Source organism: Actinomadura oligospora ATCC 43269 (genome assembly GCF_000518265.1).
Classification (GTDB): Bacteria; Actinomycetota; Actinomycetes; order Streptosporangiales; family Streptosporangiaceae; genus Spirillospora; species Spirillospora oligospora.
The window spans coordinates 454,588-512,140 of sequence record NZ_JADG01000007.1 but is presented as its reverse complement, the minus strand read 5'-3'; the positions used below and the strand labels follow the sequence as shown (position 1 = coordinate 512,140).

Genomic DNA, 57,553 nt, shown 5'->3' with positions numbered 1-57,553 from the left:
GTCAAGATCGGCTGGGTCGTGGTCATGATCGTCCTGGTGTGGGCGCTCGCGCGCGTCCTGCCCAGGCCGGACGGCCCGGACGAACGCCAGGCGGAGGCGCGGGCCGTCGCGGCGGCGCTGGTGCTGGCCTGGCTGCTCGCCGCGCCCTACGAGCTGCCCTGGTACGACGCGTTCGGCTGGGCCGTCCTCGCCCTGCTGCCGTGGTCGCGGTTCGACCTGCTGCTGCTCGCGCACACCACGGCGCTGTCGCTCGCCTACCTGCCCGCGCGCGGTCCCGACCCCGCCCGGCTCCCGGACGACCTGCACTGGCTGATCAGCGTCGTCCGGTCCGGGGTCATCCCTGTGCTGCTGACGGCTTTGCTGGCGTGGGCGCTGTGGACGGGTCTGCGGGCTCGCCCGCGTCGGCGTCGTCCAGCTCCGTAGCCCGCGTGACCGCCGCGATGAACAGCGGCACGACCAGCGACATCGCCACCGTCAGGATGATCATTCCCGAGTCGTTCACCAGCGTGCCGATCACGCCGACGGTGAGCCCGCAGACCAGCGCCGGGCGCATCGTCTCCGCGCGCGCGTAGGTGCGGGTCAGCAGCGAGGCGCGCCGGTACCGGGACGGCCGGGCCAGGACGAAGTACAGGCACACGATCGCGGCGGCGAGCAGCAGCGTGACCGGCCAGAACGCCAGGCTCCCGACCATCGAGTCGAACTTGCGGGAGATGACCGTCCAGGCTCCGCCGCCGGTCAGGTCGTTCCAGAACCTGCCCATGTGCGTGGGGTGCGCGCTGCGCGAGTTCACATAGGACAGCAGGAGGACGGCCGCCGCGCCCGCCACGCCGAACAGGCCGAGTTTCACCGGCGACACGCGCCGTCCGGACACCATCAGGCCGAGCAGCGCGAACGTCGGGACCATCGCGAGGACGCCGCCGAAGTCGGCGCCCCACATCGGGCCGCCGTCCAGCGCGACCGCGGCGAGGCCGACGACCGCCACGACCAGCACGGCCGCCCAGCGCCGCCCCTGCCGCAGCGGGAAGGCCGCCAGCCACGCCGCCGACAGCACGGCCGCGGCGGCGAACAGGGCGAACGCCTGATTGCCGAAGCCGTAGAAGCGTCCGGCGACGACGGCGGTGTAGCCGAGGAGCGAGTTCATCTGCAGGCTGGAGCCCGCCATGACGTCCAGGCCGAGGGAGGCGGCCGTGACGCCCGCGACGATCAGGCCCGGCGTGGTCACCGACCGCCGCCACGGGCCGCCGAGCGCCAGGGCCGCCATCGCCACGCTGATCGCCAGGACCGTCGCGATCAGCACCGGGGTCGCGTGCGGGGCCTTCCACCAGGGGACGAGCCCGGCCAGGAAGGACGCGCCGGGCACCGCCGCGCCGGTGAGCGCGACCGCGCGCGTCCCGGCGAGGATCCGGCCCCGCGCGGAGGGGCCGCCCCAGCGCCGCCGCAGCGCCAGGCCCGCGATCACGTACAGGACGAGCTGGACGCCCATCACCGTGGACAGGAAGCCGCCCTGCGCGCTCCGGATCGCCTGCCCGGCTACCTCCGCGTCGTTCAGGACCTCGACCTTGCGGGCGGCGGAGTCGTCGGTCGCGCTGGTGCGGAAGGGGGAGCCGACCGCCTCGGCCGGCTCGTGCAGCGCCAGCGCCTTCATGGCCGTGGACGTGAGGTCGGTCAGCGTGACCAGGCCCTCGCGCCGCGTCGCGTCCGAGTACAGGTAGGACGACCCGGTGTAGCCCGGCCCGGTCGCGAGCGCGACCCGCAGGTGCGGCTTCGGCCCGTTGTCGGACATGCCCCCGAGCAGGACGGTCGTGCCCGCCGGGACGCTCGAGAGCACCTTGGCGACCCGCCGGTCGGCCGCCGCCGCGGCGCGCTCCCGGTCGGCCTGGCCGACCGGGACCTGCACGCCCTTCGCGTCCACCCCGGCGGTGAGGTAGACGCGGAACACGTCGTCGATCTGCACGGCGGTCAGGCCGCAGCGCGCCCAGTCGTCCGGGGTCGCGTTGTCGACGCCGCCGACGTAGTGGTCGACGCGTCCGGAGAAGTCGGCGAGGCCGTACACCGCGCCCGGCCCGACCGCCGTCGTGCACAGCCCGGCCCGGTGGGCGGTCTCGCCGAGCAGCCCGGACTTGGCGTGGTAGGACGAGTCGGCGTTGTCCTTGACGATCTTGGGCCAGCCGGGGGCCAGCGCGCCGCCCTGCGCGGGGGCGGGCGACCCGGACGGCACGGGGGAGCCCGGCAGCACCGGGTTGGACGGCAGGACGCAGTCGGCGTCCTTCAGGACCGACCGCTGCCCGGCCGACACCGTCAGCCAGCCGTCGGTGGGGCAGGTGTTGGGCTTGGTCGTGCGGACCGTCATGGCCGCCGCGCCGCCCTGCCCGGTGAGCCGCCAGAGGGCCGGGGTGTTCTTGGCGGTGATGTCCGTCCACATCAGGCCGTCCACGCCCACGAGCACCACGCGTCCGCCGGGAGCGGCCCGGCCGGCGTTCGAGGGCGTGTTCGAGGGCGCGCTCGAACCCGCGCCCGGCTCCGCTGCCTGCGCCGACCACGCGGGCATTCCGAGGAGGAGGCCCATCGCGGCGAGAACCAGCAGGACAGCGGCCACGGCCGGTCGCGGTGTGCGGAGTCTCGCCCCCGGTAGCCCCATGGCGTCCAGGGTAGTGGCACCTTTAGGACAGGATGTGAACATGCGAGGAGCCATGGGGACGGGTGACGTCGCGCCTGAGCGGCGTGAGTCCGCCCTGGACGGGGGTGCGGCGGTGGGGGCGACTGCCGTGAACGAGGCCGCCGCGGAGGACGACGGCCGCAGCGGGAAAGCGCGTGCCCGCACGGGCCGCGGCGCGGGCCGGGACGGTGCGTCTCGCACCACCGACGGCCGCCGTCCGCGAAGCGGTGTGGACTGGCTCATCCTGGCCGCCGGGATCCTGGTCGCCGTGGCGGCGATCACACCGATCGTCGTCCGCTGGCTCGGCAACCCGCCCGACCAGCGGCTCGTCGACCTCGAGGTGTACCGGGAGGGCGGACGGGCGGTCCTGCGGCAGGCCAAGCTGTACGACGTCCTCACCCAGCCGCCGCAGCTGCTCCCCTTCACCTACCCGCCGTTCCCGGCGCTGCTCGCCGTCCCGTTCACGCTGATGTCCTGGACGGCCGCCCAGTGGACCTGGACGATCCTGGAGTACGTCGCGCTCGCCGTGATCGTCCGGTACGCGTTCCGCGACCTGATCGCCCGGACGGGCCGCTGGGCCCCGCTGGCCTTCGGCGTCCTGTTCGGCGCGTGCGCGTGGCTGACCCCGGCGTACGACCAGATCCGGTTCGGGCAGGTCGGCTTCTTCCTCATGGCGCTCTGCCTCGCCGACACGATGGCCCGCACCGCCTACTGGCCGCGCGGCGTCCTGGTCGGCCTGGCCATCGCGATCAAGCTCGTCCCGGGCGTCTTCCTCATCTACTTCCTGATCACCGGACGCCGCCAGGCCGCGGTGAACTCGCTGCTCACGGCCGCCGCCGTGACCCTGTTCGCGTTCGCCTGGCTGCCCAGGGACTCGGCCGACTACTGGTTCGGCGCGCTGCTCCAGGGCGGCGACCGCACCGGCGCGGTGAACGGCACGACCAACCAGGCGCTGAACGGCTGGGTGGCCCGGATCACCCCGGACGGCCCCGTCCGGTCGCTGCTGTGGCTCGCGCTCCTCCTGCTCGTCGCCTACGCCGGGTTCCGGCTGGCCCGCCGGGCGACGGTCGCCGCCGACCGGCTCGCGCTGCCCGCCCTGCCGCCCGACCCGTCTCGGCGCTGGGGGACGGACCGGATGCTCGCCGCCGATCCGGTGTCCGGCGAGGCCGCCCGCAGCCTGCTGCTCGCCGGTGTCGCGATCACCGGCCTGCTCTCGGTGCTGCTGTCCCCGGTCGGCTGGATCCACCACCTCGTGTGGGTCATCGCCGTCATCGGCGCCCTGGCCGGAGACGGGCGGAACGTCCGGAGGTGCCTGCTCGCCGCGGCAGTCTGGCTGTTCTACCTCTTCCCCGTCCCCTGGTGGGGGACGCACCTGACCGGCAAGACCCACCCGCTGATCCTGCAGATCGCCGGGCAGATCATCCGCGACCTGTTCGGCTTCGGAGCGGTCGCCCTCATGGTCGTCCTGGGCGTCTGGCTGGTGAACCGGCTGGCCGTCCGCGGCGATCACGGGGATCCCTCTCGCCCCCGGGACGGTGTCGGTACGCTCACTCCGTGATGCTTGCCGCCGTTGCCATCGTCGGACTCGTCGCCGGTGTGGCCGGACTCTCGGTCGCCGTGGTGGCTCACAACCGGGCCAACCAGGTGGTCGAGGAGTGCGCCGAGGTGCTGCGCCGCCGCCTCCAGGCCGCCGGGCCCGCGAGCGGCGTCGACCGCCAGGCGCTGCGTGACCTGGCGATCGTGCACTACGACGCGCTCAAGGAGATGTCCGGCCACCGCTCCTTCTCGCTCGCCCTGATCAACGCGTCCGGGGACGGGGTCGTGATCAGCTCGATCATCGGCCGCACCGAGACCCGCACCTACGCCAAGCCCATCCGCGACGGCCACCCCTCCGAGCCCCTGTCGCCGGAGGAGAACCAGGCCCTGCGCGCCGCCCGGCTCGGCAAGGGACCCGTCGTGACCATGGACGACCCGCTCCCCGACTTCGGCGACTCCGGCCGAACCGCCCGCTCGCGTACCTGAGATCTCACCCGTCCACCACGTACACTCCTGACGTCCGGGACACTCGCAGTCGGGGGGACGCACCGTGCCTGAGCCGCGCAAATGGGCCTATCTGGGGCCGAAGGGCACCTTCACCGAGGCTGCGCTGCGCGCCCATCCCGGCGCGATCGGCGCCGAGCACGTCCCGTTCGCGACCGTCCCCGCCGCGCTCGACGCCCTGCGCACCGGCGAGGTCGACGGCGCGGTCGTCGCCCTGGAGAACTCCGTCGAGGGGTCGGTCCCGACCACGCTGGACGAGCTGGCCACCGGCGACCCCGTCCAGATCGTCGGCGAGATCCACCTGCCGGTCTCGTTCGCCCTGCTCGTCCGGCCCGGCACCGCCCTCGAGGACGTCAAGACCGTCGCGTCCCACCCGCACGCCCAGCCGCAGTGCCGCCGCTGGCTCGCCGCGAACGTCCCGGACGCCGAGTGGCGCGCCGCCACGTCCAACGCCGAGGCCGCCCAGCACGTCGCGGACGGCCACTACGACGCCGCCCTCGCGGGCTCCTTCGCCGCGGCCCGCTACGGCCTGGAGGTCCTCGCCGACGAGATCCACGACGTCGCCGACGCCGTCACCCGCTTCGTCGCCCTCCGCCGCCCGTGCTCCCCGCCGCCCCCCACCGGCATGGACCGCACCAGCGTCGTCGCCTTCATCGGCGAGGACCACCCCGGCGCCCTCGTGGAGATCATCACCGAGTTCTCCGTCCGCGGCATCAACCTGTCCCTCATCCAGTCCCGTCCGACCGGCCAGGGCCTCGGCTCCTACCTGTTCTGGATGGACTTCGAGGGCCACGTCTTCGAGTCCCGCGTCGGCGAGGCCCTCATGGCCCTGCGCCGCGTCTGCGCCGACGTCCGCTTCCTCGGCTCCTACGCCCGCGCCGACAAGGTCCGCCCCGACATCCGCCGCGGCACCCACGACCACGACTTCACCGAAGCCGCCGCCTGGCTCGCCACCATCCGCTGCGGCGCCACCGACCGCTGACCGCCGCCCAACAAAACCCGCCCCGAAGGTAAACCCGCACTAACCTCCACGCGTCCCCTCCATGCTCGCCCTGAACGATCATGGAGTACCCCCCTTGCGCCTCCACCTCGCCGCGATCACCGCCGCACTCGTCCTCGTCCCGGCCGCGGCCCCCGCCTGGGCGGACACCACCCCACCCGCAATCACCGCCACCCAGCCCGCCGCGGAAGCCGGGCCGGTCATCCTCTCGGTCACCATGGAACCGATCGGCACCCGGGCGCGCATCTTCGTGCACGCGGTGTCGGCCGTGGGCATCACAAAGGTCAGCGCCTCCCTGCGCCTGAAGGGCAGCGACGAAACGTACGCGCTCGACGGCGACGTCAAGCGCTTTTACGGCACCGAGCAGGACGGGAACTGGAACCCGACGCCCTTCGAACTGAAGGAGGGCCGCACCTACCTGGACCTGGAGCTCACCGACGCGACCGGAGCCCGCAAGACCGTCCGGGCGGCGACCTTCACCGACCTTCCCGCGAGCAGGTTCTCCGTTGAGGCGTCCGTGCTCGGTGGGAATCTCAACCCGTACCCGACCTCGAAGGCGTTCGGGCTGTCGGCCACCGTCCGGCATCTCCGGCCGGTCGGCCGCGTCACCGCGCAGCTTCACAAATGGCAGTCGGACGAGACGGTGGGGGACGAGATCCCGCTGTCGGTACGGTCCACCTCTCAGGGCGTGACGGTCTACGAGGCGAAAGACGTGTTCAAGCCCCCGGTCGGCGACTACGACATCGTGGTCACCGCCACGGACGACCAGGGAGACTCCGTCCAGGCCCGGACCGGGCGCGTCATCGAGGGCATCGCGTCGCGGATCGACGAGCTCAAGGCCACGCCGGACTGGTACGACGCCGACCACCGCGACGTGACGATCACCGGACGGCTGGTCTCCGCCGACGGCTCGCCTCTCGAGGGCACGACCGTCACGGTCTCCGGCACCGAGAACCAGACGACGACCGCCGCCGACGGTACCTTCACGCTGAAGCTGACCGCCCAGTCCGTGACCGTCCGGATCGTCAGCTCCAGGCGTGGCTTCCAGCTCGCGACGAAGGCGACCGTCGCCCTCGAACACCACAGCATCCCGTCGCGGCTCTCCCTCAAGTCCAGCGCCGGGGCCGCGAAGATCGGCGACAGCGTGACGCTGTCCGGAACCTTGGAGCGCCAGACGACGCCGGGCGCGTACGCCCCCCTCGCCGGCCGGACCGTCACCATCCTCTACTACGACCGCGACACCCGGGTGACCTCCTGGGACTACGCCACCGCGACCACCGACGCGAATGGCCGCTACTCGGTGAAGGTCACCGTTCCCGGCTCGGGCCAGTGGACGGCGCGCGCGAACCTCAGCGGGGGCGATTTCGCCACAGCGGAGGCCGATATCGACATCGATGCGTCCTACCGGACCTCGGTCGTCGACTTCCAGACCACCACCCCCCGCGTCGCCGCCCGCGGAAAGGCCACCCTGACCGGACGCGTCGTCCGGTCCCACGCGTCCCCCGCGCTCACCCCGGTCGGCGTCGGCGACGTCTCGGTGTTCTTCGCCGCGGACGGCAAGAACTGGACCTACCAGGGAAGCCTCCGTACCACTGCGGACGGCCGTTTCACCGCGACGAAGACCGCCGCCCGCGACGGCTACTGGCAGGTCCGCTACGACGGTGGGTACAGCTACCTCCCCGTCCCCCCGTGGGGCGTCCGGTACGCCTTCGACGAGCCGTCCACCAGCGGCCGGGTCTTCGTCGACACGGCGATCGCCACAAGGATCTCGTCGTTCAACGCGTCGCCGGAGCCGGTGAGGAAGGGGCGGACGCTCACGGTCAAGGGACGCGTCACCAAGCAGGTCGGCACGTGGAAGGCGGGGGCGGGGGCGACGCTGACGGTCTACTTCAAGCCGTCCGGGTCGTCCAAGTGGAAGGCGATGGGGACAGCGAAGGCCGACCGCAACGGCTGGTTCACCAAGAACTTCAAAGCGTCCGCCGACGGCACCTGGGCCGCCGCCTACGCAGGCAGCAGCACCTACCTCGGCGTCTGGAGCGCGGGCGACTACGTCGACGTCCGTTGAGTCGCCGCGTACGCGGGCAGCGGCACCTACCTGGGCGTTTGGAGCAAGTCCGACTTTGTCGATGTCTCGTCCTGGTGAGAAGGTGAGCGCGCGGAGGTAAACCCGCCTTGATCTTTGCGCGTCGTCTCCTTGCCTCCCTCACGTGACCACGGAGAACCTCCCTTGCGAAGAACCCTCGCGACCCTGATGTCGCTGCTCACCGTCCTGGCCCTGCTGCCGTTCGCCTCACCCGCGTCCGCCTCGTCCGCGCCGGTCGTCGCCGAAGCGTCGATCACGGTCAAGGACGGCAGGGCGACACCGCAGGTCCGGCTGCTGTCGACCACGGTGAACGCCACGGTCGAGTTCCGGCTCCGTCTCAAGGGCGCGACCGAACCGTACGCGACCGTCCCGGACGTCCCCTTCGGGTGGGGGGTCATCGGTCAGGGCGGTATCTGGGCCAAGCAGAGCCCGACGGACCTGCGGCCCGGGCGCACCTACCTGGACCTGACGGTCAGCGAGCCGTCGGGCGGTCGCCTCGACGTGTCCGAGGCCGCCTTCGTCGACTCCCCGACCGGCGTCTTCAGCGTCTCGAGCGGGGTCGGGCGCGGGACGGTAACCTCGTCGTTCGCCGTCACCCCGTTCGTGCTGCACTCCGGGACCGTCAGCAAGATCGTCGCGCGCCTCTACCGGGCCGGGACGACCGAGCAGGTCGGCGACGACGTCGTCCCGTCCCCGCACGGCACCGCCAAGTACCCGACCCACACCCGCACGGACTACACCGCCTCCTTCAACCCGCCCCCGGGCGACTACGAGGTCGCGGTCTCAGCCTGGGACGAGCAGGGCGACGTGCGGACCACGCGCAGCGGCATCGTCAGCCGGAAGCTGGCCCAGCGGTTCGAGGACCTGCGTTCCGACCCGTCCTGGACGGACGTGAACCACCCGGACGCGACGATCACCGGCCGGGTCGTGGACGCCGCCGGGCAGCCGCTGTCCGGCGTGACGGTCAGCAGCGGCACCCCGCGCACCACCACCGCCGCGGACGGCTCCTTCTCCCTGAAGGTCAAGGTCACCGAGAAGCAGGTGGGGATCTTCGCCTCGGGGCACGGCGAGTACGCCGAGACGACCGCGTGGCTCGACGTCGAGCGCCGTCCGGTCAACACGCGGGTGACCCTCACTCCGAGCACGGCGAAGGCCCACGCGGGCGACACGATCAAGCTGTCCGGCCAGCTGGACGTCGCCGGGGCCACCGCGTGGCAGCCCTTCGCGGGTCGCACCGTGTACCTCTCGTACCAGGACGCGGAGGCCCCCGGGAGAGAGCAGCCCGCCCCGGCGGTCACCACCGACGCGAACGGCCGCTTCAGCGCGGACGTCGAGTTCCACGGCAGCGGAAAGTGGACCGCGTGGTTCAACCGCGCCCTCGGCGACCCCGACTACTGGAGCACCCACGCCGACACGGACGTCAAGGCGGTCTTCGGGACGCAGATCACCTCCGTGGTCAGGCCCACGAGCCCGTCCGGTTACCGGGGCCCGATCACGATCACCGGGCAGGTCGTCCGCCCGCTCGCCCCGGCCAGCCGCAAGAACGTCAAGCAGGGGTACGTCAACCTCCAGTACTCGGCCGACGGCAAGCGCTGGGTCAACCAGACCGGAGCCAACACCGACGCGAACGGCCGTTTCAAGGTCTCCGCCCTCCTGTGGAACGACGGCTACTGGCGCGTCCGGTACGCGGGGGCTACCCCGTCGCAGGGATCTTGGGACGATCCGTCGGTCACCTCGTCCTTCTACGTGGACGTGAAGTACAAGACGGCGGTCTCGTCGTTCGACGCGTCCCCGGAGCCCGTGAAGAAGGGCCGCACCCTCACGGTCAAGGGCAAGATCACCAAGTTCACCGGGAGCTGGCAACCCGCCGCCGGGACGACGCTGACGGTCTACTTCAAGCCGTCCGGCTCGTCCAAGTGGAAGGCCATGGGAACCACCAAGGCCGACCGCAACGGCTGGTTCACCAAGAACCTCAAGGCCACCGCCGATGGCACCTGGGCCGCCGCCTACGTGGGCAGCAGCACCTACCTCGGTGTCTGGAGCGCGGGCGACTACGTCGACGTCCGTTGACCACCCCGAGAGTCGAAGGGGCCGTCTCCGTGGAGACGGCCCCTTCGTCGTTCTGGACGGTTGCTCGGTCCACAAATCTCGAACTTCAGGTAATCGTTCGACCGCGTTCGGTAACGTACCCCTCATGGTCAAGCCCCCACATGAGGCGCTGCATCAGATCTTTCGCCATGACCCCCGGCTGTTCGCCGAGTTCCTGGACAGGTCGGCGGGCCTCGCGTTCCCCAAGGTGCTCGCCGTCCACGAGCTCAACTCGAACCTGAACGAGATCAGGACGGTCGAGGCCGAGGCCGACACCGTCCTCATGGTCGAGACCGTGGACGGCCCGCACATCGTGGTCATCGAGGCCCAGGGGCGCGTCGACAAGGACAAGCTCAAGTCGTGGCCGTACTACGTGGCCTATCTGCGCAACAAGTACGACTGCGAGGTCACCCTCATCGTCGTCTGCCACGACCTCGCCACCGCGGACTGGGCGCGGCAGGAGATCGTCACAGGACTGGCGAACCGGCCGTCCCAGTGCACCTGGCCGATCGTCCTCGCGGCGGACAACGTCAGCCCGCTGACCTCGGCCGCCGAGTTCGTCCGCGACCCGATGTCCGCCGCGTTCCGCGTCCTGACCCACGCGTCCTCGAAGCCGACGGCGGGCATAATCGAAATCCTGGAGAAGGGGGTGGCCGCCCTCAAGCAGCAGGACGTGGAGACCGCCCGCTTCCTGGGCAACTTCCTTCACGCGGGGCTGGCCAAGAGCACCCTGCTCGAACCCTGGAGGCAGATTGTGAGCACGATCATCAAGGACAACAGACTCTTCGAGGAGATCCGCGCCGAAGGCCACGCCGAAGGCCACGCCGAGGGCCACGCCGAGGGCCAGGTCGAAGGGGAGCAGGAGATGCTGCTCACCGCGCTCGCGGCGAAGGGGTTCGAGCTGAGTGACGCCCATCGGGCGCGGATCACCTCCTGCACCGACACCGCGACGCTGAAGCGATGGCTGGTTCGGGCCCTCCAGGCCAGCTCGCTGGACGAAGTCTTCAGCGAAGGATGAACGCGCACGCAGCCGCCGGAGCCGGATCGTGAACAGGAGCGGCAACAACCTCCTCTTCGAGGAGATCCGCGCCGAGGGCCGTGCCGAAGGCCGGATCGTCGGTCGGATGGAGGTCCTGCTCGACCTTCTGGCGGCGAAGGGGTTCGAGCTGAGTGAGGCTGACCGGACGCGGGTCGTCTCCTGTAGCGACACCGCGACGCTTCAGCGGTGGTTGGTTCGGGCTGTTCGGGCGGGTTCGTTGGATGAGGTGTTCGGCGAGGGCTGACGGCCTTCACTGGGGTCTGGGGCCTCGGTCGGGGAAGGTGGCGGCGTTTTCGCGGGCGGCGGTTCCGGCGGCGGCTGAGGCCTGGCGGACGCCGCGGCGGGTCTTGCGGACGAGGCCTGCGGGGCGGGCCGGGAGGTGGCGGGCGGCGAGGTCGCGGCTGCGCCAGCGGCCGCGGGCGCGTTCGCGGTGTTCCGGGTGCAGGTAGTTGATCAGCCGGTCGATGTGCATGAGGATCTCGCCGTAGAGGGTGCGCTGGCGGATGCCGCTCTCGCGTTCGGCGAGCAGGTCGGCGAGGCGGTGGCGGTCCTCGCTGGCGGACGCGACGAGTTCGGCCAGGCGGCGTTCGAGGTCGCGGGGCGTGGCGTCGCGGGAGAAGTCGGCGACGGCGAGCTCGGTGTAGACGCGGACGCCCTCGGCCAGTTCGTCCAGGACGTCCGCCAGGCGGACCCGGACGGACGGGTCGGACAGGACGTGCTCGTCCTCCTCCTCGCTGCGGACGCTGTCCACGACGGCGCGGGTGAGGGTCTGCAGCGAGACGTCGAAGTGCTCGAGCATCTCGAGGCCGTCGCGGAGGGCGACGCCCGCGTCGATCAGGGTGAGGGCGCGCGGGTTCAGGCGGACGCTCTCCTCGGCCTGGCCGATGGCCTCGTCGGTCCGGGTCATCTCGCGGAGCATCTGCTTGGTGTCGGAGAGCCAGTGCTCGGCGTCCTCCACGCCGGGCTCTTCGCGCAGGTCGGTGGACATGCGGTCGACCGTTCCGGCGAGGCGGTGGCCGGCGTCGGCGAGCGCCTCGCGGCCCGCGCCGACGCGGACGGGCGGCCAGGCGAGTCCGGCGGCCAGGCCGACGGCGGCGCCGATCAGGGTCTCCAGGATGCGGTCCCAGGCGGCGCCCTCGTTGGCGGCGCCGAGGGAGAAGATCAGCATCGCGCTGATCGGGACCTCGAGGGCCTGGTCGCCGAGCCGCATCCCGTAGCCGATGGCGAGTCCGGCGAAGATCGCCAGGCCGAGGCTCCACCAGGAGAAGCCCAGCCCGTCGGCGAGGGCCACGGCCGTCAGGACGCCGAACGCCACGGCGAGGACGCGCTGCCAGACCGAGTGGAGCGTCCGGAGGGCCGAGACCTGGACGACGAGGAGCGCGGTCAGGGGCGCGAGCAGCGGCAGAGGCCCGCCGCGGGGTTGCAGCCAGCGCGCCAGCGCGTAGGCCATCACCGCGATGACCGTGAGCCGGACGCTGTCCAGCATCGCCACCCGCATGCGTGGGCTGACCAGGCTCCTCACGTTTTCCACTGAAGTAGATGGTTCGTCCCGGTTTGGCAGCCTGCGCGCAAAGACTTCGCCGTATTCGGCGGAACAGGCCGCCGGACGGTGACGGGGTCGCCGTCCTCGCCGCTCCGACCTACGGTGTGTCCGTGGACTTCGACACTTACGAACGGGACCTGTGGGACGGGCGCGCCGACGCCTACCAGAGCGGCTTCGCCAGGATGACCGCGTGGTCGGTCGGCCCTCTCCTGGACGCGGCGGCCGTTACGTCCGGCACGCGCGTCCTGGACGCCGGTACCGGGCCCGGCATCGTGTCCCGGGAGGCCGTGCGGCGCGGCGCGGACGTGATCGCGCTGGACGCCGACCCCGGCATGGCCGCCACCGCCCGCGCGAACGTGCCCGGCCTGGACGTCCGGGAGGCGATCCTGCCCGACCTCCCCCTGCCGGACGCGTCGTTCGACGCGGTCGTCGGCAACTTCGTGATCAACCACGTCAGCCGTCCGGAGGAGGCCGTCCGGCAGTTCGCGCGGGTGCTGCGTCCGGGCGGGAAACTGGCCCTGACCTGCTGGGAGATGCCGCCGTCCGGGGCGCTCGCGCTGGTCTCGGAGGCGCTGGAGGAGGCTGGCGTCCCCGTCCCGGACGACATCCCGACGCCGCCGTTCGCCGAGCTCGGGCAGACCGGGCCCTTCGGCGGCCTGCTCCGCGACGCGGGTTTCGCCGACGGGGAGGCGGCCCGGCTTCGCTGGCTGCACGAGGTCGACCCCGAGGACTGGTGGACGACCGGCGCGCTCGCCCGCATCGGCGTGAACGGCGTCATCGTGTCCCGCCAGGACCCGCCGACCGTCGACAAGATCAAGGTCGCCTACGACCGCCTGGCCGCGCGGTACGCGACGTCCGGCGGCCGGATCGCCCTCCCCGCCAACGCCCTCCTCGCGACCGGCACACGCTGAACCCGCCCGGCCCGGCGTCCGCGAGGGCACGCGTTGATCCCGCCGCGTCCGCGTGGGGCGGGCGCGTTGATCGCGCCGCGTCCGCGTGGGGCGGGCGCGTTGATCGTCGCAAGGGGCATATTGCCGCGCGGCGGACACGCCGGGCCCGGTAGCCTCGGGTCTGTGATTGACCTGCGAGCTCTTCGAGAGGATCCCGAGCGGCTGCGCGTGTCCCAGCGCGCCCGCGGCGAGGATGAGACCGTCGTCGACACCCTGCTCGACCTGGACGGGCGGCGCCGTTCGGCGCAGTCGTCGTTCGAGCGGCTGCGCGCGGAGCAGAAGAGTTTCGGCAAGTCGGTCTCCAAGGCGCAGGGCGAGGAGCGGCAGGCGCTGCTGACCCGCGCGAAGGAGCTGTCCCAGCAGGTCAAGGACGCCGAGGCCGAGGCCGAACGACTCGGCGGCGAGCTGAACGACGTGCTCCGCGTCGTCCCGAACCTGGTCGAGGAGGGCGCGCCCGCGGGTGGCGAGGACGACTTCGTCGTCCTCGAGCACGTCGGCGACGTGCCGGAGTTCGGCTTCGAGCCGAAGGACCACCTGACGCTCGGCGAGGCGCTCGGCGCGATCGACATGGAGCGCGGCGCGAAGGTGTCCGGCGCGCGCTTCTACTACCTCACCGGCGTCGGCGCGCGGCTCCAGTACGCGCTGCTGAACCTGGCGATGGAGCAGGCCGTCGAGAACGGCTTCGTCCCCATGTACCCGCCGGTGCTGGTGAAGCCGGAGGCCATGGAGGGCACCGGCTTCCTGGGCGCGCACGCCGCCGAGGTGTACCAGCTCCCCGAGGACGACCTGTACCTGGTCGGGACGTCCGAGGTGCCGCTGGCCGCCTACCACATGAACGAGATCATCGACGCGCTGCCGCGGCGGTACGCGGCCTGGTCGTCCTGCTTCCGCCGCGAGGCGGGCTCCTACGGCAAGGACACCCGCGGCATCATCCGGGTGCACCAGTTCGACAAGGTCGAGATGTTCTCCTACTGCGACCCGGCGGACGCGCACCAGGAGCACCTGCGCCTGCTGGACTGGGAGAAGCAGATGCTCGCCAAGGTCGAGATCCCCTACCGGGTGATCGACGTGGCGGCCGGCGACCTCGGCACCAGCGCGGCCCGCAAGTACGACTGCGAGGCGTGGGTTCCGACGCAGGGCCGCTACCGCGAGGTCACCTCGACCTCGAACTGCACCGAGTTCCAGGCCCGCCGCCTGTCGGTCCGGCACCGCGACCAGGACGGCAAGAGCGGCCCGGTCGCGACGCTGAACGGCACCCTCGCCACCACCCGCTGGATGGTCTCGATCCTCGAGAACCACCAGCAGGCCGACGGCTCCGTCCGCGTCCCGAAGGCCCTGCAGAAGTTCCTGGGCCTCGAGGTCCTGGAACCCGTCAAGCGCTAACAAACCACCAGAAGCCCGTCCCTCACCACAAGGGACGGGCTTCTGCGCGTTCCGGACGTGGCGGCGGGTGGCGGGGGTGGGGGGTGGGTCGCCTAAGCTCGGGGGACCGCGGGGTATTCGATCACGTCGCGGGACAGTTCCGTGGAAGGTGACATGGCCGTTCGTACGCCCCGGTTGATCGCGACCGATCTGGACGGCACGATCGTGCGGTCCGACGGGACGGTGTCGGCCCGGACGGTCAGGGCCCTCGGGCGGGTGGAACGCGCCGGGGCGACCCTGGTGATGGTGACGGGGCGTCCGCCGCGGTGGATGGCCGAGATCGCCGAGGCCGTGGGGCACCGGGGCGTCGCGATCTGCGCGAACGGGGCCGTCCGGTACGACCTGCACACCGAGACGGTGCTCAAGGCGACGGTGATCACGCCCGAGGTGATCGCGAAGGTCGTGGAGCGGCTGCGGGCCGCGGACTCCGAGCTGCGGTTCGCGGTCGAGTATCCGGACGGGTTCGTGTTCGAGGCGCGCTACAACCTGGGCCGCTGGGACTCCGACGCGATCGGGGGACGGCCCGTGGACGGCGAGGAGCTGATCGCGCGTCCCGGCATCAAGCTGCTGGCGTTCCATCCGTCCAGCGAGCCGGACGGCCTGGCTCGGCGGGCCGAGCTGGCGGTCGGCGACCTGGTCACCGTGACGCACTCGTCCGGGCGGGGGCTGCTGGAGATGAGCGCGCACGGCGTCACCAAGGCGACCGCGCTCGCGGAGCTGGCGGACGACCTCGGCCTGGACGCCCGGGAGATCGTCGCGTTCGGGGACATGCCGAACGACCTGCCCATGCTCACCTGGGCAGGCCGCTCGTACGGGGTCGCCAACGCGCACCCGGACGTCCTGCGCGCCGTCACCGACACCACCGGCAGCAACGACGAGGACGGCGTGGCGCGCGTCCTCGAACGCCTCTTCCCCGAAGCCTGATCGGAGAGGCCGGGGACTACAGGTAGGGGCCGGACTGGCGGTGGCTGTCGTGGTCGTCCTGCGGCTGGACGACGCCCGCGGGGAGGGCGCGGCGCATCTGCTCCAGCTGGGCGCGCGCGGCCATCTGCTGCGCGAACAGCGTGGTCTGGATGCCGTGGAACAGGCCCTCCAGCCAGCCGACCAGCTGCGCCTGCGCGATCCGCAGCTCGCCCTCGCTCGGCACCTTGTCCTCGACGAAGGGGAGCGACAGGCGCTCCAGCTCGGCGACGAGCTCGGGGGCCAGGCCGTCCTCGAGTTCCTTTATCGACGCCTGGTGGATCTCGCGCAGCCGGGCGCGGCTCGCCTCGTCCAGCGGGGCGGCCTTGACCTCGTCCAGGAGCTGGCGGATCATCCCGCCGATCCGCATGACCTTGGCGGGCTGCTCCACCATCTCGGCGACCGACTTCTCGTCCTTGTCGCCGTCGCCGGGGGCGCCCTCGATCGCGATCCCGTTCGGACCGACCACCAGGACCTGCGGCTCCTGCTCCGGCTGGTTCTGCGAAGGCTCCGTCATCTCACACACCTCATTTTTCCAGTGTCAGCAGGATCTTGCCGACGTGCGCGCCGTCCTCCAGCAGGCGGTGGGCGTGCGCGGCGTCGGCCATCGGGACGGTCCGGTCCACGATCGGACGGACCCTTCCCGATTCCAGCAGCGGCCACACGTGCTCGCGAACGCTCCGCACGATCTCGGCCTTCTCGTCCAACGGACGGGCGCGCAGCGAGGTTGCGTGGACGGCGGCCCGCTTGCGCAGGAGTTCGCCCAGATCGAGCTCGGCGCGGGCGCCGCCCTGGAGGCCGATGACCGCCAGCCGTCCGTTCACCGCGAGCGCGTTCACGTTGCGGGCCAGGTACTTCGCGCCCATGTTGTCGAGGATCACCTCGAACGGGCCGTGCTCGACGAAGTCGTCGTCGCGGTAGTTGATCGTCACATCCGCGCCGAGTTCGCGGCAGCGCGTGGCCTTCGCCTCGCTGCCGACGGTGCACGCGACCGGGGAGCCGAGGGCGTGCGCGAGCTGGATCGCCATCGTCCCGATCCCGCTACCGCCGCCGTGCACCAGGAACCGTTCGCCCGGACGCAGGTTCGCGAGCATGAACACGTTGGACCAGACGGTGCAGACCACTTCGGGCAGGCCCGCCGCCTCGATCAGGTCGACGCCCTCGGGGACGGGCAGGAGCTGGCCCGCGGGGACCGCGACCTTCTCGGCGTAGCCGCCGCCCGAGAGCAGCGCGCACACCTCGTCACCGACGTTCCAGCCGGTCACGCCCTCGCCGAGGGCCGCGATCCGGCCGGACACCTCGAGCCCCGGATACGGGGACGCGCCGGGCGGCGGGTCGTAGAAACCCTGCCGCTGGAGCACGTCCGCGCGGTTCACCGCGCTCGCCGCGACCTCGACGAGCACCTCGCCCGGGCCGGCCGTGGGCCCCGGCACCTCGTCCCACCGGAGGACGTCGGCGCCTCCTGGCTCACGAATCACGATGGCGTGCATGAAGTTCACGCTACCGGGCGGGGAACGGGCCGGAACGCGGCGCCCGCCCATCCGGAAAAGGCGTGCAACGGCCGTGATATGCGGTAAGAAGCGTCGGTATCCTGCTCATGGTCGTTGCCGTCGTCCATGTCGGTAAAAGATCGTTTAATGGCAGCGCCGAGGGGAGTGACGGTGGCACGGAACGATCATGACGGTCCCTCGCTGGAGGAGCGTCTCGCCTCCCTGGACGCGATGAGCGGCGAACCCGCCGACGGGGACCGTCCGCCCGCGTCCGCCCCCGAGACCGCCTCCTCGTCCGGCTCCGACGAGTCCGGTGAGGCGAAGGAGGCCGAGGGCGACGCCACGATCCTCGAGCCGCCCGCTCCCGGGCCCATCGGCGCTGCTCCCGGGCCCATCGGCGCTGCTCCCGGGCCGATCGGTCCCGCGCCGGGGCCGATCGGGGGTCCGCAGCCGTCCGGGCCGGACGACGCGAACCCCTGGCTGACGCCGCCCCCGGCCGGGGCCTATGGCGACCTGCCTTCGCCTCCGCCCTACGCGGCCACCCCGCCGCCGTTCGCAGGCGGCCCCCAGCCTTTCGAGTCCGGGCCCGTCCCGCCCGCGCCGTACCCCGGCGCGCCCGGCCCCAACGCCTCCGGTCCCGGCTTCCCTGGCGCGCCCGGCCCCGGCGTTCCCGGACCGGGCGGACAGGCCCCGCCGCCGTTCGGCGTCCCGGCCGTCCCGCCGCCGCCCTACCCTGCGGGCGACCCCGCCGGTGCGACCTGGGGCCCGCCCCCGATGGACGCGCCGTACCCGCCCGGCAACGCCGGACCCGTCCCGCCGCCTCCCGGCCCCGACCAGTTCGGCGAGCCCGGGGTCTATCCGGGCGCGCTCGGCGAGCAGCCGCCCTCCGGCGACCGCGCGACCAGCGCCGACGTCCAGCCCCCGTTCCCCGGCGGCCCCGGCTTCGTCCCGGACGGCCAGCCCGTCCCCCCGCCGGGCGCCCTCGCCCCCGGCACCGGCCCTGAAGGCTTCGCGCCCGGAGCTCCAGGTACACCCGGGCCGGAAGGTGGCTTCGGCCCCGGCCCAGAAGGCGGATTCGCGCCTGGCGTCCCCGGTCCTGACGGCGGCTACGTGCCCGGCGGCCCTGGCATTCCCGCCCCCGACGGCGGGTTCGCCCCTGGTGGTCCCGGCGCTGACGGCCCGTACGCGCCCGGCGTTCCCGGCCCGGAGGGCGGTTTCGCGCCCGTCCCGGACGGCGGGTACGCGCCTGGTGGTCTTGGTACGCCCGGCCCGGAGGGCGGCTTCGGCCCTGCCCCCGATGGCGGGTACGTGCCTGGTGGTCCTGGCATGCCCGGGCCGGAGGGCGGCTTCGGCCCCGGCCCCGGCCCCGACGGCGGCTTCGTGCCTGGTCCTGAGGGCGGATTCGTGCCTGGGCCGGACGGCGGGTTCGCGCCCGGCGCACCCGCACCCGACGGCGGGTTCGGTCCTGGTGGCGCGGGGTTCCCGCCTGGCATGGGCCCGCAGGGGATTCCGATTCCGCCCGCGGACGCGCAAGGTGCGCATCCCGGCATGGTCGTCCCGCCGCCCGGAGGGCAGGGGATGCCCGCCGGTCCCGGATACGCGCCGCAGCCCGGCCAGCCGGGGTATCCGCCGCAGCCCCAGCAGCCGCAGGCCCCCGAGAGCCTGAGCTCGGAGAACCTGCTGGGCGAGCGCAAGATCGCGCCGTCCGGCGGGTGGCGGCGCGCGGTGTACAAGGCGACCGCGGGCAGCGTCCACCCAGGTGAGTCGTCGGCCGAACTGCGCCGCAAGGACCTGGTCGCGCGCGCCCGGACGATGGTCGCGGGCGGGCACCACCGGGTCGCGGTGATGTCGCTGAAGGGCGGCGTCGGCAAGACGACCACCACGACCGGGCTCGGCTCCATGCTGTCGTCGCTGCGCGGCGACCGGGTCATCGCGGTGGACGCGAACCCGGACCGCGGAACGCTGAGCGACAAGGTCCGGCTGGAGACCGCCGCGACGGTCCGCGACCTGCTGAACAACCGTGACCGGGTGCACCGCTACGCCGACGTCCGCGCGTTCACCTCGCAGAACGAGGCGCGGCTGGAGATCCTCGCCTCCGACCGCGACCCGGCGGTCAGCGAGGCGTTCAGCGCCGAGGACTACTCGGCCGTCGCGGTCGTCCTGGAGCAGTACTACTCGGTCTGCATCACCGACTGCGGCACCGGCCTGCTGCACAGCGCGATGGCGGGCGTGCTCGCGCTCGCCGACCAGCTCGTCCTGGTGAGCTCGCCGTCGGTGGACGGCGCGCGTTCGGCGAGCGCCACCCTCGACTGGCTGGAGGCGCACGACCACGGCCACCTGGTCCGCAACGGCGTGGTGGTGCTGTCGATGGTCCGCAACCGCACCCGCAGCCAGGTCGACCTGGACAAGCTCCAGGCGCACTTCGAGTCGCGGTGCCGCGCGGTCGTCCGCATCCCGTACGACGACCACCTGGAGGAGGGCGCGGAGCTCGAGCTCGAGGCGCTCGCCCCCGCCACGCGCGAGGCGTACCTGCACCTCGCGGCCGTGGTCGGCGACGGCTTCGCCTGGCAGCGCCCCAACGCCACCTGACGTGCCGGGGCGGGCGCTAGGGTCGCTGGTCGTGGGGACTTCGGAGGACGGGATCTACGTGGGGCGGGCGCCCGTGGACGCGGCGGGCGACCGGGGCTGGCTGCTCGGGCACTTCAAGCCCGAGGGCGACATCCGGCACAGCGAGGCCGTCGAGATCAAGTGGGGCGTGCACCCGGCCGGTGAGCGGCGCGCGCAGTGGGCCACCGGGGACGAGCGGACGGCGTTGCTGGTGCTGGTCAGCGGCCGGTTCCGGCTGGAGTTCCCCGGGCGGGACGTGGTCCTCGCCGAGCAGGGCGACTACGTCGTCTGGGACAAGGTCGACCACTCCTGGGAGGCCGAGGAGGCGTCGACCGTGCTGACCGTCCGGTGGCCGTCGATCCCCGGCTTCGCCGTCCCGCGGAGCTAGGACTCCTCGGAGCGCGCCACCACGTCCTGGCTCATCAGGATGCGGATCTCGCGTCCGCGTGCGGTGAGCACCTGGGTGTACGGGCTGTGCACGTCCATGACGTAGCCGTCGAGGGTCGCGCCGTCCTTCAGGGTGAGGCGCTGTTCCGGCACCCAGACCGTGTCGGTGAGCCCGGCCAGCGCGAACAGCCCGAGCCACACCGTGACCCCGAGGTGCGCGGACGCCTTCTCCAGCCACGGACGCGCCGGGCCCTGACGCAGCAGGACGACCAGGAAGAGCGTGCTGATCGCCAGGACGACCAGCAGCGTCACCCAGTCCCGCAGGGTGATCACGGCGGCGACGAACACGCCGATCAGGACGGCCAGCATGACGAGGTGGTGCGGCTTCCAGTCCCGCTCGCGCAGCCGCCGGAAATGGTGCACGACCGCGACCGGCAGGACGAGCGCCAGGATGATCGCGGCGAGGCCGCCCGCGCCGAGGAACGTGCCGACGACGACGCCGATCACGTCGTCGAAGTTGACGGTGTCGGCGAGCGCGAACGCGACGTGCCAGTCGTAGTGGGCGACCGCGAGCAGCCGTAGCAGCAGGAACAGCAACCCGCCGAGCGCCAGCACGTTGGCCCCGGACCCGCCCTTGCCGGATCCGTCCTTACCGGACGTCCCCTCCCCGGAACCGCCCTCGCTCGCCTTCGGCACCGTTCGATGATTCCGGATGCGGCACAAGCGGCCCGCCAACGCGCGGCAAAGGGTCGTCCGGGGAAAAGAGAAGAACCCCCGGTTTTCTCGGGGGTTCTGCACGCGGAGGCTGTGGGATTCGAACCCACGGAACCGGGAGTGCCGGCTCGACGGTTTTCAAGACCGTTGCCCTCGTCCACTAGGCGAAGCCTCCTGGGCATTCCCAACCTTAGCGTGCGAGACGAGGGCGACGTCCGGGACGGACGAGGGCGGTTGGTAGCTTCGCAAGATGGGGGACATCAAGGAGTCGACCGCGGTGACCTTCCCGGAGGGCGAGGTCAGCGGCCGGTCGCGGGTGGTCGCGGCCGCGCACGTGGACGGCGGCTACGGCGTGATCGTGGCGGAGACGCCGTTCCATCCGCTCGACACCACCTGGCCCGACCAGCCCGGAGACACCGGCGTGCTGCGCTGGGACGAGCTGGAGCTGCGGGTCGCCGACTGCGTGACCGGCGCGGTGCCGATCGCGGGCGGAGCGCTGCTGACCGGGGAGGACATCCCGGTCCGGCGCGGCGACCCGGACTGGGCCTGGCTGGTCGTCCACGTCCTGGAGCGCCGCGTCCCGGAGGACGAGCTGGTCGAGCTGGACGTCGAGCCGGTGCGGCGGCGGGCGCTGTCGGCCGGGCACACCGCCTGCCACCTGATGGCGCTCGCGCTGAACGAGGCGCTCGCGGAGCGGTGGCGCAAGGACGCCCCGCGCACCGACGGCCTCGGCCGTCCCGACTTCGACCAGCTCGCGATCACCGCGTCCCGGATCGTCCCGGACGGCAGCGTCGACACCTACCGGATGGGGAGGTCGCTCCGGAAGAAGGGCTTCACCGCGGACGGCCTCCGCGACGATCTCGACGGAATCGCCGCGTCGGTGAACGCGCGGCTCGCGGGATGGATCGAGGCGGACGCGCCGGTCCGGATCGAGGTGCCGTCGCCGGAGCTCGCCGCGCGCCGCGTCTGGCGCTGTGACCTGCCGGAGGGGACCGCGTCCCTGCCCTGCGGCGGCACCCATCTGCGGCGCACCGGCGAGCTCGCGACCGCGAGCGTCCGGCTCGAACTCGCCGAATCCGGGGACGAACTGGTCGTCGAGACAAGAGTCGAAACGGCATGAAACGGCCAGAAGGCTTCCGTTACCCTTCACCGCATGTCTCAGCAGATGCCGAATGACCCGGCCGGAACGACGCACCAGTTCGAGAACTTCGTGGCGCAGGCTCAGCAGCAGCCCGAGTCGAAGGTGTCCGGCGGCAACGTCGGACTCATCGTCGGGATCGTCGCCGTGGTGGTCGTCGTCGCCGTCCTGGCGGTCGCGCTCGTCACGATGATGTAGCGCGACGCCCCGAGGAGAAAGGCCGAAGCGCCCGTCCGCCCGGCTCCCCGTTCGCCCGGCGGCGGCGCTGCCCCTCCCGGCGCCGGCGCTGCCGCTCCCGGCGGCCCGTCAGCGGCCGTTGCTGGAGAAGTGCTGGTAGTCGCGGGTGCCGACCCACGAACCGCCCCAGCCCCAGTCGATCGAGGCGAACGCCTTGACCGTCGAGTCCCCCGGGTGGATCAGCCCCGGGTCGCGTCGCGAACGGTCGCCGAACTTCACGCAGCGCGGGTGTTCGATGTGCCCGGACGCCGTGACGTACGGGTTCTCGCACGGATTGATGTCGACCGCGAGCCCGTAGGCGTGCTGCGACCAGCTGCCGGACCCGGTCGCGTTGCGGCAGTTGAACGCCGAGGTGTTGTCGTCCTCGATGGAGTCGAAGTCGCTGCCCTTGTAGGCGTCCACCGGCACCATCTTGTGGATCGGGTACCTGTTCTCGAACAGTTTGCGGAACACGCCCGCCAGCTTGTTCGCGGCGGCGGCGTTGACGACGAGCCTCCCGTCCGCGTGGGGGCGCTTGTCCATCCCCCAGTAGTTCATGACGATCATCCGGAGCCCGGACGGCGCGACCGGGCAGCCCGCGTGCCACGACTTCGGCAGGTCCCTCGTCCTCACCTTGTTGATCTGGGCGTGGAAGCGGTTGAGGTCCTGCGTCGGCGACGCCGTGGCGGTCGCGGTGCCGACGGTCCCGGTCGGCGTGCCCGTCGCGACGGGCGGCGTGGCGGGCGACGCGCTCGAAGGGCCCTTCGATTCCCCGTGTCCGCATCCGGTCGCGGCGGCCGACGTGAGCGCGACCGCGGCGGCGAACGTGACCGCCCGGCGGGTCGTCCCGGCAGGCACGGGGACGCGCGCGTACGAGCGGCGGGACGGTCCGGCGGCGTCGGTGCGGACGGCACGGATCCGGGAGCTGGGAGTCCGGTGCAACGGCATTCCAGCAGGATGACACGGTCGACGGCCTTCGCGTGGGACCTTGGATTCGCTACCGTGCGAAGAAGGGCGTGCCCTTACGGGCGGCCGACGGACGACCGGAATACAGGCCGGCGGACAACCGGAACCGGGTCGGTGGATGACCGGAACCATGTCGGGGGACGACCGGTCCGGGGCGGACACGCCGTGGACGCGGGTCCCCGCCCGGCCCGAGGGGGAGCGATGACCCAACCGCGGGACGATCAGGTCCCGAGCCTGGAGGACGAGATCTTCTCGGTGGCGTCCACGGTCGAGGCGCCGCCGTCCGACCAGCCGCGCCTGCGCTGGGAGCGCCCGCCGCGGCTGCCCGCCCGCGGCGACCTGTGGACCGGGACGGCGGGCGCGCTGACCTTCACGCTCGTCGACCTCGTGATGATGTACGGGCCGATGATGATGTCGAGGCGGCCGAGCACGCTGCCCCAGTTCTTCGCGCTGCTCGTGGTGGCGTTCGGGCTCGGCTCGCTGCTGGTCTGGAAGGTCGGGGGCCGGGGGCGGCCGTTCGGCTTCGGGATGATGATCTGCTGGGCGTTCCTCACCCTGGTCTCGGTCGGCTTCATGACCGGCCTCGACTTCTGACCCGTCCCGCCCGTTCCGCCCGGCGCGGCCGACCCGGCCGGGTTCGCAGGCGTGCGGCCGGCCTGGTCAGCCGTTGTCGATGCGCTTGAGGACGGCGGTGAAGGCGCGTCCGATCGCCTCGAGGTCGCCGGGGTCGATGACGTCCACGAAGTAGTCGCGGACGGTCTCGACGTGGTCGCGGGCGGCGCGGTCGAGCGCCTCGAAGCCCGCGTCGGTGAGGAAGGCGTACACGCCGCGCTTGTCGTTCGGGCAGTTGTCCCGGCGGACCAGGCCCTTGGACTCCAGCCGTGAGCACGTGTGGGACAGCCTGCTGCGGGACTGGCTGGCGTGCTCGGCCAGCTCGGCCATGCGCAGCCTGCGCTCGGGGGACTCGGAGAGGCGGACCAGGATCTCGTACTCCGAGACCGACAGGCCGTGCTTGGCCTTGAGGTCCCGGTCCATGATCTCGGTGAGGCGGACGCTGCCGTCCACGAAGGCCCGCCAGTCGCGTTGCTGGGCGGCGCCGAGCCAGCGCGGTTCAGTCATGCGGGGAGTATAGCTCCCAGGTTGAACCTTCAACTAACTTCCCCTACAGTGGAGCCCGCCGGAATAGTTGAACCTTCAACCTTGTTCCGGATGACACGAGCCCCGGGCGGACGGCCCCGGGCCACGGACCGAGAGGAGACGCCATGCCCGCCGTGCTGGCCGACCCGATGACCCTGCCCCGCCTCCCGCGCCTGGGCCGGGAGGGCACCGACTGGCGGCGCGTGGCCAAGGTCGTCACCGCCGAGAAGCACCTGGAGGGCGAGGGCTTCCAGGTCCGCCGCCCGTTCCCGTCCGTGAACCTGGCCATGGCCGACCCGTTCCTGCTCCTGGACCACATGGGCGCGGTCGAGTACGCGCCGGGCGAGGCCAAGGGCACCCCCTGGCATCCTCACCGGGGCTTCGAGACCGTCACCTACATCCTCGACGGCGCCTTCCAGCACCACGACACCACCGGCGGCGGCGGCCTGATCGCCGACGGCGGCACCCAGTGGATGACCGCGGGCGCGGGCATCCAGCACATCGAGCAGCCCCCGCCGGAGCTGGTCGCCAAGGGCGGCCTGTTCCACGGCGTCCAGCTCTGGGTGAACCTGCCGCGTTCGGAGAAGTGGACCAAGCCCCGCTACCAGGACATCCACCCGGGAGACGTCAGGCTGCTGTCGTCCGACGACGGCTCGTCCCTCGTGCGCGTGATCGCCGGGCAGGTCGGCGGGTTCGACGGACCGGGCGTCACCCACACCCCCATCACCTACCTGCACGCGACCATCGCGCCCGGCGCGACCCTCACGCTGCCGTGGCCGCGCGACTTCAACGCCATCGCCTACGTCCTGTCCGGACGGGGGACGGTCGGCGTCGAGGAGGTCGGCCTGGCCGAGGGCCAGCTCGCGGCGTTCGCCGGTTCGCACCACCAGGGCGAGACCGACGGGCTGATGCTGCACGCGGCCGAGTCGCAGCCGACTGCCGGCAAGAACGGCTGGGAGGTGCTGATCCTCGGCGGGATGCCGCTGCGCGAGCCGGTCGCCCGCTACGGGCCGTTCGTGATGAACACGCGCGACGAGATCGTCCAGGCGTTCGAGGACTTCCAGGCCGGACGGATGGGGACCATCCCGGCCGAGAAGCTCCCGCACCTGTCGGAGCGCGACGAGAACCTCTCGTGACCCGTCCCTTCTCCTTTTCAAATGCGTCGGCGCGTAGCGCCTGACGCCACGGACACGCCGTCCCGGGGTCGGCCCTGCGGCCAACGAGGGTCAGCCGCACCCGCCTCCGGGACGGCGCCACAACCTGAAGTAGGGGCTTGGGCGGACCGAAAAGGGACGGCGGACGAGCGGAAACGCGCTCGTTGTCGGGGCAATCCACGCGAAACGACCGCGCCTCAGCGAGGCGTGGTCGTTTCTTTGCGAGGCGGGATGACGGGTGCGGCGGGGATGCGCTACTGTGTTCGAACAGTTCGAACACAGGTTCGATCAACCTCGACCCGCTCCGTCCGGAGGTCCGCATGGTGGCGACGGTGGCCGCTCGCTCGCAGCCCGCTCAGGGGTGCGCGCGCGGTGGCGCGACACGCCGTACGCCTTTCTACGGAAATCTACGGCCGCAGCTATATCGACTCATAGAGTCCGAGACCGTGGATCCCGTGCGCAATCCCTACGCCCCGGGCGCGGGCCAGCGCCCGCCGGAACTGGCCGGGCGCGACCGCGAGCTGAAGCAGTTCGAGGTCGTGCTGGAGCGGGTGGCCCGCGGCCGGCCCGAGCGCAGCATGATCATCACGGGGCTGCGCGGCGTCGGCAAGACCGTCCTGCTCAACACCTTCCGGTCGATGGCCGTGCAGCGACTGTGGGGCACCGGCAAGATCGAGGCTCGACCCGACCAGTCGATCCGCCGTCCTGTCGCGTCCGCGCTGCACATGGCCGTCCGAGAGCTCGCGCCCCGGCACCGCGCGCCCGACCGCATCGAGGGCTTCCTCGGCGTGCTCAAGGCGTTCGCGCAGGCCGGGCCCGAAGAGGACGCCAAGGGGAAGGCGCGCGTGCACCGCTGGCAGCCGGGCATCGACGTGCCCGCCTCACGCGGCCGCGCCGACTCCGGCGACCTCGAGATCGACCTCACCGAGCTGCTCGCGGACGCGGCGTCCGTCGCGACCGACGTCGGCGCGGGCATCGCCCTGTTCGTCGACGAGATGCAGGACGTCCCGGCCGACGACGTGTCCGCGCTGTGCGCCGCCTGCCACGAGCTGTCGCAGAGCGGCGGCCCGCTGATCGTGGTCGGCGCGGGCCTGCCGCACCTGCCCGCCGTCCTGTCGGCGAGCAAGTCCTACTCCGAGCGGCTGTTCCGGTACACCCGCATCGACCGGCTCGACCGCGAGTCCGCCGACGTCGCGCTGCTCGCCCCGGCCGAGCGCGAGGACGTCACCTTCACCCAGGACGCCCTCGACGCCCTGTACTTCGCGGCCGACGGCTACCCCTACTTCGTGCAGGCGTACGCCAAGGTCGCCTGGGACGTCGCCCCGGGCACCCCGATCACCGTCGACGACGTCAAGGTCGCGGCCCCCGAGGCCGAGAGCGAGCTCGCGGTCGGCTTCTTCGGCAGCCGCTACGAGCGCGCGACCCCCGCCGAGCGCGACTACATGCGCGCCATGGCCGCGCTCGGCGACGACCCCGTCCCCACCGCCGCCGTCGCCGAGGAGCTGGGCCGCAAGCCGTCCAGCCTCTCGCCCGCCCGCGACGGCCTGATCAAGAAGGGACTGATCTACAGCGCCGAGCGCGGCCTGGTGGCCTTCACCGTCCCGCACTTCGGCGACTTCCTGCGCTCCCAGCCCGCCTGACCCTCCGGCCTCCCCCTCGGGTCGGCGACTCGTCAGCTCTCTCTACGACTCTCTAACGTCCCTGGCAGACACCGGTAGACGGCCACATCGACCTGTGCGGCTACCTGTCTCTACTTCTGTCTTGCGCTGACGCTAGAAAGCCTTAGAAAGCACTGACGAGCGAAATATCGGCCTGCCTAGCATGAGCACTAGAGAGCCGTAGATTCTCCGATGAGGTTTCTCATCGCTTTCTCTACGACCGTCTCGCGATGCCCCAAGAAAGCCCTAGAAACCGCTCGCGACCAGGGACGACACGCCCGAACTCGACATTGCGAACCCCTGTCAGGACGAACTCCGGGCGGGCGCGGCGCTTGGCAGCCAGGCCCACCGCACTCGGATAAGCCCGCCACCGCAGCCGGGTCACCAAGCCGGGGCACCCACGTCCGTGGCAGCTGCAGTCGAAGCCACCACAGCCGCCTTCGACACAGGCGAGCCGTTGGCGGTTGGGAGGGGGAGGAGGGCGTGGCGGACGGTGCGGGCGCGGGCGGCGGTGGAGACGGCGAAGACGATGTCCATGTCGGTCTCGTGAAGGCGGGCCCGGTAGACCACGAAGCGGTGGCAGCCCTCGCGCCAGATGTCCAGGGGGACGGCGCTGACCAGGGCGTTCTCGAAGGTGCGCCAGGCGCTGCTGGCGTGCAGCGTCGCGAGGGTCTCCGAGAGGGGGCTGTGCCGCCGTTCGCACGGGACGTCCCGTCGGGAACGGCGTCCGAAGGCGAGGGCACGCGCGAGGGCGCCGCGCCGACCGCGTCCGCACAGGACGGCCAGCTCGGGTGAGAGCGAAGCGAACAGCACCAGTTCCAGTGCGAGGACACCCGCGACACGGCCGGTGCCGAGGCGCGGCACCTCCACTCCCGCGCGGGACGCGCCGAGCGACGCGAGGGCCGCCGCCGTGAACAGCATCGCGCGCAGCACGCTGCGGCGTCCGACGCGCTTCACGCTCAGACCGCCGAAGCAGCCGCAGCCCGCCTCCGGCCGCCGGGCCCGCAGCTCCAGGACCGCCCAGGTCGCGCCCGCGAAGCCGATCGCCGCCACGACCCGGACCAAAACCTGCGACGACAGCAGCAGGGCCAGCCCGAGTACTCCCTCGACCAGGCCCAGGACGAGCCCGGCCCGCCGTCCGCGCAGCAGAAGCAGCACCTGCGCCTGCCCCTGCGCGATCGGGACGCCGTGCACCCGCGTCCCGCCGTGCGCGTGCGGGACGGCCGCGACCGGCTCCCGCACCGCCAGCTTCGCCAGGCACGCCGCGAGCAGGACTCCCGCCAGCAGCAGTACCTGGACGTTCTGCACCACCGTCACCATGGCCCGCCCTCCGCTCCCCACCGCACCTTCACGTTGAAGCATCCGGCGTCGAGGTCCCCTCCCAGCGCCGCGAACGCCACGGGCCCGAGCTCGACGATCCGGCCGCGCGGGGACGTCCCGCACTCCACGCACCGGTCACAGAACCGCGCCGCGACGCATCCGCACTCGGCCACGGTCATCGCCGCGCCGCGTCCCGAGCAGTCGTTGACCACGTCCAGGCCGCTGCCGACCGACAGCAGTGGCAGCGGGACGCAGCCGGGGGGCGCCTCCCCGCCCCCCCCGGCCGTCCCCTCCCCCTCGACCGCCGGATACGCGACGGCGTCCTCCGGCGGGCCTCCCCCCACTCCCCCCGGATTGGAGACGAAGCTCGTCCCGGATCCTGCTCCCCCGGGCCTCGGAGCAGAGGTCTCGCGGGTCAGTCCGTGGGCGAAGGGCCTGTCGTCCCTCGACTTCCCCGGCCCCGGGTCGGAGGGCGAGAAGGACGGATCGCCGCTCGTCGCCCCTGGCATGGGAACGAAGGCGGTGCCGCTTCCTCGACCGGGGATGGAGGACATGTCGTTCCGCACTCCGCCCGGCCTGGACGCGGAAGTCGCGTCGTTCCGCGCGACGCTCTGCTCGGACGCGGAGGTCGTCGTTCCTGGTCCTGGGGGGAAGGTCGTGCCGTCGCCCATACCGGTGGTCTGGGGGGCGCCGGGCCAGCCGGTCCAGGTCGCGGTGCCGCGCGTCGTCGCCGGGACGGGCGCGTCGGGCGCGGGGGAGGCGAGGTCGTCGGCGCGGTGTCCGGGCTGGGACGTGGCGGGCGCGACCGCGCGCGGTCCCGTGGGCGAGCGGACGCACAGCACGTCCACGAGGTAGCCCGGTTCGAGCCGTGGATGCCGCACCTGGACGAGTTGGTGCGCGCGTGGTTCGAGGGAGACCCGGGCCCGGCCCCGGTGGGGGCCCAGATCGACCTCCAGCGTGTCCGGGCCCGCGGACAGGATGGTTCCGGTCACCCGGCCGATGTCGAGCCAGACGCGGTCGGCGGCGAGGCCGGCCGCGTCCATCCTGACCAGCGCCTGCTGTCCCGGGTGCGGCGCGGCGGGGCCCCTGCGCCCGCCGTGCCACACCGTCGTCCTCGCCGTCATCGGCAGCCGGGCCTCTCCCGCCGCCGTGGCCAGCGCCAGGACGTGCGGACTCGCGTCGAGCACGGTCCCGGTCAGGACGCGCAGTGGAGCGGCGGGCGGGGTCGGCGGCGGCGGTCCGCCGCCCAGCACGGCCCGGCGGTACCTCCGCCGGGCGGACGGATCGCGCTGTGCGGGCATCGCTCTCCTCCGGCTGTCAGTCGGTGGAGTCAAGGTTCACGCCGCGTGGTCAGCCTGTCGACGGATTTGTCGTCATAAGTCGTCGGGCGGATTGGTTTTCCCTAACTCGGGCGAAACATCCTCCACCGGGTTGACCCGAATATGCCGTATCTGATGACCCGTAATGACGATCACCGTGTCATCGTCGAAGCGGGTCGGGATCTTCGGCGGCGGTCGCGGCGCGCGGCCGTCCGGGCCCGGGCGCCGTCCGGATCACGGGCACGGCCGTCCGGTCACCGGCCCCCGCCCGGCGGACCCCGCGGGGCGGCCCGGCGCGGCGGACCCCGCCCGCCGGCACCCCGCGGACCGGACTCGGTGGTGAAGTGACCAGCACGCGGCACGAGGAGTTCCGCGCGTACGTGGCGGAGCGCGGCCCGGTCATGCTGCGCGCGGCGATGCGGCTCACCGGCGACCGCGCCGAGGCCGAGGACCTGCTCCAGGCCGCCCTCGCCAAGACCTACCTCGCCTGGGACCGGATCCACGACCGCGCCGCCGTCGACGGCTACGTCCGGCGCGCCATGGTCAACACGCAGATCTCCTGGTGGCGGCGGCGCAAGTTCGAGGTCTACCCGACCGACGAACTCCCCGACCGTCCGGTGGACGACCACACCGGACGCAGCGAGATGCAGGACGCCCTCGGCCGCGCGCTCGGCCGCCTGCCCGCCCGGCAGCGCGCCGCCGTCGTCCTGCGCTACTACGAGGACATGCCCGAGACCGAGATCGCGGAGATCCTCGGCATCAGCGTCGGCACGGTGAAGAGCACGGTCTCGCGGGCCATGGCCAAGCTCCGCGAGGACGCGGGCCTGGAGGCCGACTTCCCGCAGCCGAACGTCCACGACGACACCGGCGACCAACCCCATCCGGACGACCCCGGCCGTTCCCGTCCACGTCACGGCGTGGACGACGACCGTCCGGCGACCGGCGAGGACGACTGACCCCGGCGGCGACGGCGCGCGGGACGCGGAGCGGGTAAGGAGCGTCTTCGAGTTGGCTCGGAGGTACTGACAAGCGGGTCGCCGACCGGCCAGAATCCGGTTCACCACCTGGAGCCGGACACTGGAGGCGCGCCGTGTGGAGCACGATGCAGGACGTCCCGCTGACCATCACCTCGATCATGCGGTTCGGAACCGGGGTGTTCGGGACGCGCGAGGTCGTGACCTGGACGGCGGACGGACCGCGGCGCCGGACGTACGCGGAGGTCGGCGAGCGCGCCGCGCGGCTCGCGAACGCGTTGCGCGGCCTCGGCGTGGACGGTGACCAGCGGGTCGGCACGTTCATGTGGAACAACGCCGAGCACCTGGAGGCCTACCTCGCGATCCCGTCGATGGGCGCGGTGCTGCACACGCTCAACATCCGGCTGTCGGCGGAGCAGCTCGCCTACATCGCGGGCCACGCCGAGGACCGGGTCGTCATCGTGGACGCGTCGCTCGTGCCGTTGCTGGCGTCCGTCCTGCCGGACATGAAGACCGTCCGGCACGTGGTCGTGGCCGGGGACGCCGACACCGCGCCGCTCGAGGGCGCGGGCAAGGAACTGCACTCCTACGAGGACCTGCTGGCCGCCGCGTCCCCCGAGTTCGAGTGGCCTGAGCTGGACGAACGTCAGGCCGCGGCCCTGTGCTACACGAGCGGGACGACCGGGAACCCGAAGGGCGTCGCGTACTCGCACCGGTCGTCGTACCTGCACTCGATGTCCGCCGCGACGGGCAACGCGTTCGGGCTCGACGCGTCCGACCGCGTGCTGCCGGTCGTCCCGATGTTCCACGCGAACGCGTGGGGCCTGCCGTACGCGGCGCTGCTCGCCGGGGCGTCGCTCATCATGCCGGACCGGTTCCTGCAGGCGGAGCCGCTGGTCGAGCTGATGGAGACGGAGCGTCCGACGGTCGCGGGAGCCGTCCCGACGATCTGGGCGGACGTCCTGCGGCAGATCCACGACTACGGTGGCGACCTGTCCTCGCTGCGGCTCGTGCCGTGCGGTGGGTCGGCGGTGCCGGAGTCGCTGCTGCGCGGCTTCGACGAGATCGGCGTCCGGATCGTCCAGGCGTGGGGCATGACGGAGACCTCGCCGGTCGCGACGCTCGCGCACCCGCCGCTCGGCGTGGACGGCGACGAGGCCGTCCGGTACCGGGTCACACAGGGACGTGTGCTGGCCGGGCTGGAGGTCCGGATCGTCGGGGACGGCGACCAGGTGATGCCGAACGACGGCGTCTCGGTGGGCGAGGTCGAGATCCGCGGGCCGTGGATCACCGGCGGGTACGTCAAGGACGAGGACGCGGGCAGATTCCACGACGGCTGGCTGCGCACCGGCGACGTCGGGACGCTCAGCCCGGACGGCTACCTCGTGCTGACCGACCGCGCCAAGGACGTCATCAAGTCCGGCGGCGAGTGGATCTCGTCGGTCGCGCTGGAGAACCGGCTGATGGCGCATCCGGACGTGATCGAGGCGGCGGTCGTCGGCGTCCCGGACGACCGCTGGCAGGAGCGTCCGCTCGCCTCGGTCGTCCTGCGCGAGGGCTCGGCGGCGACGGCCGACGACCTGCGCGGATTCCTCGGCGAGCACGTCCCGCACTGGCAGCTGCCGGAGCGCTGGACGTTCATCGGCGAGGTGCCGAAGACCAGCGTCGGGAAGTTCGACAAGAAGGTGCTCCGCCGCCGCTACGCGGCCGGAGACCTCACCATCGAACACCTCGGCTGAGCCCCGCCGTCAGTCCTCGTCCGCGACCTTGTTGAGTTCGGCCTGGTAGTAGAGGCCGCCGAAGCCGAGGAACACGAGCAGGAAGCCGACCCGCTGACTGAAGGTCGCCTGGTGGCCGGTGCGAGGCGACCGGTCCTGCGCCTCGGCGATCGCGGCCCCGAACTTGTAGAGGACGACGATCGGCCAGACGCTGAACCCGATCCAGCCGATCAGCACCGCAGCGAGCCCGTACACGCCGGTCATCAATCCCGGTGAGAAGACGAACAGCGGCCAGACACCGGCCGCGATCCCGCCGAACAGCACCGCGGCGAGCGCGTGCGCGCCGGTCACCGACCCCGCGCCGGGGTAGTTCCAGCGCAGTTCCTCGTGCGTCCGGTAGACCCAGAAGAAGCGGTAGAGCCCGAACGTGACGAGCGGCAGGAGCAGCCAGACGGCGAAGTTGTTGCGGCGTTTCACGGCGATCACGAAGGGTTCCTCTGGCCGGGAGTGAGAGGAAGTCTGACGTGAGGCCCGCGTTCCACGTTCCGCACGTCCGCACGCGGCCATGCCGGACGGCGGGCAGTGCGCCGGGCAGCGGGCAGTGCCCCGGACGACGGACGGGCCGTCGCGGCCGGGTGGTGTGCCCGGGGCCGCGGCGGCCCGTCCGTCTTTCGGGGCGGCGGCGCGCTTCGGGTGTGCGCCGGACGCCCGATCAGCGCTGGGTGGCGATCTTGTTCAGCTCGTTCTGGTAGTACAGCGGGCCGAAGCCGAAGATCAGCAGCAGGATGCCGACGCCGTTGCTGAAGCTCGGCTGGCGGCCGGCGCGGCGCTGCGCCTCGGTGAGGCCGGTGCCGAACTTGATCAGCACGATCAGCGGCCAGATGCCGAGCGTCATGAAGCCGAACAGCACCGAGCACAGGGCGGAACCGGCGCTGGACGCGCCGTTCTCGGGGTAGGAGCGGTTGAGCTCGTCGTGGATCTTGTAGATCCAGACGATCCCGTAGATACCCAGGGTGATGATCGGCAGGCCGAGCCAGACGGCGAAGATGTTGCGCTGCTTCACGGTGCTGATTCCTCCGGAGACATGTCGAAGACCTGCGATATCGCGTGTGGGAACGCGTGGCTGGCAGGCGTAACGTCAGGGCTGGCGCGAACCACGTGTGATTCGCGGAGTTTGACACCCTTCCGTAGATCGTCGCGTCACGCCGCTCTTTTTCCGAAATTGCATGAAACTGGCCGAAACTGACACCCGGTGGCCAACGCGCATGACGAGTTGACCATGGCGTCCGCCGGGGGCCGTCGGCAGTCGGTAAAGGGCCGCGCCCAGCGCCGGACGCGGACGGCGGCGGCACTAGGCTGGGCCGACGTGACGGTTTCGAGCGATCTTGACGGCGCGCCGCGCGCCGACCTGTCCTGCTGCCCGATGTGCGGAACCCTCGTGCGCGAGGCCGAACCCGCCGGGGACGATCTGCTGGCCCTGAAGCCCTGTGGCTGCGTGGTCGAACGCGCCCGCTGACCCGCACCCCGTTCCCCGAAGAGAGAAGCCCCCTGCGCGAATGGGCATCATGTGCGCAGGGGGCGTTCGCGTGCTCGGGACGGCGGCCGTCACGAGGACGGCCCGGCGGCCGGGGCGTCCCTCAAGGTCGGCGCTCGTGGCGAGCGACGTCCAGGTGGCTTCGGGACACGTCCTAGGAGCAGTCCCAGGCGACGTTGACCTGGCCGTCGTCCAGGCGCTGGACGGACACGCCGTCCGTGGTCGACGGGTCCTTGAAGTGGACGACCGTCTTGGCCTTGGTGCTGTCGACGCTCACCTCGTCAACGGACCAGCCGTTCTTGTCGTGGACGGCGATGCGCAGTTTCGCGGGCGCGAGCCGCTGGAGGCCGTTGTCGCAGATGAAGCCGATCGCCCCCATTCCGGTCGGGAAGGAGATCGGGGTGACGGCGTTCGCGCCGTTGTTCAGCTGGCCGTAGGGCATGTCGTCCTCTTCCTGCGGAGGGTTCGGCGGGGTCGGCGCCGGGGACGGGGACACCCCGACGCGCCACTGGCCGTAGTCGGAGTGGACGGCGCGGTCGTAGTCGACGCCGACACCGTTGATCTTGTGGTCGTTGGAGTACTGCTGAAGCTGCGCGCGCTTGTCCCAGCGTCCGCCGGACCAGGCGTAGGTCTGCCAGGCCCATGTGATCTTCCCGGCGTCGAACGCGCGCTTGACCGGGCCGTATCCGCCGTACAGGCCGACACGCGCGCGGCCGAGGACGGAGGCGGCGCCGTCCAGGTAGGCGTGGATCGCCGACTGCTGGCCGGAGGACGCGTCGAAGTCGACCGCGAAGTAGATCGGACGGTCGGCGGGCATGCCGCACGCGCGGGCCTGCCTGGCGGCGGCGGTCGCGTCGGCGACACCGGCGGCGCGTCCGGCGAGCGCGCGGGACGCGGTGCTCTCCCACACCACGACCAGCCACAGGCCGGCGTGCGAGAGCTGGTCGGCTTCGTCCCTGGTCAGGGTCTTGCCGGACGTGTCGTGCGAGAGGTACCGGCAGACGAACCTCGCCCCGGCGTTCTTGAGCGCGCCGGGACCGGGGCGTCCCCAGGCGTAGTCGACGCCGAAGATGCTCACCTCGGCTCCCTCCTGTTGGTCGGGGTGGGCCGATCAGAGGGCACTGTGCCATGTTCGCCGCCAGGGTTCAGCCCAAACGCCCGAGTAGCCGGGTTCGGGGGCGTAGGGAAACCCCTGCGCGGTGATTCTTCCCGGGTTCGAATGGTGCTGAAGGGGTACGTGGGTGTATCCAGAGTGGGCCCTATTGTCCGGACGTCCCGTGGCGTGCGGGGCCCCGTTCGCTGCGGGAGCGCACATGCCCAGGTGGTCTCCACCCGACGTCGCCACCCGACGCCTCGTCCGAAGGCTGAACGCCGGCGACGCCGACGCCTTGGCCATGCTCTACGACGCCTACGCTGAGCGACTGTTCGACTATGCCGCCGCGATGACCGGCGACGTCCGGGCCGCCGACGACATCGTCCACGACGCGCTCGTCGACGCCTGGCGACGCGCCCCGCGCATCCGCGACCACGCCAACCTGCGAATCTGGCTGTACGGCGCGGTCAGGCGCCGCTGCCTGCAACGCGGCGGCGGGTCTGAGCTCCGGTGGGAGCCGAACCGTCCGTTCCGCTACCCGGGTCCGCGGCGCAGCCGGCGTGCGGACGCGCGTCCGAGTGCCGTCCTGCCGCCCACCGCCGAGCTGCGGTCGCTGCTCGAGTCCGCCGTGAACCGGCTGGACGCGAACGAGCGCGAGCTGCTGCTGCTGACCGTCCGGCATGGTCTGCATCCCGCTGAGCTGGGGCTTCTCTGGGGCCTGTCCCGCCGCCGCGTCGCCGCGCTGACCGGCGAGGCGCGTGCCGACCTCGAGGTCTCACTTCGGAACTCGCTCGCTTTGGCGGCGGGTTCGTGCGCCCGGTGGTCCGCGGGCGCGCCCCCTCGGCGGACGGACTGGGCGAACGGCACGTCCACGGAGCGAACGGGCACGTCCTCGCGGCCTCGTGCCGATTCGGGGGTGTGTTCGTCGGCGTCGTCGTCCGCGCCCGCATCCGCATCAAGCGGGCAGCAGCCCAGAGCCGCGGGTCAGGACGTGGTTCGGGCGGGGGCGCGGGGTCGCGGACGAGCCCGGTCGGTGCTGCGGCTCGACGCGCCGGCCCGGTTCGGCGGACGTGGCGCGGGGAGCACGCGTCCGGATCCGCGGTCGGCGAGCGGACGGCGGGCCGCGGGCCCCACTCGGTCCAGGCCCGGCGACGCGTCCAGGCCGGGCGGACGGCGCACCGAGTCGGACGCGTGCTCGCAGGACATCATCGACAGCGCGCTGGACGAGCACATCCGCGCGTGCGCGGCGTGCCGCGCGCGTGGGCAGGTGCGCGCGGCGGGACTGCTGGTGCTCGCGCCCGCGTCCGCGCCGAGTGACGCGCTGCGGCGACGCGTCCTGCACACGGCGACGGACCCTGAGCTGGCCGGATACCGCGCCGACATCGCCGGACGCGGCGGCGCGCTGACGCCCGAGGGACTGCCGACGCAGCCGGACATCGCGTCCCCGTACGCGCGGCGCTGGATGTTCGCGACCGGCGGGATGGGCGGCGCGCTGCTCACGGCGCTCGCCGCGATCGTGTTCATGGGGTCGCAGCTGGGCGTCCCGACGTTCGACTGGCCACTGCGTCCGCTGCCGTCCGTCACGGCGACGAAGCCGAACCAGCACGCCGGACGGGACGGACGTCCGCAGGCGCGCGGGCCTGCCGGTGGTGGCGGCCCGCAACCGCCGGCGCCACAGTTCGGTAACCACTCGCACGCGCCCACCGACCCCGGAAAACACGGAAAACCGACGACGCCTCCCCCGCCTCCCACCACGCCGCCGGTGACGCCGCGTCCGGGCACGCTGAAAGTGCTGACGACGCGGCTCGAACTGTACGGGCGCAGCTCCGGGACGATCCGCCTCAAGGCCGAGGACGGCCCGGTCACCTGGACCGGCGAGTCGTCCAGCCGCCAGATCACGCTGCAGGACCGGACCGGCGGCCTGTCCTCCAACGGCTCGCGGGACGTCATGGTCACCCTGCACACCGGCCTGATCAGCCTGCCGGGACGCGCGACGCTCACCTTCACCGGCGCGCACGGCCCGCCGCAGCAGGTCACCGTCGTCTGGGGGGTCTCACTCCTCTGACGCGGCGGCGGACGCGCGCGTCAGGTGGTCGCTGAGGGTCTCGAGCTGCTCGCCGAGCGCCGCCTGGACGCGGGTCTCCATCGCGCGGGCGATGAACGGGTCCACGACCATCTTCACCAGCGGACGCATGCGGCGGACGACCTCGGCGACCTCCGCGAGCTCCTCGCCGCCGGGGACCGGGCCGTCCTCCAGGCGGCTGAAGACGTGCTCGTGCACGAGGTCGACGAAGCGTCCGGCGATGACGTCGCAGTCGTCCCGGATCTGCCGCGCGATGTCGAACACGGCGTCCAGCGGGATCCCGGCGGCGACCAGCTCGGCGCCGACGTGCAGCAGGCGCGGCGACGGCACGCGGAAGTGGTCGCCGTCCGGCTCGACGAACCCCAGCTGGACGGCCCGCTCCAGGTCGGCCGCGATCTGCGCCTGGTCGCGGTCCGGGCCGAACGTCTCGACCAGCTCGTCCAGCGTCGCGGTGCCGGGGAGCTCGTCCGACCACGGATCGGTGAGGACCTTCTCCAGGCCCAGCACGTCGCCGACGTCCCGGCCGGTCTCCCAGGCGGCGAGCAGGTCCTTGATGATGAGGGACGAGTATCCGCGCGCGAGCAGGTTGCCGATCAGGCGCAGCCGGGCGAGGTGGCTGTCGTCGTAGAAGCCGACGCGTCCCTCGAGCCGCGGCGGGGGAAGGAGCCCCCGGTCCTGGTACGCGCGGACGTTGCGGACGGTCGTCCCCGCCGCCCGCGCGAGCTCGTCGATCCGGTACCCGGCCATGCCTCCCCGTCTCCGCCGCTTGACCCGGATCGATCTTACGCGCCACCCTTGGGACATCGCCGGATGAGACATCTCGAGGTGATCCCGTGGTCGATCCGCAGGTCGCGCAGGAGATCGAGGAGACCCTCCTCGCCGACCGCCTGAAGTACACCCGGGCGCAGGTCGAGGAGCTCGCCGGGATGCCTCCGGAGAAGGCCCGCCGGATCTGGCAGACGCTCGGCTTCCCCGCCCCGTCCGACGACGAGGTCGCGTTCACCGAGGGCGACGTCCGCGCGCTGGTCGAGATCGACCGGCTCGTCGCGGACGGCCTGGTGGACGAGGAGGGCATGGTCCAGCTCGTCCGGGCCGTCGGCCAGACCATGGGCCGCCTCGCGAGCTGGGTCGTCGACGTCTGGCTGCCGAGCGCCGCCGCCCGCCTGCCCGAGGACGTCGAGCTGACCCCGGAGACGATGCAGGACATCCTCGGCCTCACCGAACAGCTGCGTCCCCGGTTCGAATGGCTGCTGCTCCAGGGCTGGCGCCGCCAGCTCGCCGCCGCGGGACTGCGCGTCACGGCCGCCGCCGCCGGCGACGCGTCCGGCTCCGGCGGCCTGGGCGTCGCCCGCCTCGCGGTCGGCTTCGCCGACATCGTCTCCTTCACCTCGCTCAGCCGCCGGATGGAGGGCCCGGCCCTCGCCGAGTTCGTCGAACGCTTCGAGGCCGTCACCGCCGAAACGGTCGCCGACCTGGGCGGGCGCATCGTCAAGACGCTCGGCGACGAGGCCTTCTTCGTCGCCCCCGACCCGCGCGCCGTCGCCGAGATCGGCCTCAGCCTCGCCGACCGGCACACCAGCGACCCCGACTTCCCTGTCGTCCGCGTGGGCCTGGCGTACGGCGAGGTCGTCCTCCGCCTGGGCGACGTCTTCGGCACCCCCGTCAACCTCGCCGCCCGCCTGACGGCCGCCGCCCACCGGGGCACCATCCTCATCGACGCCCCCCTGGCCGCCGAACTCGCGGACGCCGACTACGACATCAGCCCGCTCCGCGCCCGCCACCTCCAGGGCCTGGGCCGAGTCCGCCCGTACCGCCTCCGCCGCCCTTTGACCTGACCAAATCGTCAGAACAGGGCGTCCTCTTCGGGCTCGTAATCACCGGCATGGGGACTGAGTGAGGCACCCGATTCACCCTCGACTCCGGCGAGATGCCAGTCGGCCCGCCGAAGCGCGGCCAACGCCTTTTCCCGCGCCGTCTCCCGGTCGCGAAGCGCCTGCGACCAGACCACGAGCGAGGACCGCCATGCCTCGCGAAGCGCCTCCCGTTCTTCGGGGGACACGCCAAGGCGCTTCTCCCGGTAGACCGCGAAGGCCCTGTCCGTCACCGCACGACACTTCTGCACCTTCTCGGTGGCGCTCTCGAACGTCTCACCCGTCCGATGCACCCGCTCCTCGAGAACGCGATCGAGGTTCCTGATGATCTCCCTCACCGGCGGCGTCCCCCCGAAATGCGCCTCGACCCCGGCCATGTCATGACGCCCGGCGGACGGCGCCATCCCACTCCCGTCCACCTGCTCCAGAAGCAGCACCCTCTCGAGCGCCTCCTCAAGCCGGACGGTCGCCGCGATCCACTCCATCACGTTGAGATTCCACGCCGACCGCGCCTCTCTCGTCCACTTACTGAGAGGCCCCCGATCACGACAGACCTCATAAGCACGAGCCGCCCCCCGAACATCCGCCCGCGCCCGCTCAAAGTCCCGCTCCGCCTCCAGAAACAGAGACTCCGCGATGTACCGCTCTTTAGAGACCACCTCCCACATATAACCTTTCCCAGCCACCTAATACCGCCCACCGGAATCTTTGGCATAAATAACGAACCCTCCCCACCCAAACTCCCCACGCCCACCCCGAACCAACACACAGAAACCACAAGAACACCAAGCGCAAGCCCTCACACAACCCCAAGCCGCGAGCACCACACACAGGGCGCGAGGCACGGGACAAAGAGGACGGGGCACAGGCGCGGAGCGGAGACCTCGAGCGCGAAGGCAGGCACGGCGCGCAGGGCACGGGGCGTACAGCGCGGCGGCGCAGCGCGGCCTCGGAGGGCGACCGGGAGCGCGGGACCTGGGGCGCGGGCCTCGGGTGCGGAGCACGCAGGGCACGGGGCGCGGGTGCGGGGCCTTGAGCGCGGCGGACGGGCACGGCGCGGGCGCGAGGCTTTGGGTGCGGGGCTCGGGCACGGGGGCCGGGGCGCGGCGGCGGGCTGGGCTTGTGGGGACGGCTTGGGTGGGGGCTGGTGTGGTGGGGGTGGTTAGGGGGTTCGGGGGGTGGGGCGGGTGGGGGAGAGGGGGCGGGTGGGGGTGGTCGGGTCCATGTCGGAGCGGGTCCAGACGTCCATGACCATGAGGGTCTTGGTGCCGGTGACGTTGCCCGCGCGGCGGAGGGTGTCGATGACCTGCTGGAGGTGGCGCATGTCGCGGGCGCGGATGCTGACCAGGGCGTCGGGGTCGCCGGCGGTGGTGTAGATCGCCTGGACCTCGGGGGCGACGGTGGCGGTGCGGATGATCTCGCTGACCGGGGCGGTGCCGGCGTAGCGGAGCTCGGTGAACGCCTCGATGCCCCAGCCGAGCTTGGCGTAGTCGATCTGGGCCGTGAAGCCGGTGATGACGCCGAGGTCGCGCATCCGGTCGACGCGGCGCTTCACGGCGGCGACGGAGAGGCCGACCTTCTCGGCCATCTCGGAGAAGGTGCGGCGGGCGTCCTGGCGGAGCAGGCGCAACAGCGAGTGGTCGATGTCATCAAGATCGGTCATCACGGTCTCCTCGCGCAAAGTACACGGCCAAATGTCAGCCTCCAGTATAAATCTTTGCGTCTTGTGGGGCGTATGTCGGCAGTTACTTGCGTTTGGGCGTTTCCAGGTGCTGTGCTCCACGCCACAGGGCGTGAACGAGGAGGTTCGATGGGCGTCCGGCTTGACGACAGGTACACCGCGCGCGAGGGGCGAGTACTGATCTCGGGTGTCCAGGCCCTGGTGAGGCTGACCCTGGAACAGCGCTGGCTGGACGAGGCGCGCGGCATCGACACGCGCGCGTTCGTCTCCGGCTACCAGGGGTCGCCCCTCGGCGGCGTCGACCTGGAGATGGGCCGCGCCGCGAAGTTCCTGGACGAGGTCGGGGTGGTCTTCCAGGCGGGTCTCAACGAGGAGCTCGCCGCGACCGCCGTCGCCGGAACCCAGCTGCTCGGACAGGTGCCGGGCCGCCGTCACGAGGGCGTGACCGGGTACTGGTACGGCAAGAACCCCGGCCTCGACCGGGCCGCCGACGCCATCCGGCACGCGCAGCTCGCCGGGACCGCCGCCGTCGGGGGCGCGGTCGCGTGGATCGGGGACGACCCCGCCAGCAAGTCGTCCACCGTTCCGAGCTCGTGCGAGCCGATGGCGCAGTCGCTCTCGCTGCCGCTGCTCGCCCCGGGCACCGTCGCCGAGATCATCGAGTTCGGCCTGCACGCCGTCGCGCTGTCCCGCGCCAGCGGCCTCTGGGCCGGGCTGAAGATCGTCGCCGACATCGCCGACGCGTCCGCCGTGGTGGACCTCGAGGAGATCCGCCGCAACATCCCGATGCCCGTCCGCGAGGACCGCAAGGTGCCGACGCTGGTCGGCCCGGCCTCCCTGGACGCCGAGCACGACATGCTCACCCGGCGCCTGGACATCGCCCGCGCCTACGCCCGCGAGGCCGGTCTCAACCGCATCGCCTTCGGCGCGGACAACACCACCCTCGGCATCGTCGCCTCCGGCACCCAGTACGCCGTCGTCCAGCGCGCCCTGACCGACCTGGGCCTGGACGAGGCCGCCATGAACGACCTCGGCCTCCGCCTCATCCGCCTGGGCATGCCCTTCCCGCTCGACGACGCCGAGCTGACCCGCATGACCGCCGACCTGGACGAGGTCCTCGTCGTCGAGGACAAGGTCCCCTTCCTCGAGCAGCACCTGAAGGCCGTCCTCTACGACCACGCCGACGCGGCCCGCCGCGCCGCCGCGCGGGCGGACGGCGCCGCGGGCACGGACTCGGCGGTCGTCGCCGAGGTGCGCGTGCCCCAGGTGATCGGGCGTCGTGGGGTGGACGGCAAGGAGCTGCTGCCCTCCCGTGGGACGGTCGGGTCCGAGGACGTCGTGCGCGCGCTGGTCGCGCGGTTCGGCGAGGACCGGCTGCCCAAGGCGGCCGTCATGCTGCGGAAGCCGCGGAAGAAGGGCCGGCTGTCGCTGCCGGTCGTGGCGGCGCGCACGCCGTACTTCTGCTCGGGGTGCCCGCACAACGCGTCCACCAAGGCGTCGGACGACACGCTCGTCGGCGTCGGCATCGGCTGCCACGTGATGATCGCGCTGGACGGCGCCGGACGCGGCAACCAGCTCGGCCTCACCCAGATGGGCGGCGAGGGCACCCAGTGGATCGGCCTCGCGCCGTTCACCGAGGACAAGCACTTCGTGCAGAACCTCGGGGACGGAACGTTCCACCACTCCGGTTCGCTGGCGATCCGCGCCGCCGTCGCCGCCGGGGTCACGATGACCTACAAGCTGCTGTACAACGACGCCGTCGCCATGACCGGCGGGCAGACGGCCGAGGGCCGTCTGGACATCCCGACGCTCACCCGCTGGCTCGCGCTGGAGGGCGTCCGCCGCGTCGTGATCACGACGGACTCCCCGGCGGACTACCGGGGTGTGGCGCTCGACCCGATCGCGCACGTCCGACACCGCGACGACCTGCCCGAGGTGAACTCCGAGCTGGCCGCGCTGGACGGCGTGACCGTGCTGATCCACGACGACCGGTGCGCCGCCGAGGAGCGCCGCCTGCGCAAGCGCGGCAAGCTCCCGACGCCCGCCGAGAAGGTGCTGATCAACGAGCGCGTGTGCGAGGGCTGCGGGGACTGCGGCGAGCAGTCCACCTGCCTCTCGGTGCAGCCGGTGGAGACCGAGTTCGGTCGCAAGACCCGCATTCACCAGCCGTCATGTAACTCCGACTTCTCCTGCCTCAAGGGCGACTGCCCGTCCTTCCTCCTGGTCGAGCCGGGGACGCGGCGGCAGCGGTCGCTGCCCGCGCTCCCGGTCGCGCTGACCGAACCCGTCCGCCGCTTCGGCGACGCCGACGTTCTGCTGCGCATGCCCGGCATCGGCGGCACCGGCGTCGTCACCGTGTCGCAGATCCTCCAGATGGCGGCCCGGCTGGACGGCTCCTACGCCGCCGGCCTGGAGCAGACCGGACTGGCGCAGAAGGGCGGACCGGTCGTCAGCGACCTGCGGTTCTCCACCCGGCCGGTGCCCGGAGCGCTGCGCGCCACCCGGGGCACGGCCGACGTCCTGCTGGGCTTCGACCTGCTCGGCGCCGCCGCGGAGAGCAACCTCGCCACCGCCGAGCCGGGCCGGACGGTCGCGGTCGTCAACACCGCGCTCGTCCCGACGGCGGCGATGGTCACCGGCCGCGTCGCGCTGCCGGGCTCCCCGGACGAGGCGCTGACCCGCGTCGAGTCGGTCACCAGCCGCGCCGACAACCTGTACCTGGACGCGCAGGGCCTCGCCGAGATCCTGTTCGGCGACAACATGCCCGCCAACATGGTCCTGGTCGGCGCCGCCTACCAGCACGGCTGCCTCCCGGTCTCCGCCGACGCGATCGAGGACGCCATCCGCCTCAACGGCGCGGCCGTCGACAAGAACCTGGCCGCCTTCCGCTGGGGCCGCGCCGCCGCCCTGGACCTGAAGGCCGTCCTGGCGGCGGTCGAGCCCCCGGCCCGTCCGCTGATCTCGCTCACCCCGGTCGCGCGGACCATCGCCGAGCAGGCCGCCCCCGCGATGGGAGGGGCGGAGCTCGAGGAGGCCCTGAGCATCCGGGTCGCCGATCTGATCGAGTTCCAGAACGAGAACTACGCGCGCAGCTACGCCGAGGACGTCCGGAACGTCATCGCGCTCGCCGCCGAGCGCGTCGACGAGGACGCGGCCCTGCGCGTCGGTCTCGCCTACGCCACCTCCCTTCACAAGCTCATGGCCTACAAGGACGAGTACGAGGTCGCCCGACTGCACCTCGACCCGGTGGAGCGGGCCAAGCGCGAGGAGGAGTTCGGCCCGGACGCCAAGGTCTCGGTCATGCTGCACCCGCCGATCCTCCGCGCGCTCGGCATGAAGCGGAAGATCCGGCTGACCCGGACCGCGCCGGTCGCGTTCCGGGCCCTGCGCGCCGCGCGTGGCCTGCGCGGCACGACTCTGGACCTGTTCGGCTACGCCGAGGTCCGCCGGATCGAGCGCGAGCTCGTCCAGGAGTACCGGGGCCTGGTGCGCGACGCCCTGTCGCACCTCACCCCCGGCACCGTCGCCGCCGTGGTCGACCTCGCCCGGCTGCCCGAGACCGTCCGCGGCTACGAGGACATCAAGCTCGCCCGTGTCGCCGAGTACCGCGAGCGTGTCCACGCCACGCTCGCCGACCTCGCCGACGCGGCCCGGGCCGACCGCCCCCACCAGCCCGCCTGACCCGGCTGCCGGCCGACCGCCCTGGCCGGTGCGTCTGGGAGGCGCACCGTCCGGGGCGAACCGTCCGGCCGGGTCGGGCGTCCCGCCAGCCCGAAGCCCCCACCGGCCGCACGACCCTCGCCCGGTGGGACGCCCCGGACGCCCCAGACAACCGGAGCGCTCTGGACCATCCAGGCGCTCCAGACGGCCAGAGCGATCCAGGCCGCCGAGGTCGTTCGGGACGGCGGGCCCCGAACGGCCGGGGCCGCTCCGAACGGCTGGAGCGTCCCGAACGGAGGGGCCGCTCGGGACGGCCAGGGCGCTCCCGGACGACCGAGGTGCTCCAGACAGCCAGGGCACTCCGGACGACCGAGGCGCTCCCAGACAGCGGGGGCCACTCCGGACGACCGGGGTGCTCGGACGACCGGGGTGCTCGGACGGTCCGGGGTGCTCGGACGGTCCGGGGTGCTCCGGACGGTCGGGTGGGCCGAAGGGCTGGCTCGGCCCGTGACCTCCATCGTTGCGGGCCACCGGCTTGTGGGGAAGCCGCGCCCCGAACTGTGGATAACTTCGTGGCAAGGTGGGGTTCGCCTGTGGGTGCCTCTGGAGGAAGACAATGACCGTCGATCGTCTGCTGCCGAGCGATGAAGCGCGTGACCTCATCGCCCTGACGCGAGAGCTCGCTGACAAGGAGCTCCTGACGCGCGTGCACGAGCACGAGCGTGCCGAGACCTATCCCGAGGGTCTTTTCGCGATGCTCGGGGAAGCGGGCCTGCTCGGCCTGCCCTACCCGGAGGAGTACGGCGGGGGCGGGCAGCCTTACGAGGTGTACCTGCAGGTCATCGAGGAACTGTCGGCACGCTGGGCGGCCGTCGCGGTCGCGACCAGCGTCCACACGCTCGCGTGCTTCCCGCTGTTCACGTTCGGCACGGACGAGCAGAAGGAGCGCTGGCTTCCGGAGATGCTCGCCGGACGCGTGATCGGCGGTTACAGCCTCTCCGAGCCGCAGGCGGGATCGGACGCGGCGGCGCTGACCTGCAAGGCCGAGCGGACGGTCGGCGGCTACCGGATCACCGGCACCAAGGCGTGGATCACCCACGGCGGACGCGCCGACTTCTACTCGCTCTTCGCCCGCACGGGCGACTCGATCTCCTGCTTCCTCACGCCCGGCCAGACCGAGGGCCTCAGTTTCGGACGGCCCGAGGAGAAGATGGGGCTGCACGCCATCCCCACGACCACCGCGAACTGGGACGGCGCGCTGATCGAGGACGAGCGTCTCATCGGCGCCGAGGGCGAGGGCCTCCGGATCGCCTTCAGCGCCTTGGACTCCGGACGTCTCGGCATCGCCGCCTGCGCGGTCGGCCTCGCCCAGGCCGCGCTCGACCACGCGGTCGCCTACGCCAAGGAGCGCAGCACGTTCGGCCGCCGCATCATCGACCACCAGGGACTCGGTTTCCTGCTAGCCGACATGGCCGCCGCCGTGGTGTCCGCCCGCGCCACGTACCTGGACGCGGCCCGCCGCCGCGACCTGGGCCTGCCGTACTCGCGCGAGGCGTCCGTCGCCAAGCTCACCGCGACCGACGCCGCCATGAAGGTCACCACGGACGCCGTCCAGGTCCTCGGCGGCAACGGCTACACGCGCGACTTCCCCGTGGAGCGCTTCATGCGCGAGGCCAAGATCATGCAGATCTTCGAGGGCACCAACCAGATCCAGCGGCTCGTCATCGCCCGCTCCCTGGCTCGCTGACCCCCGCGCACGAGCCCGTCCTCCGCACGAAGTTCGAGTGCCGTGCCGTCCTCCCCAGGACGGCACGGTGTTAGCTCGTGTTAGCGAATCGACAACGGGACGGGTTAGGACGGGCGGCGGCGTTCGGCCCGGATCCGCAGGAGGTCGGCCGTGGCCTGGTCGGCGGGCAGGAACGCCTCCAGGTGGAGCTCGGCGAGCGTGACGTCGGTGGCGGTCGCGAACGAGGTCAGCGTGGTGATCAGGCGCAGTTCGCCGTCCGCCGACGCGAGCCGCATGGGGACGGAGAAGCCCAGGTGGTCGGGCCCGACGGGGGCCTCCGGAACGTACCCGGCGAGCTCGTCGACGAAGGCGTCCAGGCGTGGATCCGGGCTGCGCAGGGCCCTGGCGCGCAGGTTCTCGATGACGTGTCGTCCCCATTCGTCCAGGTTCGACACCCTCGGCCCCATCCCCTTCGGGTGGAGCATGAGGCGCAGCATGTTGACGGGCGGTTCGAGCAGCTCGGGTGAGGCGTCCTCGGTGAAGACCTCGACGGCGTCGTTGGCCGCCACGACCCGGCCGTACGGCGCGATGACCAGCGCCGGGTACGGCAGGTGGCCGTGCAGGATCTGCTCCAGCGCCGTCCGGACGGGCCGCAACGCCGCCTCGTCCAGCCCGGACTCGGTGAACACCGGGGCGTATCCGGCCGTCGTGAGCAGGCTGTTCCGCTCCCGCAGCGACAGACCGAGGGATTCGGCCAGCCGAATCACGATCGCGCGTCCCGGACGCGAACGGCCGCTCTCGATGAAACTCAAATGCCGTTGGGTCGTCCCCGCCCGCACGGCCAGTTCGAGCTGGCTGATCCGCCGGACCGCGCGCCAGTGCTTCAGCTCGGACCCGACGCTCTTCTGCGCATATGTGCTGCCCACCGCACCGTTCTACCGGCCGCCGCCGCTCTTGTGCGATTCCCTCGGGGGAATTGTCCGGCGCCACCCCCGCACGGACGATCGTCCCCGGACGAACCCCCTCTGAGAGAAGGCCGTTATGAAGAGCTACCACTTTGACCCTGACCACGGGCTCGCCGGACTAACACTGCACGAACAGGACGAGCCCGAACCGGGACGTGGGCAGGTCGTGGTGAGGGTCCGCGCGAACTCGATCGGCTATCGCGACCTCATGGTGCTGGGCAACAGGTACGTCCTGCCGATCCGCCCGGGCGTCGTGCCCGGCTGCGAAGGAGTCGGGGAGGTCGTGGCCGTCGGCGAGGACGTCCGCCGTGTCCGGATCGGCGATCGCGTGGCGGCCACCGTCTTTCCGCACTGGCTGGACGGCCCGTTCCGGCGCGAGAACGCCGCCCAGCTCGGCACCATGCTCGACGGGATGCTGACCGAGTACGCGCTGCTGGACGAGGACGGCGTCGTGCCCGTCCCGGACCACCTGTCCGACGAGGAGGCCGCCGCCTTCCCGCTCGCCGCGGTGACCGCCTGGAACGCCCTGGCCAGCGGTGGTCCGCTCCGCCCGGGTGCGACCGTTCTGACCCTCGGGTCGGGGGCGGTGTCGCTGTTCGTCCTGCAGTTCGCGAAGCTGGCCGGGGCCCGGGTGATCGTCACGACGTCGGGCGCCGCCAAGGCCGAGCGGCTCCGTGCCCTCGGCGCGGACGACGTGCTCAACTATCGCGAGAACCCCGACTGGGACGAGACCGTCCGCGCCCTGACCGGCGGCGAGGGCGTCGACCGCGTCGTCGACGCGTCCGGTCCCCTGGAGAAGTCGCTGAAGTCGGTCGCGATGAGCGGCGAGGTCGCGTTCGTCGGCTTCTCGCTGTCCGGCGACGCGGGGGCCAAGCCGGTCGATCCGTCCGTCCTGTTCATGGCGGGCGCGGCGCTGCACCGCGTCGCCACCGGCAGCCGGGCCCACTTCCTCGACATGAACCGCGCCGTCGAGACGCACCGGCTGCGCCCCGTCATCGACCGTGTCTTCCCTTTCGAGAAGCTCCACGACGCCTTCACGTACTGCGAGTCGGGCGAGGGCCTCGGCAAGATCATCATCTCCCACCCCTGAGGACGCCCGGCTCCTCGGAACCCCACATGGCGCGGGCTGACGTCCCCCGCGCCATGTGGGCCGGTCAGCCCGCACCGCCCAGGCCGAGGAGGACGACGCCCGCTGCGCCCCCGGCGGTCAGGATTCCGGCGACCGCGAGCAGCGCGTACTCGTGGCAGACGAACCGGAGCGCCTGGAGGCGGGTCGTGCCGATCCGACGGAGAAGTGCCAGCTCACGACGGCGCGCGGAGATCGCCGTGGCGGCCGTCGCGATGGTGCCGATCGCGCCGTAGACACCGGAGATACCGATCATCACGAGCAGCCCGGTCCGGGTCTGTTCGGCCTGCCGGTCACTGACGGCGGCCGTCCACTCGGACTTGGTGACGATCCTGGCATCAGGTCCGCCGAAAGCACCGGCGTTCACCGCCAGGGCCGCCCGCACCTCCGGGACGGCTGCCGACGAAGTTCGCAGATAGACGCGGGTGGGCTGAGCGTCAGGACCGGCGCGATGCGGCCCGAGGACGATGCGCGGGCCGCCGGGCGCGGCATCGAAGACGGCTGCGACCTGCAGCGATATCGGAGTTCCGTCGGCCAGCCACAGGCGCATCGTCTGCCCGACACGCTTGTGCCAGGAGCCGTCGAGCGCCACGGTCGCGTCGTTCAGGCCGTTCAGCGAACCCTGCCGGACGTGCAGGCCGAGCACCGCCGGGGAGTCGACGGCGAGTGCGGAGAACGGCACCGGCGTCGGCGCTTCCAGGTGGAACGGCGTCACCGCGGGTTCGTGGGCGAGCACGCTCGTGTCCGTGACGGCGGTCGCCGCGACGCCGGGCACGGCGCGGACCCGAGCGACCAGCGCGGCGGGCAACCCAACCCCGCCGGACGGGAGAACAACGAGGTCAGCGGGCGCGGCCTGGTCGTGCAGCCCACGATCCTTGATCGACTGGGCGATCCCCGTCGCGCCGAGGACGGCCAGCGCGAGTCCCAACGTGATCATCAGCGGGACGATCGTCCCGGCGGCCTGGCGTGACCCGGTGGCCACCCGCTCGCGGGCCAGCAGTCCGCCGGGCCCGGCGCCCCGTGTGAACGGCCAGGTCAGCATCCCCACCAGCGGCGGAAGCAGCGTGGGAGCCAGCATCGCCGCACCGCCGACGACCAGCAGCGCGAGCTCGACGTCGGTCTTCGCGTCGAGCGCCATGTCGGGCATCGCGACCGCCATCAGCAGCAGGAGTCCCGCGCCGCAACCGAACGCCGCCAGTCCAGCCAGACGTCGCGGCAGGCCCGAACCGCCGGGCTCGACGTCCACCTCGCGCAGCGCCTCGGCCGGACGGACGGTCGCGGCCCGCACCGAGGCCGCCACCACCGCCAGCACGGCGACCAGGACACCGGCCGCGAACGCGAGCGCCAGCGGCCCGGCCACTCCGGCGTCGCGCGGGACGGTGAACCAGGCGGGCGCCATGTCGTGCCCGGCCAGCCAACGCGCCAGCAGCGGCCCACCGGCGAGCCCGAGCACGCATCCGGCGACCGATCCGACCACTCCGACCAGCACCGCCTCGGTCACGACGGCCCGGACGACCTGCGCCGGGGTCGCACCGAGCGTGCGCAGCAACGCCAGCTCACGGCGTCGGCGCGCGACCGACAGGCCGAACGCGCTCGCCGTGACGTACAACGAAACCGACGCCGACAGCAGCGCCGCGACACCCAGGAAGGACGTCAAGGACGTCAGGTCCGCCCGATCGCGCAAAGCACCAGGATCGGCGAGCGCCCGATCACGTCCGGTCAAAACCCGGACACCCGGAATTCCGGCCGCACGCCGCGCCGCGGCCTGGTCAGCAACCACCAGCGCGTCCACAGACGGCGACAACCTCGCGGCTTCGGCATCGCTGAAGAAAACCGCATCCTCACCACCATCCGCCCGCTCAACGTCCGCCGCACGCTCACCACCCACCGCGTGCTCACCACCCACCGCGTGCTCACCGCCCGCCGCACGCTCGCGACCCGCCGCACGGTCACTACCTGCCACGTGCTCGCCACCCGCTGCGCGCTCACCGCCCGCTGCGTGTTCAGCGTCCGCCGCGTGCTTGCCGTCCGCCGCGTACTCGCCGCCCGCCGCGCGCTCACCGCCCGCTGCGTGTTCAACGTCCGCTGCGTGCTTGCCGTCCGCTACCTGCGGGGCGTCCGGCAGTTGTCCGGCGTGCGCTGCCTGCCCGCCGTTCGCCGCGGTCTGGCTCGGTCGTGCGATGCCGACGACGGTGTACGCGCCATCCTTTTCACCCGTGCGCACCATCACCCGCTGCCCGACCAGGCCCCGGCCCGTCAGGACGATCTCGTCAGCACGAACCGGCGGACGACCCGAAACCAAGGCATAAGGGGCGAAGGCAGCCGAGGACCAGCCATGCCCGACCTGGTCGGAGGGCCCTCCCGGCAACCGCACCGGGAAGCTCCGGTCCAGCGCCGCGCCCGGGAAGCGAGCGATGACCGATTCGGGAAGCGCAGGCTGCTCAGCGAGCGGCACGGCGCTCGGCGTCCCGTAGCGATCCCGCATCCGCAGATTCGGATCAGCCTGGACGACCGCAGGCGCGGCGGCGAACCGTCGCGGCAGCCGATGCGGATCCGAGGACGCCGCCCCCAGCACCAGCGCCATCGTCGCGACCACCGCCACTCCCAGCGCCAACGCCGCCAGCGGTCCCACGAGCGATCCCCAGCGCGCCCGCAGCCCCTCCAACACGACCCTCAACACGACGCCGCCTCCCCACCCGCGGCAGCGTCCAGGCCCGCCGCGACGGCGTCGGCGCGCCGAGTCACCTCTCCCTGCAGAGCCGCCTCGCCTCGCAGAGCCGCCTCGCCCCGCGGGGCGGGGTCGGCGGATTCGAGGGCGGTCAGGTGGGCGGCGACGGTGGAAGCGTCGGGATTGTCGAGCGTGCCCGACACACGCCCGTCGGCGAGGAAGACGACGCGGTCGGCGTGGGCGGCGGCGACGGGGTCGTGGGTGACCATGACGATCGTCTGGCCGCGGTCGTCGACCAGAGAACGCAGGATCGCGAGGACGTTCCGGGAGGAGGCGCTGTCGAGGGCGCCGGTCGGCTCGTCGGCGAACAGGACGCGCGGCGCGGCGACCAGGGCCCGGGCGATGGCGACGCGTTGCTGCTGGCCACCCGACAGTTCGGCGGGACGGTGCCGCGCCCGGTCCGCGAGGCCGACGGCGGAGAGCGCGGCGCGGACGGCGCGTCCGTCGGGACGGTGTCCCGCCAGCCGCAGCGGCATCCCGACGTTCTGCTCCGCGGTCAGCGCGGGCAGCAGGTTGTAGGACTGGAAGACGAACCCGATCGTCTCCCTGCGCAGCCTGGTCAGCACGGACTCACGCAGCCGCGACAAATCCTTACCTTCGAGCGATACCGCGCCTCCCGTCGGACGTTCCAACCCGGCGGCGCACTGCAGCAGCGTCGACTTGCCCGATCCGGACGCGCCCATCACGGCGGTGAACGACCCTTCCGCGAACCCCAACGTGACCTTGTCCAGGGCGGTGACGGTGCCGGATCCCGTCCCGTAGGTCTTGCTCACCGCGGTGAGCCGCACGATGTCCATGCCCTCAAGCCAAGCGCCGGAGGCCGGTCCGGGTCGATCAGCCGGGCCACCGTCCACGGGGTATGCCCAGCCTTACCCCGAGGGTCGTCCACGCCCTATCGGTCGTCCGAAAAATCGCTTCTATGCTGGCCCGATGGAGGTGATGACGGTCCTGCGGCGGCGCGGGTTCCTCGTGTCGGCGTGGCCGTGGCGGAGCCTGGCGTACCTGGTGACCAGCACGATCTCGGGCGCGCTCGTGCTGACCGTCGTCGCGGCGGTGCTGCTCGTCGGCGGGACGCTGGCGTCGGTGCTCGTCGGGCTGCCGATGCTCGCGGCGCTCGCCTTCGCGGGCGTTCCGGTCGCGGCGTTCGAGCGGTGGCGGCTCCGTCTGATGGACGCCGAGCCGGTCACCGATCCGCACCGCGCCCCGGACCGTCCGGGTGTCGGGGGCTGGCTCGCGGTGCGGGTTCGCGAGTCCGCGACCTGGCGTGAGCTGGGATTCACCATCCTGCTCGCCACAATATTGTGGCCACTCGACCTGACCATCGCCGCGGCCGGGGCCGCAGTGCCATGGGCGTTGCTCACCGCCTGGATACCCGTCCTTTCCGGCGGACGGCGCGGACTCTGGCCCGGCGTCGCGATCCACACCCCCGGACAGGCGATCGCGGCGCTGCCCGCCGGAATCGTCCTGCTGGCGGCCGGCGCCTACCTGGTCACCGTGGTCGCGGCCGGACGCGCCGCGCTCACCCGGCGGCTCCTCTCCCCGCGTCCGGACGAGGCGGCGCTCCTGCTCGCCGAGGTCACCGGATCCCGAGCGCGGCTGGTCAACGCGTTCGAGGCCGAGCGCCGCCGCATCGAACGCGACCTGCACGACGGCGCGCAGCAGCGGCTCGTCGCCGTCGCGACCAGCCTCGGCCTGGCGATGCTCGATCTTCCGCCCGGCCCCGCCGCCGATCACGTCGCGCACGCCCACCGGGAGGCGAGGAAGGCGCTCGTCGAGCTGCGCGAACTGATCCACGGCATCCACCCGCAGGTCCTGACGCAGCACGGACTGGGCGCGGCCGTCCAGGACGCCGCCGACCGTTCTCCCGTCCCGGTGGCCCTGACCTGGGACATCACCGGACGCATGCCCGCCGCCGTCGAGGCCACCGGATACTTCGTCGTCTGCGAGGCGCTGGCCAACGTCGCCCGGCACAGCGGCGCGGACCACGCCTGGATCACCGCCGCGCACACCGGCGACACCCTGCGGCTGGAGATCGGCGATGATGGCGCGGGCGGCGCCGACCCGTCCGGCGGCAGCGGACTGACCGGGCTGTCCGACCGGCTCGCCGTCGTCGGCGGGACCCTCGCGCTGGCCAGCCCGTCCGGCGGCCCGACCCTGCTCAGAGTGGAGATTCCGTGCCCGAAGCCCGTCCCCTCCGTGTCGTCCTCGCCGAGGACGGCGCCCTGATGCGCGACGGCCTGATCGCCGTGCTCACCCGGTTCGGGCACGAGGTCGTCCAGGCCGTCGCGGACGCGCCCTCCCTCGCCACCGCCGTCGAGACGCACGAGCCGGACATCGTGGTCACCGACGTCCGCATGCCGCCGACGCTGACCGACGACGGGCTGCGCGCCGCCATCGCCCTGCGCGAGCGCGACCCCCGCCTGCCCGTGCTCGTCCTCAGCCAGTACATCGAGGCCGCCTCCGCCGGTGAGCTGCTCGACTCCACCGACGCCCGCGCGGTCGGCTACCTGCTGAAAGACCGCGTCATCGACGTGACGGACTTCGCCGACGCCGTCCGCCAGGTCGCGGGCGGCGGCACGGTGATCGACCCCGAGGTGGTCCGCCACCTGCTGACCCGCCGCCGCGACCCCCTCGACCGCCTCACCCCGCGCGAGCGCGAGGTGCTGGCCCTCATCGCCCAGGGCCACTCCAACACGGCGATCGCCCAGGAACTCACCGTCTCGGCCGCCGCCGTCGGCAAGCACATCAACAACATCCTGGCCAAGCTCGACCTCCCACCGGACGCCGAGGTCCACCGCCGCGTCCTGGCGGTCCTGACCTTCCTCCGCTCCTGACGCCCACGTTCGGCGAGATCTCCGAGTCCAGCCCTGGTGTGTCGGCCTCGAACTCGCGGAGGAGGAAATCCTCACGCGGACCCCGGAAGTGGCGCGGTTTCCGCAGTCGCCGCGCGCTCTGACTCGCTTTACCGCACACAGGACGGTGCTGTCACGACAAGGCGCGCGCGTTCTTCGCTATCGCTTTTGGAAAACAACACGCCCGTCCTCCCGCCATCCTGGAATGATCATTCGCGGGACGTCGCGTGAGCCTGAGGCATCGTGCGGCATTCATCACGCTCAGTGATGTTCGCCACGGCGTGAGGTGGCTCGGCGGAGGCCGGAAGCCTCTCCCCTGCCGGACGTCCCGCGCCCCGGCGACCGGCCGGGAGGCGCGCTCGCGAACACCTCACTGACATGGGAAGAACCCTTTCCCCGTCGGCGATGTGGGCGTTGAGCAGGGGAAATTGGATCATGCTCCAGTCGGGGTCGAATACGGTCGGCCCGGCACAGGAGCTCGGTGCGGGTCACGAGCACGCTCCGAGCGACGACGGAAGGTCTAGGACAGTTGTGGTTTGTAGGGTCGTCCGCAATACGGGTTACGCCTTGAGTGATTACCGTGAGCGCTGCTAGCTTCAGCCGGTGGACGAGAGGCGTGCACGAGCGGAGGCGATCGAGGGCTTCGCGGAGATCCTGCGAGAACTCCGAAACTCGGTCGGCAACCCGTCATTCCGGGAGATGTCCGGACGATCAGGTGCAATCTCACACACGACACTGCACGAGGCCACCAAGGGGAACCGACTCCCGAGTTGGGGAACCACCGCCGAGTTCGTCAAGGCGTGCGGCGGCGACCCCGAGGCGTACCGCGAACGCTGGGAACAGGCGAACCTCACGGTCAAGGGCCCGAACGCCGCAGGCCAGCCAAGCGCCGCAGGTCAACCAAGCGGCATAGGCCAGCCGAGCACCGCAGGCCAGCCGAACGTCGCAGGTCAGCCGGACGTCGCGGGTGCCTCGAGCCAGGCGAGCGCCGCGACGGTCCGTCCGTCCGGTGAGGCCACGGCTTCCTCCGCAGGCGCCGCGGAGCGTCCATCCATCCACGTAGCCGTCGGATCGCAGCCGCACCAGGCGGTCAACGAGACCTCGGCGTCCATGACCGCACCGCCCTTGCCGCCCGGCGAGACCTCGGCGCAGCCGCCCGCGCCAGCGAACGCACCCGGCGAGGCCACGGCGTCCGTTCCTTCACTGCCGCAGCCATCGGGCCAGGCCACGGCTTCGGCGCCTGTGCCCGCGCAGCCGCCCGGCGTCCCCGCGACGGCCGTTGCCCCCTTGCACGATCCGCCGCCGCATCTGCCCGTCGGTCTCGGTGGCGACGTCCAGCGGGCCACGCCGTTGCCGCCCGCCACACGCGGCAACGGCAAGAGGAAGACCCGGGTGACCTACCTGGCCGCGGCCGCGATCGTGGCGGCCGGTGTGGGATCGGTCGCGTACGCGCTGAACGCCACCCACGGCGACTCCAAACCCCGCGAGCAGGCGACCAACCCGTCCGGCAGTCCGTCCGCGGCAGCCGCCGCAGCCGGTTGCCCGGTGAAACCGAGCCAGCCGGCGTGGGCCCCTCCGCTGCACAAGGGCGACGCGGCCGCGTTCGTCGACGACATCACACTGCGCGACTGCACGCAGGTCGGCACCAACCAGACCGTCGTCAAGATCTGGCGGATCCGGAACACCGGGGCACTGTACTGGCGTGGATATTCGCTGCGCCGACTCGGCCTCCCGCAGAAGCCGGACGACTGCCGGACCAAGAACCGCGTGCCCATCAACACCACGCGTCCCGGCGACAAGGTGGACATCCGGGTCGAGATCACCACGCCGAAGAAGCCGGGCTTCTGCATCGCGCGCTTCAAGATGCTGGACTCCGCCGGACGCGTCGCCTTCTCCGGAAACCGTCCGGTCAACTTCCAGCTCATCGTCCGCGACTCGTAACCCACACGACCGGCGACACGAACGGCCCCACGGTGCGGACGGTCGGCGGCACGGACGGTCCACAGACCAATGGCTCCCCGTCGTGGGAGCACGACGGGGAACCAGAGGTCACAGGCTTTACCGGCTAGGAGATGGCGATCCCGCGGTAGTAAGCCTTGAGAATGCGGGTGTAGCTCCAGCCCGCGTTGGCCTTGTCACGCGAGCCGTACTGCGACATCCACTCACCGTCGCGCCACGCGCCGCACGCGGTCGTGGTGGAGCAGTACTGCGCCATGAAGATCTTGCCGCTGCGGGTCATCCGGTGACCCCACGTCGCGTCCACCGCGGAGTTGGTGCGCGCCGTGGCCGAGCCCGGAACGTACACCTGGCTGTTGGTGTTGTCGTAGACGTCGAAGCACTGGCCGTTGATCTTGCGCGTCGAGTGCAGCGCCCACCACCAGGCGTAGCTCTTGACGGCCATGGCCCCGGCCTTGAGCGACTCGGCCTTCCAGCTCGGCATCCACTCCTTGGGCAGGACGTTCTTCACGTAGTACTTGAAGTTGACCCGCTCGACCTTGTGCTTGCCCGTGCGGTACACGAGGATCGTCGACGGTTCCTTGGTGTTGGTGCCGTCGGTCTTGCACCCGGTGGGCGCGGGCTTGTTGGACGGGCTGAACTGGTGCGAGGCGTTCTGGTTCTTCAGCCCGGAGTTCAGGTTGCCCTTCGCCCCGGCCTTGAAGTCCTGGTAACGGCCGCCGTAGTTGCTGTTGAAGTAGACCCGCACGGTCTTGCTGCTGCGGTTCCACACCGAGGCGGTGTGGTTCTTGACGCACACGCCCTTGCCGGCGCCGGCGCTCTTGAAGTCGTAGCAACCCGGCTGCTTCGCGCCGTAGTCCTTCACCGACGAGGTGAAGTCCGACAGCGAGCCCTTCTGGTTGCTGTTGAAGTACAGGCAGAACTCGCCGGTGTCACACTTGCCGTTGCGTCCGGCGGCGTCGGCGACACCGGTCGTGCCCGCCACCAGAGCCGCGCTACCGAGCGTCATCGCCGCGGTCACCGCAGTGGCCCGCGCGACCATCTTCCGTTTCGACACGATCATCTCTCCCTTCGGTCAGCGGTCCCGGTGATCAGCGGTAGTTGTAGCCCTGGGAGGCCCAGAAGGAGTACGGCGCCGGGTTGTCCAGGTGCGGGTCGCCGACGCTGATGGAGGCGTGCGTCTGGTAGCCGGGACGCATCTCGACGTGGGTGTGCGCGCCACCGGCCGAGGACACGCCGTGCCACGCCTCGGTTCCGAGGTACTGGCCCTTCGCGATGTTCTGGCCCACGCGCAGGGACGAGGACGGCGCGGAGTGCAGGTAGATGACCGTCTTCTTCGCCGAGGCGTTGTAGATGGCGATCGTGGACAGGTTGCTGCTGCTGGACCGGCCGTTGCGGCCCTGGTGGACGTAGGTGACCTTGCCCGAGACCAGGGCGTAGATCTTGGAGCCGACGCGGCGGGTGATGTCGGTGCCCTCGTGGCGGCCGGTGGTGCTGGTGTACTTGTCGAAGCCGCAGGAGATGTAGCCGCCGCCGGTCTTGTACAGCGCGTACGACAGGTTCACGCGCTTGGACGGCGAGAACTCGTGCGAGGCGTTCTGGTTCTTCAGGGAGGAGTTCAGGTTGCCCTTCGCCCCGGCCTTGAAGTCCTGGTAGCGGCCGCCGTAGTTGCTGTTGAAGTAGATCCGCACGGTCTTGC

General features: G+C 72.0%; 49 protein-coding genes, 1 tRNA gene and 1 pseudogene (2 of these 51 running past the window's edge). 29 read left to right on the top strand and 22 right to left on the bottom strand.

Features of this window, described 5'->3' with window-relative positions:
• A protein-coding gene (gene mptB / locus P696_RS54255) for a polyprenol phosphomannose-dependent alpha 1,6 mannosyltransferase MptB (RefSeq protein ID WP_157429631.1) crosses the window boundary here: on the top strand, positions 1 to 423 show its 3' portion. Its footprint begins 1,098 nt before the window's first position; the window shows 423 of its 1,521 coding nt (coding positions 1,099-1,521); the start codon falls outside the window, past its left edge; the stop codon is at positions 421 to 423.
• Here the strand turns inward: mptB and P696_RS0111700 are convergent.
• A complete protein-coding gene (locus P696_RS0111700; protein ID WP_051467341.1) occupies positions 335 to 2,638 on the bottom strand; it encodes a hypothetical protein in 2,304 nt (767 codons plus the stop codon). The two genes, mptB and P696_RS0111700, sit on opposite strands and share 89 nt — an antisense overlap.
• 40 nt (positions 2,639 to 2,678) lie before the next feature.
• On the opposite strand from P696_RS0111700, the gene P696_RS0111695 reads away from it, so the two are divergent.
• From P696_RS0111695 to P696_RS0111665, 7 genes are all read left to right on the top strand, one after another.
• Entirely contained in the window at positions 2,679 to 4,214 is a 1,536-nt protein-coding gene (locus P696_RS0111695; RefSeq protein WP_245627611.1) for a glycosyltransferase 87 family protein, read from the top strand.
• On the top strand, positions 4,214 to 4,678 hold the full coding sequence (locus P696_RS0111690) for a DUF4446 family protein (protein WP_034484165.1): 465 nt from the start codon (positions 4,214 to 4,216) through the stop codon (positions 4,676 to 4,678). Before P696_RS0111695 ends, P696_RS0111690 begins: the two co-directional genes overlap by 1 nt.
• A 64-nt stretch (positions 4,679 to 4,742) precedes the next feature.
• Positions 4,743 to 5,678: a prephenate dehydratase gene (gene pheA, locus P696_RS0111685; protein ID WP_026412483.1), complete on the top strand. Its 936-nt coding sequence runs from the start codon at positions 4,743 to 4,745 to the stop codon at positions 5,676 to 5,678.
• Between the two features lie 94 nt (positions 5,679 to 5,772).
• On the top strand, positions 5,773 to 7,761 hold the full coding sequence (locus P696_RS0111680) for a carboxypeptidase regulatory-like domain-containing protein (RefSeq protein ID WP_026412482.1): 1,989 nt from the start codon (positions 5,773 to 5,775) through the stop codon (positions 7,759 to 7,761).
• Positions 7,762 to 7,923: 162 nt separating this feature from the next.
• Entirely contained in the window at positions 7,924 to 9,849 is a 1,926-nt protein-coding gene (locus P696_RS0111675) for a carboxypeptidase-like regulatory domain-containing protein (protein ID WP_157429630.1), read from the top strand.
• Between the two features lie 124 nt (positions 9,850 to 9,973).
• Entirely contained in the window at positions 9,974 to 10,885 is a 912-nt protein-coding gene (locus tag P696_RS44875) for an RpnC/YadD family protein (protein WP_034484161.1), read from the top strand.
• 28 nt (positions 10,886 to 10,913) lie between these two features.
• Positions 10,914 to 11,150, top strand: a complete 237-nt coding sequence (locus P696_RS0111665; RefSeq protein ID WP_211245698.1) for a hypothetical protein — start codon at positions 10,914 to 10,916, stop codon at positions 11,148 to 11,150.
• A 6-nt stretch (positions 11,151 to 11,156) separates the two neighbouring features.
• Here P696_RS0111665 and P696_RS58715 read toward each other — a convergent pair whose 3' ends face one another.
• Positions 11,157 to 12,428, bottom strand: coding sequence for an FUSC family protein (locus tag P696_RS58715; RefSeq protein ID WP_157429629.1), 1,272 nt, complete (start codon positions 12,426 to 12,428; stop codon positions 11,157 to 11,159).
• Positions 12,429 to 12,559: 131 nt separating this feature from the next.
• On the opposite strand from P696_RS58715, the gene P696_RS0111655 reads away from it, so the two are divergent.
• The 3 genes from P696_RS0111655 (at position 12,560) to P696_RS0111645 (ending at position 15,745) form a co-directional block, all read left to right on the top strand.
• On the top strand, positions 12,560 to 13,360 hold the full coding sequence (locus P696_RS0111655; RefSeq protein ID WP_034484470.1) for a class I SAM-dependent methyltransferase: 801 nt from the start codon (positions 12,560 to 12,562) through the stop codon (positions 13,358 to 13,360).
• A 162-nt stretch (positions 13,361 to 13,522) separates the two neighbouring features.
• A complete protein-coding gene (gene serS / locus P696_RS0111650; protein ID WP_026412476.1) occupies positions 13,523 to 14,782 on the top strand; it encodes a serine--tRNA ligase in 1,260 nt (419 codons plus the stop codon).
• A gap of 153 nt (positions 14,783 to 14,935) precedes the next feature.
• On the top strand, positions 14,936 to 15,745 hold the full coding sequence (locus P696_RS0111645) for an HAD family hydrolase (RefSeq protein ID WP_026412475.1): 810 nt from the start codon (positions 14,936 to 14,938) through the stop codon (positions 15,743 to 15,745).
• Positions 15,746 to 15,761: 16 nt separating this feature from the next.
• On the opposite strand, the gene P696_RS0111640 is transcribed toward P696_RS0111645, so the two are convergent.
• Complete coding sequence (locus tag P696_RS0111640; protein ID WP_026412474.1) at positions 15,762 to 16,298, bottom strand: bacterial proteasome activator family protein; 537 nt, start codon at positions 16,296 to 16,298, stop codon at positions 15,762 to 15,764.
• A gap of 10 nt (positions 16,299 to 16,308) precedes the next feature.
• The gene (locus P696_RS0111635) at positions 16,309 to 17,271 is read right to left on the bottom strand and encodes an NAD(P)H-quinone oxidoreductase (protein WP_026412473.1); all 963 of its coding nucleotides are present in this window, start codon (positions 17,269 to 17,271) and stop codon (positions 16,309 to 16,311) included.
• A gap of 171 nt (positions 17,272 to 17,442) precedes the next feature.
• Between P696_RS0111635 and P696_RS59260 the strand changes: the two genes are divergently transcribed.
• Entirely contained in the window at positions 17,443 to 19,860 is a 2,418-nt protein-coding gene (locus P696_RS59260) for a MinD/ParA family ATP-binding protein (protein WP_425394144.1), read from the top strand.
• Between the two features lie 31 nt (positions 19,861 to 19,891).
• Positions 19,892 to 20,266 (top strand): hypothetical protein, encoded by a 375-nt coding sequence (locus P696_RS0111625; RefSeq protein WP_034484159.1) that lies wholly within the window; start codon positions 19,892 to 19,894, stop codon positions 20,264 to 20,266.
• Here P696_RS0111625 and P696_RS44865 read toward each other — a convergent pair.
• Together P696_RS44865 and P696_RS0111615 are read right to left on the bottom strand one after the other, a co-directional pair.
• The gene (locus P696_RS44865; RefSeq protein WP_051467338.1) at positions 20,263 to 20,961 is read right to left on the bottom strand and encodes a hypothetical protein; all 699 of its coding nucleotides are present in this window, start codon (positions 20,959 to 20,961) and stop codon (positions 20,263 to 20,265) included. The genes P696_RS0111625 and P696_RS44865 overlap by 4 nt on opposite strands.
• 103 nt (positions 20,962 to 21,064) lie before the next feature.
• Positions 21,065 to 21,154: transfer RNA gene (locus tag P696_RS0111615), tRNA-Ser, on the bottom strand.
• A 75-nt stretch (positions 21,155 to 21,229) separates the two neighbouring features.
• Here P696_RS0111615 and P696_RS0111610 point away from each other — a divergent pair.
• Together P696_RS0111610 and P696_RS0111605 are read left to right on the top strand one after the other, a co-directional pair.
• Complete coding sequence (locus tag P696_RS0111610) at positions 21,230 to 22,099, top strand: alanyl-tRNA editing protein (RefSeq protein WP_026412471.1); 870 nt, start codon at positions 21,230 to 21,232, stop codon at positions 22,097 to 22,099.
• Between the two features lie 33 nt (positions 22,100 to 22,132).
• Entirely contained in the window at positions 22,133 to 22,315 is a 183-nt protein-coding gene (locus P696_RS0111605; RefSeq protein ID WP_026412470.1) for a hypothetical protein, read from the top strand.
• Between the two features lie 108 nt (positions 22,316 to 22,423).
• Here P696_RS0111605 and P696_RS0111600 read toward each other — a convergent pair whose 3' ends face one another.
• A complete protein-coding gene (locus tag P696_RS0111600; RefSeq protein ID WP_084337255.1) occupies positions 22,424 to 23,281 on the bottom strand; it encodes a M15 family metallopeptidase in 858 nt (285 codons plus the stop codon).
• Positions 23,282 to 23,500: 219 nt separating this feature from the next.
• Between P696_RS0111600 and P696_RS0111595 the strand changes: the two genes are divergently transcribed.
• Entirely contained in the window at positions 23,501 to 23,893 is a 393-nt protein-coding gene (locus tag P696_RS0111595; protein WP_026412468.1) for a hypothetical protein, read from the top strand.
• Positions 23,894 to 23,959: 66 nt separating this feature from the next.
• Here P696_RS0111595 and P696_RS0111590 read toward each other — a convergent pair whose 3' ends face one another.
• A complete protein-coding gene (locus P696_RS0111590) occupies positions 23,960 to 24,418 on the bottom strand; it encodes a MarR family winged helix-turn-helix transcriptional regulator (protein ID WP_026412467.1) in 459 nt (152 codons plus the stop codon).
• Between the two features lie 143 nt (positions 24,419 to 24,561).
• On the opposite strand from P696_RS0111590, the gene P696_RS0111585 reads away from it, so the two are divergent.
• Complete coding sequence (locus P696_RS0111585) at positions 24,562 to 25,572, top strand: pirin family protein (RefSeq protein ID WP_026412466.1); 1,011 nt, start codon at positions 24,562 to 24,564, stop codon at positions 25,570 to 25,572.
• Between the two features lie 473 nt (positions 25,573 to 26,045).
• Positions 26,046 to 27,230 carry an AAA family ATPase gene (locus tag P696_RS0111580; protein WP_245627610.1) on the top strand — a complete coding sequence of 395 codons (1,185 nt, stop codon included), beginning with the start codon at positions 26,046 to 26,048 and terminating at the stop codon, positions 27,228 to 27,230.
• Positions 27,231 to 27,629: 399 nt separating this feature from the next.
• Here the strand turns inward: P696_RS0111580 and P696_RS44860 are convergent, their stop codons facing one another.
• Together P696_RS44860 and P696_RS58010 are read right to left on the bottom strand one after the other, a co-directional pair.
• Positions 27,630 to 28,568: a hypothetical protein gene (locus tag P696_RS44860; protein ID WP_064743996.1), complete on the bottom strand. Its 939-nt coding sequence runs from the start codon at positions 28,566 to 28,568 to the stop codon at positions 27,630 to 27,632.
• Positions 28,562 to 29,869: a hypothetical protein gene (locus P696_RS58010; RefSeq protein WP_245627609.1), complete on the bottom strand. Its 1,308-nt coding sequence runs from the start codon at positions 29,867 to 29,869 to the stop codon at positions 28,562 to 28,564. The genes P696_RS44860 and P696_RS58010 overlap by 7 nt, the downstream gene beginning before the upstream one ends.
• A gap of 362 nt (positions 29,870 to 30,231) precedes the next feature.
• On the opposite strand from P696_RS58010, the pseudogene P696_RS44845 reads away from it, so the two are divergent.
• Positions 30,232 to 30,714: pseudogene (locus P696_RS44845) on the top strand (SigE family RNA polymerase sigma factor); the annotation flags it as partial.
• A 263-nt stretch (positions 30,715 to 30,977) separates the two neighbouring features.
• On the top strand, positions 30,978 to 32,600 hold the full coding sequence (locus P696_RS0111555; protein WP_026412463.1) for a long-chain fatty acid--CoA ligase: 1,623 nt from the start codon (positions 30,978 to 30,980) through the stop codon (positions 32,598 to 32,600).
• A 9-nt stretch (positions 32,601 to 32,609) separates the two neighbouring features.
• Here the strand turns inward: P696_RS0111555 and P696_RS0111550 are convergent, their stop codons facing one another.
• On the bottom strand, positions 32,610 to 33,065 hold the full coding sequence (locus P696_RS0111550) for a DUF4234 domain-containing protein (protein ID WP_026412462.1): 456 nt from the start codon (positions 33,063 to 33,065) through the stop codon (positions 32,610 to 32,612).
• Positions 33,066 to 33,291: 226 nt separating this feature from the next.
• Complete coding sequence (locus P696_RS44840) at positions 33,292 to 33,642, bottom strand: DUF4234 domain-containing protein (RefSeq protein ID WP_170026414.1); 351 nt, start codon at positions 33,640 to 33,642, stop codon at positions 33,292 to 33,294.
• Positions 33,643 to 33,945: 303 nt separating this feature from the next.
• On the opposite strand from P696_RS44840, the gene P696_RS55795 reads away from it, so the two are divergent.
• Entirely contained in the window at positions 33,946 to 34,095 is a 150-nt protein-coding gene (locus tag P696_RS55795; protein WP_157429628.1) for a hypothetical protein, read from the top strand.
• A 172-nt stretch (positions 34,096 to 34,267) separates the two neighbouring features.
• Here the strand turns inward: P696_RS55795 and P696_RS52305 are convergent, their stop codons facing one another.
• The gene (locus P696_RS52305; RefSeq protein WP_051467334.1) at positions 34,268 to 35,191 is read right to left on the bottom strand and encodes a glycoside hydrolase domain-containing protein; all 924 of its coding nucleotides are present in this window, start codon (positions 35,189 to 35,191) and stop codon (positions 34,268 to 34,270) included.
• A 235-nt stretch (positions 35,192 to 35,426) separates the two neighbouring features.
• Between P696_RS52305 and P696_RS52300 the strand changes: the two genes are divergently transcribed.
• Entirely contained in the window at positions 35,427 to 37,271 is a 1,845-nt protein-coding gene (locus tag P696_RS52300; protein WP_084337249.1) for an RNA polymerase sigma factor, read from the top strand.
• On the opposite strand, the gene P696_RS0111525 is transcribed toward P696_RS52300, so the two are convergent.
• On the bottom strand, positions 37,260 to 38,036 hold the full coding sequence (locus P696_RS0111525; protein WP_026412460.1) for a MerR family transcriptional regulator: 777 nt from the start codon (positions 38,034 to 38,036) through the stop codon (positions 37,260 to 37,262). The two genes, P696_RS52300 and P696_RS0111525, sit on opposite strands and share 12 nt — an antisense overlap.
• An 86-nt stretch (positions 38,037 to 38,122) precedes the next feature.
• Here P696_RS0111525 and P696_RS0111520 point away from each other — a divergent pair, with 86 nt between their 5' ends.
• Positions 38,123 to 39,124 (top strand): adenylate/guanylate cyclase domain-containing protein, encoded by a 1,002-nt coding sequence (locus P696_RS0111520; RefSeq protein WP_026412459.1) that lies wholly within the window; start codon positions 38,123 to 38,125, stop codon positions 39,122 to 39,124.
• 8 nt (positions 39,125 to 39,132) lie between these two features.
• Here P696_RS0111520 and P696_RS0111515 read toward each other — a convergent pair whose 3' ends face one another.
• Both P696_RS0111515 and P696_RS44820 read right to left on the bottom strand, forming a co-directional pair.
• Positions 39,133 to 39,828 carry a hypothetical protein gene (locus P696_RS0111515; RefSeq protein WP_026412458.1) on the bottom strand — a complete coding sequence of 232 codons (696 nt, stop codon included), beginning with the start codon at positions 39,826 to 39,828 and terminating at the stop codon, positions 39,133 to 39,135.
• Positions 39,829 to 40,322: 494 nt separating this feature from the next.
• Complete coding sequence (locus P696_RS44820; RefSeq protein ID WP_051467332.1) at positions 40,323 to 40,823, bottom strand: Lrp/AsnC family transcriptional regulator; 501 nt, start codon at positions 40,821 to 40,823, stop codon at positions 40,323 to 40,325.
• A gap of 147 nt (positions 40,824 to 40,970) precedes the next feature.
• Between P696_RS44820 and P696_RS0111505 the strand changes: the two genes are divergently transcribed.
• Positions 40,971 to 44,522, top strand: a complete 3,552-nt coding sequence (locus P696_RS0111505; RefSeq protein ID WP_026412457.1) for an indolepyruvate ferredoxin oxidoreductase family protein — start codon at positions 40,971 to 40,973, stop codon at positions 44,520 to 44,522.
• Positions 44,523 to 45,117: 595 nt separating this feature from the next.
• On the top strand, positions 45,118 to 46,248 hold the full coding sequence (locus P696_RS0111500) for an acyl-CoA dehydrogenase family protein (protein ID WP_026412456.1): 1,131 nt from the start codon (positions 45,118 to 45,120) through the stop codon (positions 46,246 to 46,248).
• Between the two features lie 104 nt (positions 46,249 to 46,352).
• Here P696_RS0111500 and P696_RS0111495 read toward each other — a convergent pair whose 3' ends face one another.
• Positions 46,353 to 47,153, bottom strand: coding sequence for a helix-turn-helix domain-containing protein (locus tag P696_RS0111495; RefSeq protein ID WP_026412455.1), 801 nt, complete (start codon positions 47,151 to 47,153; stop codon positions 46,353 to 46,355).
• A 115-nt stretch (positions 47,154 to 47,268) separates the two neighbouring features.
• On the opposite strand from P696_RS0111495, the gene P696_RS0111490 reads away from it, so the two are divergent.
• Positions 47,269 to 48,282: a zinc-dependent alcohol dehydrogenase family protein gene (locus P696_RS0111490; protein WP_026412454.1), complete on the top strand. Its 1,014-nt coding sequence runs from the start codon at positions 47,269 to 47,271 to the stop codon at positions 48,280 to 48,282.
• A 64-nt stretch (positions 48,283 to 48,346) separates the two neighbouring features.
• Here the strand turns inward: P696_RS0111490 and P696_RS54250 are convergent, their stop codons facing one another.
• On the bottom strand, positions 48,347 to 50,998 hold the full coding sequence (locus P696_RS54250) for an FtsX-like permease family protein (protein WP_157429627.1): 2,652 nt from the start codon (positions 50,996 to 50,998) through the stop codon (positions 48,347 to 48,349).
• Positions 50,992 to 51,843, bottom strand: coding sequence for an ABC transporter ATP-binding protein (locus tag P696_RS44815; protein WP_084337243.1), 852 nt, complete (start codon positions 51,841 to 51,843; stop codon positions 50,992 to 50,994). Before P696_RS44815 ends, P696_RS54250 begins: the two co-directional genes overlap by 7 nt.
• A 133-nt stretch (positions 51,844 to 51,976) precedes the next feature.
• Here P696_RS44815 and P696_RS0111470 point away from each other — a divergent pair, with 133 nt between their 5' ends.
• A complete protein-coding gene (locus P696_RS0111470; protein WP_034484152.1) occupies positions 51,977 to 53,272 on the top strand; it encodes a sensor histidine kinase in 1,296 nt (431 codons plus the stop codon).
• The gene (locus P696_RS0111465; protein WP_051467388.1) at positions 53,272 to 53,880 is read left to right on the top strand and encodes a LuxR C-terminal-related transcriptional regulator; all 609 of its coding nucleotides are present in this window, start codon (positions 53,272 to 53,274) and stop codon (positions 53,878 to 53,880) included. The genes P696_RS0111470 and P696_RS0111465 overlap by 1 nt, the downstream gene beginning before the upstream one ends.
• Before the next feature lie 968 nt (positions 53,881 to 54,848).
• On the opposite strand, the gene P696_RS56880 is transcribed toward P696_RS0111465, so the two are convergent.
• Entirely contained in the window at positions 54,849 to 55,085 is a 237-nt protein-coding gene (locus P696_RS56880) for a hypothetical protein (RefSeq protein ID WP_026412449.1), read from the bottom strand.
• A gap of 205 nt (positions 55,086 to 55,290) precedes the next feature.
• On the opposite strand from P696_RS56880, the gene P696_RS56875 reads away from it, so the two are divergent.
• Positions 55,291 to 55,839, top strand: coding sequence for an NBR1-Ig-like domain-containing protein (locus P696_RS56875; protein WP_170026412.1), 549 nt, complete (start codon positions 55,291 to 55,293; stop codon positions 55,837 to 55,839).
• Between the two features lie 124 nt (positions 55,840 to 55,963).
• Here P696_RS56875 and P696_RS56870 read toward each other — a convergent pair whose 3' ends face one another.
• Positions 55,964 to 56,911, bottom strand: coding sequence for a SpoIID/LytB domain-containing protein (locus tag P696_RS56870; protein ID WP_170026410.1), 948 nt, complete (start codon positions 56,909 to 56,911; stop codon positions 55,964 to 55,966).
• A 34-nt stretch (positions 56,912 to 56,945) separates the two neighbouring features.
• Positions 56,946 to 57,553, bottom strand: the 3' portion of a protein-coding gene (locus P696_RS44800) for a peptidase inhibitor family I36 protein (RefSeq protein ID WP_211245697.1). Its footprint extends 292 nt past the window's final position; only the last 608 of its 900 coding nucleotides appear in the window; its start codon lies off the right edge, out of view; it ends in the stop codon at positions 56,946 to 56,948.

Excerpts from the sequence above, each read along its gene's own strand:
- P696_RS0111700 (WP_051467341.1), bottom strand. The coding sequence starts at position 2,638 with ATGGGGCTACCGGGGGCGAGACTCCGCACACCGCGACCGGCCGTGGCC.
- P696_RS0111695 (WP_245627611.1), top strand. The coding sequence starts at position 2,679 with ATGCGAGGAGCCATGGGGACGGGTGACGTCGCGCCTGAGCGGCGTGAG.
- P696_RS0111690 (WP_034484165.1), top strand. The coding sequence starts at position 4,214 with ATGCTTGCCGCCGTTGCCATCGTCGGACTCGTCGCCGGTGTGGCCGGA.
- P696_RS44875 (WP_034484161.1), top strand. The coding sequence starts at position 9,974 with ATGGTCAAGCCCCCACATGAGGCGCTGCATCAGATCTTTCGCCATGAC.
- P696_RS0111645 (WP_026412475.1), top strand. The coding sequence starts at position 14,936 with ATGGCCGTTCGTACGCCCCGGTTGATCGCGACCGATCTGGACGGCACG.
- P696_RS0111640 (WP_026412474.1), bottom strand. The coding sequence starts at position 16,298 with ATGACGGAGCCTTCGCAGAACCAGCCGGAGCAGGAGCCGCAGGTCCTG.
- P696_RS0111635 (WP_026412473.1), bottom strand. The coding sequence starts at position 17,271 with ATGCACGCCATCGTGATTCGTGAGCCAGGAGGCGCCGACGTCCTCCGG.
- P696_RS0111610 (WP_026412471.1), top strand. The coding sequence starts at position 21,230 with ATGGGGGACATCAAGGAGTCGACCGCGGTGACCTTCCCGGAGGGCGAG.
- P696_RS0111605 (WP_026412470.1), top strand. The coding sequence starts at position 22,133 with ATGTCTCAGCAGATGCCGAATGACCCGGCCGGAACGACGCACCAGTTC.
- P696_RS0111600 (WP_084337255.1), bottom strand. The coding sequence starts at position 23,281 with ATGCCGTTGCACCGGACTCCCAGCTCCCGGATCCGTGCCGTCCGCACC.
- P696_RS0111595 (WP_026412468.1), top strand. The coding sequence starts at position 23,501 with ATGACCCAACCGCGGGACGATCAGGTCCCGAGCCTGGAGGACGAGATC.
- P696_RS0111590 (WP_026412467.1), bottom strand. The coding sequence starts at position 24,418 with ATGACTGAACCGCGCTGGCTCGGCGCCGCCCAGCAACGCGACTGGCGG.
- P696_RS0111585 (WP_026412466.1), top strand. The coding sequence starts at position 24,562 with ATGCCCGCCGTGCTGGCCGACCCGATGACCCTGCCCCGCCTCCCGCGC.
- P696_RS44860 (WP_064743996.1), bottom strand. The coding sequence starts at position 28,568 with ATGGTGACGGTGGTGCAGAACGTCCAGGTACTGCTGCTGGCGGGAGTC.
- P696_RS58010 (WP_245627609.1), bottom strand. The coding sequence starts at position 29,869 with ATGCCCGCACAGCGCGATCCGTCCGCCCGGCGGAGGTACCGCCGGGCC.
- P696_RS52300 (WP_084337249.1), top strand. The coding sequence starts at position 35,427 with ATGCCCAGGTGGTCTCCACCCGACGTCGCCACCCGACGCCTCGTCCGA.
- P696_RS0111525 (WP_026412460.1), bottom strand. The coding sequence starts at position 38,036 with ATGGCCGGGTACCGGATCGACGAGCTCGCGCGGGCGGCGGGGACGACC.
- P696_RS0111515 (WP_026412458.1), bottom strand. The coding sequence starts at position 39,828 with ATGTGGGAGGTGGTCTCTAAAGAGCGGTACATCGCGGAGTCTCTGTTT.
- P696_RS44820 (WP_051467332.1), bottom strand. The coding sequence starts at position 40,823 with ATGACCGATCTTGATGACATCGACCACTCGCTGTTGCGCCTGCTCCGC.
- P696_RS0111505 (WP_026412457.1), top strand. The coding sequence starts at position 40,971 with ATGGGCGTCCGGCTTGACGACAGGTACACCGCGCGCGAGGGGCGAGTA.
- P696_RS0111500 (WP_026412456.1), top strand. The coding sequence starts at position 45,118 with ATGACCGTCGATCGTCTGCTGCCGAGCGATGAAGCGCGTGACCTCATC.
- P696_RS0111490 (WP_026412454.1), top strand. The coding sequence starts at position 47,269 with ATGAAGAGCTACCACTTTGACCCTGACCACGGGCTCGCCGGACTAACA.
- P696_RS44815 (WP_084337243.1), bottom strand. The coding sequence starts at position 51,843 with ATGGACATCGTGCGGCTCACCGCGGTGAGCAAGACCTACGGGACGGGA.
- P696_RS0111470 (WP_034484152.1), top strand. The coding sequence starts at position 51,977 with ATGGAGGTGATGACGGTCCTGCGGCGGCGCGGGTTCCTCGTGTCGGCG.
- P696_RS0111465 (WP_051467388.1), top strand. The coding sequence starts at position 53,272 with ATGCGCGACGGCCTGATCGCCGTGCTCACCCGGTTCGGGCACGAGGTC.